This is a genomic window from Lelliottia wanjuensis (assembly GCF_030238365.1).
Lineage (GTDB): Bacteria > Pseudomonadota > Gammaproteobacteria > Enterobacterales > Enterobacteriaceae > Enterobacter > Enterobacter wanjuensis.
In genome coordinates this window covers 115,344-173,014 of sequence record NZ_JASSOT010000062.1, presented here as the reverse complement: position 1 = coordinate 173,014, position 57,671 = coordinate 115,344, and the positions used below count along the sequence as shown (strand labels likewise).

Genomic DNA, 57,671 nt, shown 5'->3' with positions numbered 1-57,671 from the left:
GGCGGGTGGCGCTGCGCTTACCCGCCCTACAAAAACCACATTTCCACCTGTAGGCCGGGTAAGGCGCAGCCGCCACCCGGCAACAAGCCTCTCCGTACTTCTTCAGAGTGTTCTGGTTTTCCATCTCCCGTCAGTCAGTTAGCCTAAAATGGTTAGGTCGATAATTAAATTCAACTGAAAAGCAGGGAGAACACCATGCGAAATAAACTTCTGGCTACCTCAATTTTTGCTGCAGCAGCCCTCTTTACCGTTGCCGGTTGTTCATCCAACCAGGCGGTGAAAACTACCGACGGCAGAACCATCGTCACCGACGGTAAACCGCAGGTCGATGACGATACCGGTCTGGTCTCTTATAAAAACGCGGAAACCGGTAAAACCGAGCAAATTAACCGCGACCAGGTGAAGAACATGAGTGAATTAGATAACTGATTCTCATTCATTTTCTTTATGACAGCGGCACCGTGCCGCTGTCTCTAATCCTTGACGAATATCAATCGTAACCCCAACGAGGTAGGTGAAAATCACGCTCTGAATACTGGAGAGTGATTATGGAAGACCAAAATAAGACTGAAGATGAGCAAGGCTTTCGCCTTTCGCGGCGAAGTGTCCTGAAGTCAGGCTCTTTACTCCTGACCCTACCCTTTGTTTCGCTTAAATCCCATTCTGCTTAGGCTGCCGAAACCATCCCGGATCCTGCGCCTGCATCCGCTGAAAAAGTCGTACCCACCTGCAGCACCTTTGACTGTGGCGGGAAATGCGATATTCGGGCGCATGTCTCGGACGGTGTCGTCACCCGCATTACTACCCGTCCTGATAACGAGCTGGATGCCGACATGCCCATCATGCGCGCCTGCGTTCGTGGCCGCGGATACCGTAAATTTGTCTATCATCCCGACCGGCTTAAATATCCGATGAAGCGCGTGGGTAAACGTGGTGAAGGGAAGTTTGAGCGCATCTCCTGGGATGAAGCCACGACCCTGATTGCGGATAACCTCAAGCGCATCACGGCGAAATACGGCCCGGAATCGCGGTTTATGCATAACAACACCGCCACCAGCGGCGGGGCGTTTTCTGGCGACGGCATGATGAAGCGTCTGCTGAATCTGACCGGGGGTTATCTCTCTTACTACCACTCGGTCAGCCTCGGCAATACCGTGGCGGCCACGCCTTACACCTATGGCATCGCGGCCAGCGGAAACTCGCTTGATACGCTCAAGGACACCCCGCTGGTGATCCTCTGGGGGCACAACCCTACCGAGACGATTTTCGGGCATACCAACCACTATTTTCAGCAGATGAAGCAAAACGGCACCCGCTTTATCGTCGTTGATCCGCGCTATTCCGATACCGTCTCTTCCCTGGCTGACCAGTGGATCCCGTTGCTGCCAACCACCGACAATGCCCTGATGGACGCGATGATGTACGTCATCATCAGCGAGAATCTGCACGATAAAAACTTTATCGCCCGCCATACGCTGGGCTTTGATGAACAGTCGATGCCAGAAGGCGTTCCGGCCAATGAGTCGCTGATCTCCTATCTGATGGGGACGAAAGACGGGGTCGTTAAAACGCCGGAATGGGCAGAAAAAATCACCCACGTTCCGGCGCAGACGATTCGCCAGCTGGCGCGCGACTACGCCACCTCCAAACCGGCTGCCCTGATCCAGGGTTGGGGTCCGCAGCGACATAACTGCGGTGAAAGAACCGCGCGCGGATCGACGCTGCTTGCCACACTCACCGGTAACGTCGGCGTGACGGGCGGCTGGGCCGCGGGTTACGGCGGATGCGCCAACCGCAAATTCACCACCGGGACCGAAACCCTGGAAAACCCGGTGAAGGAGAGCATCTCCATCATGAACTGGGTTCAGGCCGCTGATGATGCGAGCCAGGTGAAACCCGAGGATGGACTCAAGGGCGCGGAAAAACTGAAAAGTAACATCCGCATTCTGTTCTCTCTGGCGGGGAACTATCTGGCGAACCAGAACCCGGATGTGAATCAGACGGTGAAAGTGCTCGAGGACGAATCGAAAATCGAGTTTATTGTCGTGAGCGATCTCTACATGAGCCCGAGCGCGAAGTATGCCGACCTGCTGCTGCCCGAAACCAGCTTTATGGAACGCTGGAACATTGGCGAAACCTGGGGGACGGCAAACTATTTGATCCTCTCCGAAAAACTGATTGAGCCTGAATTTGAGCGTCGCAGCGATTATGCCTGGCAGCGTGAAGTGGCGGCGAAACTTGGCGTTGAAGCTGAATTCAGCCAGGGGCGCGATGAGAAAGGGTGGATCGAACACATCTGGGAGAACACGCGCCAGTCGATGCCGGACGAAAAACTCCCGACCTTTGCCGAGCTGCAAGTGACCCGCCGCCATCTTTTCAAAAGCGCGCCGTGGGTGGCCTTTGAAGAGAATATCCGCGATCCCGACAATCATCCTTTCCCGACGCCGTCCGGCAAAATCGAGATCTTTTCGAAGCGCCTCTACGACATGAACCATCCGGAAATCCCGGCGCTGTCCCACTATGTGCCCGCCCACGAAGGACCGGAAGATCCGCTGGCGAAGCAGTATCCGTTACAGCTGATCACCTGGAAAGGCAAAAACCGCGCGAACTCCACTCAGTACGCCAACCCGTGGCTGCAGGAAGTGCAGACGCAAAAACTGTGGATTAACCCGCTGGATGCTGAGCAACGCGGAGTCCAGCAAGGTGACAAGGTGCGGATTCATAACGATCGCGGCGTGAGCCTGGTCGAGGCGAACGTTACGCCACGGATTATCCCGGGCGTGGTGGCGATGCAGGCAGGCGCCTGGTGGCAGCCCGATGCGCAAGGCGTCGACCACGGCGGATGCGCCAACGTACTCAGCTCAACGCGGATCACCGCGCTGGCGAAAGGGAATTCACATCAAACCATGCTGGTGGAGGTAGCGAAGCATGAGTCAGTTTAAGGAATACGCACCCGTAAGCGATAAACAGCTGGGGTTCTTTATCGATTCCTCCCGCTGTTCAGGCTGCAAAGCCTGCCAGGTGGCGTGCAAGGATAAAAATAATCTGGACGTCGGGCGCCGTTTTCGTCGGGTTTACGAAGTGACGGGCGGCGGGTTCATGCCGACGGGCCAGGGCGGCGTGCAGAACAATGTCTTCGCCTACACCCTCTCCATCTCCTGCAATCATTGCGCCGATCCTATATGTACGAAGAACTGCCCCACCACCGCCATGCACAAAAGGCCTGGCGACGGCATTGTACGCGTCAACACTGACAAGTGTGTGGGCTGCGGTTATTGCGCCTGGTCTTGCCCTTATGGCGCACCTCAACTCAACGCGCAAACCGGGCAAATGTCGAAGTGCGATTTTTGCGTGGATCTCCAGGCGCAGGGCGAACAGCCGATCTGCGTCGCGACCTGTCCGCTGGGAGCCATCCAGTTTGGCCCGATCGACGAGTTACGCAAAAAATTCGGCCATCTTTGCGATGTGAACGGATTGCCCGATTCGGCGATCACCCAGCCTAGCCTGGTGATCAAAGCGCATCAGGGTGCAGAGAAAAAGGAGAAACCTCATGCATGAGTGGCCGCTGTTAATCTTTACCCTGCTACTGCAGGGGGCCGTCGGGCTGACGCTCTTTCTGACCCTGAACCTGTGGTCGGGCAGCACGCCGCGTTATTCCACTCGGCTGTCGACGGAACGGCCGCAACTGCCGATCTTTATCGTCTGCGTCATGGCCGGACTGGGCCTGCTGGCATCGGTATTCCATCTGGGATATCCGCTTAACGCCTTCAACGCCCTGCGCCATTTCAACAGTTCGTGGCTGAGTCGTGAGATCGTATTTGCCAGCCTGTTCCTGGCCTTCGCCGGGTTGGGCTTTTTGGCCTCGCTGATGAAAGGATCGCTCTGGAAGGGGTTGATGCCGCTGGCGCTGCTGCTGGGGCTGATCGACGTGTATTGCATGAGCCAGATCTACATGCATACCTCGGTGATCACCTGGATGCATGCCAATACTCTGGTGATGTTTTATGGGTCGGTAGCCATTGTCGGCGCGGTGGTGGCCAGTGTGCTGCTGCCCCTGCGTAATAGCTCGCTTGCCCGCGGGATGATGGCGCTGGTAGTGGTAGCCGTTCTGGTTCGGCTGCTGACGCAAATTCCTTATATGTCGTGGCTGTCCGGGGCCGGACTGAGTGACGCGCTGATGTTCCCGCATCAGCCGCTGGAGGCGTTCAAAACCACCGCTGAGCTGCGTTTGTGGGGCTGGTCGCTCTCCGTCGTCGGTGCGCTGGCCTTTGCCTGCGGCGCACTTCGCTCTCGCCAGGTGTGGCTGTACGCCGGTGGCGCATTATTGCTGATAGCCGAAGTTCTGCTGCGCTTTGCGTTCTTTAGCATTCACTGATGCTGCGTTTCGCTTTAGCTGACTCCCCACCGCCACCCGCGGTGGGCGAGTCATGTTTACGCCGCTCGCTTCGACGTGCAACCTGCCGCGCCTGCGTGGACAATTGCCCGGCAGATGCGCTGACGGTAACAGGCGAGGGCGCAGCGCTTAACGACGAACTGTGCCTGCGCTGTGGCCGTTGTCTGTTTGTCTGCCCCGTGGGAGCCATTGCGCACCTTGAACCTCCCCGAAGGCACACTCTCGCTCAACGGCTGATCGCGCCCTTCACGGCCATTGCGCCTGACATCAACGAACTCCTGCTGTGGCATGTTCAACATCATATTCGCGGTGTGGATATCGATCTGGATGAACATCCTCACTGGGGCCTCGCTATCGCGGCGCTCAATCTTAAGCTGCGCGAACTGGACGAACCCGCGTGGCAGATTTTTCCGCCGCAGCTAGCATCTCTCGATCGCGGACGCCGCCGTTTGTCAGGCGTGGAGAAAGGCGTTTCTGTGGAGGTGGAGCCGCTCTCGAAGGCTTTTCCGCAGTATCAACAGTTTACGCTGCAGCTCGATCCTGAACGGTGTGTCGCCTGCGCGGCGTGCAGCCGGGTCTGTTCCCCGAAGGCGTTAGTGCTAGAGGCGGGAGCCTTTGCCCTCGACGCCCGGCAGTGCACCGGCTGCAAAGCGTGCGAGGCGGTCTGTCCGGTTGATGCCATACGCATTGTGCCTGAAACGCGCAAAGCCGGGGCGATCGTTCACCCCTTGTTTGAGACCTCCTGCCTGGCGTGCTCCCGCCCGTTTTATGCCTGGCATCCGCAGACCTCCCTGTGTCCGATTTGCCGCCAGCATCATCACGGGATGCGGTGACAACTCCGATACATTTGCTGTGCTTATGTATCTCGTTTTTGTTTTACCGCCAATGGGATATGCTTGATCAGATGTTCCTTCCGTAAAGAGCTCCGAATGATTCTGATAATTTATGCGCATCCTTATCCGCAACACTCGCATGCGAATAAGCGAATGCTCGATCAAGTCAGGGAAATTGACGGCGTAGAAATACGCTCCCTCTATCAACTCTATCCCGATTTCAACATCGATATTGCCGCCGAACAGGAGGCGATTGCCCGCGCGGATCTGATCGTCTGGCAGCACCCGATGCAGTGGTACAGCACGCCGCCGCTGCTCAAACTGTGGATCGACAAAGTCTTCTCCCACGGCTGGGCCTACGGGCATAACGGTCACGCGCTGAAAGGCAAAAGCCTGATGTGGGCCGTTACCACTGGCGGCGGGGAAAGTCATTTCGATATTGGCGAACATCCGGGATTTGAGGTGCTGTCTCAGCCATTGCAGGCGACGGCGGTGTACTGCGGATTGCAGTGGCTGCCGCCTTTCGCCATGCACTGCACCTTTGTCTGCGATGACGAAACCTTGCAGGCGCAGGCCCGTCACTACAAACAACGTCTACTCGACTGGCAGGAGCACCACCATGGATAGCCATACGCTGATACAGGCATTGATCTACCTGGGTGCGGCCGCGCTGATCGTTCCGGTGGCGGTGCGCCTGGGCCTGGGCTCGGTGCTCGGGTATTTGATCGCCGGTTGCGCCATCGGCCCGTGGGGGCTGGGGCTGGTCACTGACGCCGAGTCTATTCTGCATTTTGCCGAAATCGGCGTGGTGCTGATGCTGTTTGTCATTGGTCTGGAGCTCGACCCGCAGCGTCTGTGGAAACTGCGCGCCTCGGTGTTTGGCGGCGGGGCGTTGCAGATGATCGCCTGCGGCGCGCTGCTGGGCGGATTCTGTATTCTGCTCGGGATGGACTGGAAGGTCGCCGAGCTGATCGGCATGACTCTTGCGCTCTCCTCGACGGCGATTGCCATGCAGGCGATGAATGAGCGCAACCTGACGGTGTCCCAGATGGGGCGCAGTACCTTCTCCGTTTTGCTGTTCCAGGATATCGCCGCGATTCCGCTGGTGGCGATGATCCCGCTGCTGGCGGCGAGCGGTTCGTCCACTACGCTGGGGGCCTTCGCCCTGTCGGCGCTGAAAGTGGCGGGCGCGCTGGCGCTGGTGATCCTGTTGGGCCGGTATGTGACGCGTCCGCTGCTGCGATTTGTCGCGCGCTCCGGTCTGCGGGAAGTGTTCAGCGCCGTGGCCCTGTTCCTGGTCTTCGGCTTTGGTCTGCTGCTCGAAGAGGCCGGTCTGTCGATGGCGATGGGCGCATTTCTCGCGGGCGTGCTGCTCGCCAGCTCCGAATACCGTCATGCGCTGGAAAGCGATATCGAACCCTTTAAGGGCCTGCTGCTGGGGCTGTTCTTTATCGGCGTCGGGATGTCCATCGACTTTGGCACGCTGGTGACGCACCCGCTGCGCATTCTGATCCTGCTGGTCGGTTTCCTGGTCATTAAAATGGGCATGCTGTGGCTGATCGCCCGCCCGCTGAATGTGCCGAATAAACAGCGCCGCTGGTTTGCGGTTTTGCTGGGGCAGGGGAGTGAATTTGCCTTCGTGGTGTTTGGTGCGGCGCAGATGGCGAACGTGCTCGACGCCGAGTGGGCGAAGGCGCTGACCCTGGCGGTGGCGCTGTCGATGGCGGCCACGCCGATTTTACTGGTGCTGCTTACGCGTCTGGAGCAATCCGGCAGCGGGCAGGATCGCGAAGCGGATGAGATTGACGAAGAACAGCCGCGGGTCATCATCGCCGGGTTTGGCCGCTTCGGACAGATCACCGGCCGCTTGCTGCTCTCCAGCGGGGTGAAAATGGTCATTCTGGATCACGATCCTGACCACATTGAAACTCTGCGTAAATTTGGCATGAAGGTCTTTTACGGCGATGCGACGCGCGTCGATCTGCTGGAATCCGCCGGGGCGGCGAAAGCCGAGGTGCTGATTAACGCGATTGACGATCCGCAGGCCAGCCTCCAACTGGCTGAGCTGGCGATGGAGCATTTCCCGAACCTGAAAATCATCTCCCGTGCGCGCGATGTGGACCACTACATCAAGCTGCGTCAGGCCGGGGTGGAAGCGCCGGAGCGTGAAACCTTCGAAGGGGCGCTGAAGTCCGGGCGCATGGCGCTGGAAGGATTAGGGCTGGGTGCCTATGAAGCGCGCGAGCGGGCCGATCTGTTCCGCCGGTTTAACACCGGGATGGTCGAAGAGATGGTGGAGATGGCCGAAGAGGATGCGACGTCCCGCGCTGCGGTAGTGAAACGCACCAGCGCGATGCTGACGGAGATCATCAATGAGGATCGAAATCATCTGTCGTTGACTCAGCGTCACGGCTGGCAGGGCACGGAAGAGGGCAAACATACCGGCGATCCTAAGGATGAACCGGAGAGTAAACCTCTGGCGTGAAGTGGAGTTGCCAGCAATATTGAAATATTTCCCGTTCTTTACTCTGCCGCCAGTCGACGAAAGATTAAGCTTTCCGTATAGTGGCGGCAATTTTTTGCATCCGGGAAATTTTCAATGATCAGTCTGATTGCAGCGCTGGCGGTAGACCGCGTTATCGGTATGGAAAACGCCATGCCGTGGAACCTGCCTGCCGATCTCGCATGGTTTAAACGTACCACGCTTAACAAGCCGGTAGTGATGGGCCGCCTGACCTGGGAGTCAATCGGTCGACCGTTGCCGGGTCGTAAGAACATCGTTATCAGTAGCCAGCCAGGTACCGACGATCGCGTTGAATGGGTAAAATCTGTCGACGATGCGATTGCCGCCTGCGGCGACGCGGAAGAGATTATGGTGATTGGTGGGGGCCGTGTTTACGAGCAGTTCCTGCCAAAAGCGCAGAAGCTCTATTTGACCCACATTGACGCAGAAGTGGAAGGGGACACGCATTTCCCGGACTACGATCCTGACGAGTGGGAATCTGTGTTCAGCGAATTCCACGACGCTGACGCACAGAACTCGCACAGCTACTGCTTCGAAGTGTTAGAGCGTCGTTAAGGCGAAGCCGCCATTTGGCATTCGTGCGGTGAGTTTGCCTGATGGCGCTTCGCTTATCAGGCCTACGAAGGACCATCTTTAAGAACGTAGGCCGGATAAGGCGAAGCCGCCATTCGGCATTCGTGCGGTAAGTTTGCCTGATGGCGCTTCGCTTATCAGGCCTACGAAGGGCCATCTTTAAGAACGTAGGCCGGATAAGGCGAAGCCGCCATCCGGCACTTGTGCGGTGAGTTTGCCTGATGGCGCTTCGCTTATCAGGCCTACGAAAGACCATCTAAGAACGTAGGCCGCCATCCGGCAATGACATCAGGAGGTAACCGCCTCGCCATCCCCTAACTCAAGATGCCGGTTCGACGGCTGAACAAAATACGTCTTATCTTCCCAGCGCAGACAGGTTAAATCCCCGCCCCAGCAGCATCCCGTATCCAGCCCGTAAATATTTTCTGGTGTGCCTTTGCCTTCGAGCGACGCCCAGTGGCCAAACACCACGCTGTACTCATCCGTTACCGGGCCAGGAATGGCAAACCACGGCTTCAGCGGCGCAGGAGCGTTTTCCGGCGTGTCTTTGCAGTACATATCCAGCTGACCGTTCGGGAAGCAGTAGCGCATGCGGGTAAAGGCATTGGTGACGAAGCGCAGGCGCGCGAGACCGCTCAGCTCCGGGCTCCAGTTGTTCGGCATATCGCCGTACATCGCATCGAGGAAGAACGGATAGGAGTCGCTCGCCAGCACCGCTTCGACGTCGCGCGCGCACTCTTTGGCGGTCTGCAGATCCCACTGCGGCGTGATCCCGGCGTGGGCCATCACCAGCTTCTTCTCTTCGTCGACCTGCAGCAGCGGCTGACGACGCAGCCAGTTGAGCAGCTCGTCGGCGTCTGGTGCTTCCAGCAGCGGCGTGATCCTGTCTTTCGGCTTGTTGCGACTGATGCCGGCAAACACCGCCAGCAGATGCAGATCGTGATTACCCAGCACCACGCGCACGCTGTCGCCCAGCGATTTAACGAAGCGCAAGACGTCCAGTGAGCCCGGCCCGCGCGCCACTAAATCGCCCGTCAGCCAGAGGGTGTCTTGTCCAGGCGTAAAATCGACCTGTTTTAGCAATGCGATCAGTTCATCGTAGCAACCGTGAACGTCGCCAATGAGATATGTAGACATATTTTTAATGAATGAAAGTAGGAACGGCGAGACGGAAAACAGGAACAGCAATACGGAAGGTATTGCCGTCTGGATCGACCATTTCGTAATGGCCCTGCATGGTGCCCATCGGTGTCTCTATGACGGCACCGCTGGTGTACTGAAACTCTTCGCCAGGGGCGATGTGGGGCTGTTCGCCGACCACACCTTCCCCCTGGACTTCAATTTCACGGCCATTGCCGTTGGTGATAAGCCAGTAGCGCCCGAGCAGTTGCACAGGCATCCGCCCCAGATTGCGAATGGTCACGGTGTAAGCAAAAACAAAACGTTCTTCGTCCGGCGTGGACTGAGACTCGATATAGACACTTTGCACCTGAACACATACGCGGGGCGAATCAATCATGGCTTAGCTCTCCTTTGGCGGTGCGTTGTCGCTGATGTAGTTAGCCAACTTACAGTACTGCTCAACGGAAATGTTTTCCGCACGCATCGCTGGATCGATACCTAATTCGGTCAGCACTTCGACGGTAAACGAGTTACCCAGGCTGTTACGAATCGTTTTACGACGCTGGTTAAAGGCCTCAGTGGTGATGCGGCTCAGCACACGCAGCTCTTTAACCGGATACGGCATCACGGCGTGTGGCACCAGACGCACGACCGCTGAATCCACTTTTGGCGCTGGCGTAAACGCCGTTGGCGGCACTTCCAGCACCGGGATAATCTGGCAATAGTATTGCGCCATGACGCTCAATCGACCATACGCTTTACTGTTCGGCCCTGCAACCAGTCGGTTGACGACCTCTTTTTGCAGCATGAAGTGCATGTCGGCAATGGCATCAGTATAGCTAAACAGATGGAACATCAGCGGCGTGGAGATGTTATACGGCAGGTTGCCGAACACGCGCAGCGGCTGGCCCAGCTTCTCGGACAGCTCGGCGAAGTTCATGGTCATGGCGTCCTGCTGATAAATCGTCAGCTTAGGACCAAGGAACGGATGCGTTTGCAGACGAGCGGCCAGATCGCGGTCCAGCTCGATAACCGTCATTTCGTCGAGGCGTTCACCCACAGGCTCCGTCAGCGCCGCAAGGCCCGGACCGATTTCGACCATCGCCTGGCCTTTCTGTGGATTAATGGCGGAGACGATGCTTTCGATAACGAACTGATCGTTAAGGAAGTTTTGCCCGAAGCGTTTGCGGGCTAAGTGGCCCTGATGGACTCTAGTATTCATTGAGTATTAACAATCATTTTGATGGCGAGATTAAGCGCCGTAATAAAACTGCCGACATCCGCCTGGCCTTTTCCTGCCAGATCCAGCGCAGTGCCGTGGTCCACGGACGTTCGAATAAAGGGTAAACCGAGCGTGATGTTCACGGCGCGGCCAAATCCCTGGTATTTTAGCACGGGCAGGCCCTGATCGTGGTACATCGCGAGCACCGCATCCGCGTTATCGAGATATTTAGCCTGGAAAAGGGTATCAGCAGGCAGCGGCCCGCTAAGATTCATCCCTTTGCCGCGCATCTCTTCCAGCACCGGAATGATGGTATCGATCTCTTCCGTGCCCATATGCCCGCCTTCGCCCGCATGCGGGTTCAGCCCGCAGACCAGAATATGCGGTGCCTTAATGCCGAATTTGGTTTGCAGGTCGTGATGCAAAATGGTGATGATTTCGCGCAGCAGGTCTGGCGTGATCGCCTCTGAAATGGCTTTCAGTGGTAAATGGGTCGTCACCAGCGCAACGCGCAACTCTTCTGTTGCCAGCATCATTACCACGTTGTCGCTGTGGGAACGCTCTTCAAAGAACTCCGTATGGCCGGTAAAAGGCACACCCGCGTCGTTAATCACGCCTTTATGCACTGGCCCGGTAATCAACGCGGCAAATTCACCGCTCAGGCAACCATCGCAGGCGCGCGCCAGCGTCTCGACAACGTAGTGACCGTTTTCGGTACTGAGCAGACCGGGCGTGACAGGAGCGCGAAGGGGAACCGGAAGAATCGTTAATGTGCCCGCCGTTTGCGGAACAGGTGTTTGGCTGGCGTCGTAGTGCAGGAGCGTTAAAGGCAGACCGAGCCATTCAGCCCGGTCTTTTAACAGTGTTTCATCAGCGCAGACAACCAGTTCCACCGGCCAGCTCTGCTGTGCGAGCTGGACGACGAGGTCAGGACCAATCCCGGCGGGTTCGCCGGGAGTGATGACAACACGTTGTGGTTTCATTAGTTGCTCAGGATTTTCACGTAAGCACTGGCGCGTTGTTCCTGCATCCAGGTCGCCGCTTCTTCAGAGAACTTACGGTTGAACAGCATACGGTAAGCGCGGTCTTTCTGCGCCGCATCGGTTTTATCCACGTTGCGGGTATCCATCAGCTCGATCAAGTGCCAGCCGAAGGAGGAGTGAACCGGCGCGCTCATCTGGCCTTTGTTCAGCTTCATCAGCGCATCGCGGAAGGCCGGATCGTAGATATCCGCTGCCGCCCAGCCCAGATCGCCGCCCTGGTTTGCAGAGCCTGGATCCTGAGAGAACTCTTTCGCGGCATTGGCGAACGAGGTTTTACCGCTCTTAATGTCCGCAGCAATCTGCTCCAGTTTCACGCGCGCCTGATCGTCAGTCATGATCGGAGACGGCTTCAGCAGGATGTGACGAGCGTGAACTTCGGTCACAGAAATGCTCTGGCTCTGGCCGCGCATATCGTTCACTTTCAGAATGTGGAAGCCCACACCGGAACGGATTGGACCGATAATGTCGCCTTTCTTCGCCGTGCTTAGCGCCTGCGCAAAGATAGACGGCAGCTCCTGAATACGACCCCAGCCCATCTGGCCGCCTTTCAGCGCCTGCTGGTCTGCAGAGTAGCTGATCGCCAGTTTGCCGAAGTCACTGCCGTTACGCGCCTGATCCACGATAGAGCGCGCCTGACTTTCCGCTTCAGCCGCCTGATCGGAGGTTGGGTTTTCCGGGAGAGGAATCAGGATGTGGCTCAGGTTCAGCTCAGTGCTGGCATCGTTCTGACTGCCAACCTGCTTCGCCAGCTGATCCACTTCCTGTGGCAGGATAGTGACGCGACGACGCACTTCGTTGTTACGCACTTCAGAAATCAGCATCTCTTTGCGGATCTGATTCCGGTAGGTCGCGTAGCTGATGCCATCGTAAGCCAGACGGCTGCGCATCTGGTCGAGCGTCATGTTGTTCTGCTTGGAAATGTTAGCGATGGCCTCATCGAGCTGCTGATCGGTCACCTTCACACCCATTTTCTGACCCATCTGCAGCACAATCTGATCCATGATCAGACGTTCGAGGATCTGATGGCGCAGCGTGGCGTCATCGGGAAGTTGCTGACCTGCCTCGCCCGAATTGAGCTTCACAGATTGCATTAAACCAGTAACGTCGCTCTCAAGTACTACACCGTTGTTCACAACGGCGGCGACTTTATCAACAACCTGTGGCGCGGCATAGCTGGTGTTCGCAACCATAGCGATACCGAGCAGCAGCGTTTTCCAGTTCTTCATACTTTTTCCATTTCAATTAACCGCAAAGCGGATGGCGTTGTAAATCAAGCACATTACAAGGAACTACGATATGGCAGAATGTTCGAGCGCAGCATCTGCTGCGTGCCCAGGCCGTAGTTGGAGCTCAGGCCGCGCAGTTCGACATTGAAGCCAATGACGTTATCGTATTTGCTCTGATTATTCGTGGTATCCCAGCCGTTAAGCTTGCGTTCGTAACCGACGCGAAGCGCGTAACAGCAGGAGTTATATTGCAAGCCAACCATCTGATCCGCTGGCTTGCTGGTATTGGTGTCGAAGTAGTAAGCGCCCACAATGGACCAGCGATCGGCGATCGGCCAGCTTGCCGCACCACCGACCTGCGCAATACCGTCCTTGTACTGATCGGCGGTGGCGTAGTTTGGCAGCGTCGCCTGAATATATTCCGGGCTGGCGTAACGGTAGGTCAACTGCACCATCCGGTCCTCATCACGGCGATATTCAATGCTGGCGCTGCTGGTCGCGACATTATCCAGTCGTGTGTCGTACTGCAGACCACCGCGCAGACCCCAGCGATCGGTCATACGCCAGTAGGTATCGCCCGCCCACACCAGGGCACCCGTTTTGTTGTCTTTCTCCCAGTTAATGTTGTCATCACCGGTACGTGCTTCGGTGAAGTAGTAGATTTGACCAACAGAAACGTTAAAACGTTCAACCGCAGCATCATCATATACGCGAGTTGTCACACCGGTCGTGACCTGGTTCGCGGAGGCGATACGGTCAAGGCCACCATAAGTCCGATCGCGGAACAGGCCGCTATAGTCGGACTGGAGGAAAGAGGAGTCGTAGTTCTGGATTTTGCTTTGATCGCGATACGGCACATACAGGTACTGCATGCGCGGCTCCAGCGTCTGGGTATACCCGCTCGCCAGATTCATATCACGTTCGAAAATCAGCTTGCCATCCATTTTGAACTGCGGCAGCACGCGGTTAACGGACTCTTCGAGATCGGTGCCGTAACGGGCGTTATACGTGTCCAGATTCTTCTGCTGATAATGGGTCGCCATCATCTTGGCTTCGGTGTTCAGACTCGCCCAGTCGTTAGATAAAGGCAGGTTGATCGTCGGCTCAAGGTGCACACGCGTGGCTTCCGGCATGTCGGAGCTGGTGTTCACGAAGTGCACTGCCTGACCATAGACGCGAGTGTCAAACGGACCGACGTCATTCTGATACCAGTTCACGTCCAGCTGCGGCTCGGCGCCGTAGGTGCTACGCGTCTGGTTGCTGAAGACCTGGAACTGCTTGGTCGATACCGTGGCGTTAAAGTTCTGGATGGCATAACCGACGCTGAATTTCTGCGTCGCATAGCCGTCAGTACTGGAACCGTACTTAGAATCGAAATCATTAAAATAGTAAGGGTCGCTGACTTTGGTGTAGTCGACGTTGAAGCGCCACACCTGATCCATCACGCCCGCATGCTGCCAGTAGTATAACCAGCGGTGGCGATCGCCCTCTGTTGGATGCTCGTCCTGGTACACCTTGTCAGATGGCAGATAATCCAGTTCCATCAAACCGGAACCCGCCTGAGTCAGATAGCGGAATTCGTTCTGCCACTGAATATTGCCGCGCTTATGGATGTAGTGCGGCGTAATGGTGGCGTCCATGTTGGGCGCGATGTTCCAGTAATACGGCAGGTAGAACTCAAAATAGTTCGAGGTGCTGTACTTGGCGTTCGGGATCAGGAAGCCTGAACGACGCTTGTCGCCAACCGGAAGCTGCAAATAGGGGCTGTAGAACACCGGCACCGGGCCGAGTTTGAAGCGCGCATTCCAGATCTCCGCCACTTCCTCTTCGCGGTCGTGGATCACTTCGCTCCCGACCACGCTCCAGGTATTGGAACCCGGCAGACAGGAAGTGAAGGAGCCGTTCTCCAGAATGGTGTAGCGGTTTTCGCCGCGCTGTTTCATCAGGTCCGCTTTACCGCGCCCCTGGCGACCCACCATCTGGTAATCACCTTCCCAGACGTTGGTATCTTTAGTATTCAGGTTTGCCCAGCCTTTCGGACCTTTCAGGATGACCTGATTGTCGTCATAGTGCACATTGCCCAGAGCATCCACCGTTCGGACCGGCTCAGCCGCGCCCTCGGGTTGCTTCTGATGCAGCTGAACTTCGTCCGCCTGCAGACGGCTGTTACCCTGGTTAATGTCGACATTACCCGTGAAGGTCGCGTTATCAGGGTAGTTCCCCTTCGCGTGGTCGGCATTAATCGTGACAGGCAAGTTATTGGTATCACCCTGCACCAGTGGGCGATCATAGCTTGGAATGCCCAGCATACATTGCGAGGCAAGATCGGCGGCCATGCCCTGTTGACTGTACAGAGCGGCGGCGATCATGGTGGCCAGGAGGGTGGGGATACGTTTTTTCATACGTTATATTTAGTGTTCCGTCATCAGTGGCTACGGCTTACAAACGCTCAGAGACTATCTTACTCATCTGCGCAGTGCCAGCGTTAATCCTGCCCGGTTACGAGTCAGAGTGTTAGGCTCGCTATCGAATGACGAGTATGATAATGCAAATTATAGGCGATGTCCCTCAATTGACCGTGGCTCGACCACTGAGATGATGGAGTTGCGTCGAGACCTGGAACATGACCATACGGGGAGTCTATGCAGTATTGGGGTAAAATCATTGGCGTGGCGTTCGCTTTATTGATGGGCGCAGGGTTCTGGGGCATCGTGCTGGGCCTCATTATCGGGCATATGTTTGATAAGGCGCGCAGCCGCAAAATGGCCTTCTTTGCCAACCAGCGCGAGCGTCAGGCACTCTTTTTCTCCACCACCTTTGAGGTGATGGGGCATTTAACCAAGTCGAAAGGGCGCGTTACCGAAGCGGACATTCAGATTGCCAGCGTGTTTATGGATCGCATGAGCCTGCACGGTGAGTCACGCGTTGCCGCGCAAAATGCGTTTCGTATCGGCAAGGCGGATAACTATCCCCTGCGCGAGAAAATGCGTCAGTTCCGCAGCATCTGTTTCGGCCGTTTTGACCTCATTCGGATGTTTCTCGAAATTCAGATCCAGGCGGCGTTTGCCGACGGTTCTCTGCATCCGAACGAACGCGACGTGTTGTATGTGATTGCCGAAGAGCTGGGCATTTCCCGCATGCAGTTCGACCAGTTCCTGCGCATGATGCAGGGCGGGGCGCAATTTGGCGGCGGCTATCAGCACCAGCAGCAGTCTGCGGGCGGCGGCTGGCAGCAGGCGCAGCGCGGTCCGACGCTGGAAGATGCCTGTAACGTGCTGGGCGTGAAAGCGACCGACGATGCGACCACCATCAAACGCGCCTATCGCAAGCTGATGAGCGAACATCACCCGGATAAACTGGTGGCCAAAGGGTTACCGCCGGAGATGATGGAGATGGCGAAGCAGAAAGCGCAGGAAATCCAGAAAGCGTACGAGCTCATTAAAGAGCAGAAGGGCTTTAAGTAATACGCGTTGGCCCGGCAAGCGCCGGGCCACACGGTTAAAAGTCAGCGGGTGCTTTAAAGGTCATCAGATTGCCGAATTCCGGATGGGTAATCGTCAGCATCTGAGCGTGCAATTGTAGGCGTGGCGCCATCACCAGCGCTTCAGGTGTGGCGTAAAAGCGATCCCCAAGAATCGGATGACCTAACGCCAGCATATGCACGCGCAGCTGGTGCGAACGCCCGGTAATCGGTTTAAGCAGAATACGCGCGGTGTTATCCGGCGCGTACTCCAGCACTTCATACTCCGTCTGTGCCGCCTTGCCGGTTTCAAAACAGACTTTTTGCTTAGGCCGGTTCGGCCAGTCGCAAATCAGCGGTAAATCCACCAGACCTTCTGCCTTCTCCGGGTGTCCCCAGATGCGCGCGACGTACTGTTTCTTCGGTTCACGATCGCGGAACTGGCGCTTTAATTCGCGCTCAGCCGCTTTGGTCAGAGCCACTACAATCACGCCGCTGGTCGCCATATCCAGGCGATGCACGGACTCCGCCTGCGGATAATCGCGCTGTACGCGCGTCATCACGCTGTCTTTGTGCTCCTCCAGACGTCCCGGCACGGACAACAGGCCGCTGGGCTTGTTGACCACCATGATGTGCTCATCCTGATACAGAATGACCAGCCACGGGTCCATCGGCGGATTGTAGGTCTCCATGATCATGTCGCGCTCCGGTTACTGATGCGTCACAACGATCAGACGCAGCGCGTCCAGTCGCCAGCTCGCCTGATCCAGGCTTTCCATAACCTGCTCGCGGTTGCTCTCGATCGCAGCCAGCTCGTCGTCACGGATGTTTGGGTTCACCGCTTTTAAGGCTTCCAGACGCGACAGTTCGGCCGAGAGTTTATCGTCGGCTTCGCTGCGAGCCGCATCAATCAGCGCGCGGGCAGCTTTCTCAATCTGCGCTTCGCCCTGCTGCAGGATGGCGTGCACATCCTGCTGAACGGCATTCACCAGCTTGCTGCCCGTGTGACGGTTCACCGCACTCAGCTGACGGTTGAAGCTCTCAAACTCGACCTGTGCGGCGAGGTTGGTGCCGTTTTTGTCGAGCATCAAACGCACCGGCGTCGCAGGCAGGAAGCGGTTGAGCTGCAGCTGTTTCGGCGCCTGCGCCTCCACCACGTAGATAAGCTCTAACAGCAGCGTCCCGACAGGCAGCGCTTTGTTTTTCAGCAGGGAAATGGTGCTGCTGCCCGTATCGCCGGAGAGGATCAAATCCAGGCCGTTGCGAATCAGCGGGTGTTCCCAGGTGATGAACTGCGCGTCTTCACGGGAAAGCGCGACGTCACGCTCGAAGGTGATGGTGCAGCCATCTTCCGGCAGACCCGGGAAGTCCGGGACCAGCATGTGATCGGACGGCGTCAGGACGATCATGTTTTCGCCACGATCGTCCTGGTTGATACCCACGATATCAAACAGGTTCATCGCAAAGCTGATCAGGCTGGTGTCGTCGTCCTGCTCTTCAATGCTTTCGGCCAGAGCCTGCGCTTTTTCGCCACCGTTGGAATGAATTTCCAGCAGACGGTCGCGGCCTTGTTCAAGCTGCAGTTTCAGCGCGTCGTGCTTCTCGCGGCAGGATTTGATCAGGTCGTCAAAACCTTCGGTCTCTTCTGGCGCCGCCAGGTAGCCGATCAGATCGCTGTGCACCTGGTCGTAAATCGTGCGCCCGGTCGGGCAGGTATGTTCAAACGCGTCCAGCCCTTCGTGGAACCAGCGCACCAGTACGGACTGAGCGGTTTTTTCGAGGAACGGGACGTGGATCTGAATATCGTGCGCCTGACCGATACGGTCCAGACGGCCGATACGCTGCTCCAGCAGATCCGGGTTAAACGGCAGATCGAACATCACCAGATGGCTGGCGAACTGGAAGTTACGCCCTTCGGAGCCGATTTCAGAGCACAGCAGAACCTGCGCGCCGCTGTCCTCTTCGCCGAACCAGGCCGCTGCGCGGTCACGCTCGATGATCGACATCCCTTCGTGGAACACGGCGGCGCGGATCCCTTCCCGCTCGCGCAGGACCTGCTCCAGCTGCAGCGCGGTGGCCGCCTTGGCGCAAATCACCAGCACTTTCTGGGAACGGTGAGCCGTCAGATAACCCATCAGCCACTCAACGCGCGGATCGAAGTTCCACCAGGTTCCGGTATCGCCTTCGAACTCCTGGTAAATCTGTTCCGGATAGAGCATGTCGCGTGCGCGCTCTTCCGCACTTTTACGCGCACCCATGATGCCGGAGACTTTAATCGCCGTCTGATACTGGGTTGGCAGCGGCAGCTTGATGGTGTGCAGCTCGCGTTTCGGGAAGCCTTTCACGCCATTACGGGTGTTACGGAACAGCACGCGGCTGGTGCCGTGGCGGTCCATCAGCATCGAAACCAGCTCCTGACGCGCGGTTTCGGCGTCGTCGCGGTCGCTGTTCGCGGCGTGTAGAAGCGGCTCAATATCCTGTTCGCCAATCAGCTCGCTCAGGATGTTGAGTTCATCGTTGGAGAGGTGTTTCCCGGCCAGCAGCAGCGCCACCGCGTCGGCAACCGGGCGATAGTTTTGCTGTTCTTCGACAAATACCGAGAAATCGTGGAAACGGTTTGGATCAAGCAGACGCAGACGGGCAAAGTGGCTTTCGAGACCCAGCTGTTCCGGCGTGGCGGTCAACAGCAGAATACCCGGCACGCGCTCCGCCAGCTGTTCGATAGCCATATATTCACGGCTTGGCGCGTCTTCGCTCCACACCAGATGGTGCGCTTCGTCGACGACCATGATATCCCACTCGGCGTCGCACAGATGCTCAAGGCGCTGCTTGCTGCGGCGTACGAAATCGAGGGAACAGATCACCAGCTGTTCTGTTTCAAACGGGTTGTCCGCGTCGTGCTGTGCTTCGGCGTAGCGCTCGTCGTCAAACAGGGAGAAACGGAGGTTGAAGCGGCGCAGCATTTCGACCAGCCACTGGTGTTGCAGGGTTTCTGGCACCACAATCAGCACGCGCTCGGCGGCGCCAGAGAGCAGCTGTTGATGCAGGATCATGCCCGCTTCGATGGTTTTCCCGAGGCCCACTTCATCGGCCAGCAGGACGCGCGGCGCATGACGACGACCGACGTCGTGGGCGATGTTCAGCTGGTGCGGGATCAGGCTGGTACGCTGACCGCGCAGGCCGCTCCACGGCATACGGTACTGCTCACTCTGGAATTTACGCGCGCGATAGCGCAGGGCAAAACGGTCCATGCGGTCAATCTGACCGGCAAACAGACGGTCCTGCGGCTTGCTGAAGACCAGGCGGCTGTCGAGCAGCACTTCGCGCAGGATGACATTGGTCTCTTCGGTGTCCACTCGCGTACCGATGTAGGCGAGGATCCCATTCTCTTCTTTTACGTCTTCAATCTTCAGCTGCCAGCCTTCATGGCTGGTAACGGTGTCACCCGGGTTAAACATGACGCGGGTAACAGGGGAGTCATTGCGTGCATACAGACGGTTTTCACCCGTGGCCGGGAAGAGGATCGTGACCATACGCGCATCCAGCGCTACCACAGTTCCTAATCCAAGTTCGCTTTCTGTATCGCTGATCCAGCGTTGACCAAGTGTAAAAGGCATAGTTATTGGGCTCTAATCTTTAGTTTTGCAGGCAATAGTTCGACCACCGTCGCAGAGTGACGGCCATCGAAAAATGGGTCCGGGAATGGAAAGGGCGCTATGGTACTGGATGGCGGCGTTTTCGTCACGCGTCAAAATAGCCCCAGTTGCCCTGTCATGAGTGTAGCAAAATCATCGTCGACGAAGGGTAATATTCCATCGGCAACAGGCATTAACTGGCGCGTCAGATAGTGATCGTAATCCAGCGGCGAGTGCTGATAATCGACCGGCTCCGGGCCGCTGGTGGTCCAGACGTATTTGATGGTTCCCCGGTTTTGATACTGCGGCGCGCGACCGAGACGCAGGTTCTCTTCATCGGCCAGTCTGGCGGCGCGAACGTGCGGCGGGACGTTGCGCTGATACTCCGCCAGCGGGCGGCGCAGGCGCTTACGATAGACCAGCTGGCTATCCAGCTCACCGGCCAGCAGGCTGGCGATGGTCTCGCGGACATAATCCTGATACGGCTCGTTGCGGAACACGCGCAGATAGAGCGTCTGCTGGAACTGTTGCGCCAGCGGGGTCCAGTCGGTGCGCACGGTTTCCAGCCCTTTAAACACCATTCGCTGCGTGTCGCCTTCCTGAATCAAACCGGCGTAACGCTTCTTGCTGCCCTGCTCGGTGCCGCGAATCGTCGGCATCAAAAAGCGGCTGAAATGGGTTTCAAATTCAATCTCTAAGGCGCTGGTTAAGCGCTCTTTTTGCAAATGGTTTTGCCACCAGTCGTTGATGAAAGCCACCAGATCGTTGCCAATTTTGGCGGCGGCCTCTTCGCTGTGCGCGCCTTTCAGCCAGACAAAGGTCGAGTCCGTGTCGCCGTAGATCACGTCATAGCCCTGGGATTCCACCAGCGCTTTGGTCTGGCGCATGATCTCATGCCCGCGCATGGTGATCGACGAGGCGAGGCGGGGATCGAAAAACCGACAGGCGCTGGTCCCGAGCACGCCGTAGAAGGCATTCATGATGATCTTCAGCGCCTGAGAGAGGGGTTTGTTGTGATGGCGCTTGGCCTCGTCGCGCCCGTGCCAGATCTGGCTGACGATCTCCGGCAGGCAGTGTTTCTCCCGCGAGAAACGCGCGCCGAGAAAACCTTCCGTGCTGTGGGCGTCATCGGGCTGAGCCATGCCCTCGACCAGCCCGACGGGATCGATAAGGAAGGTGCGAATGATCGACGGGTACAGGCTTTTATAGTCCAGCACCAGCACCGAATCATACAGCCCTGGCCGGGAGTCCATCACATACCCGCCGGGGCTGGCCTGGGGCGGGACTTCGCCAAGATTCGGCGCGACATAACCCGCTCGGTGCATACGCGGTATATAAAGGTGGCCGAACGCAGCGACAGATCCGCCGTGACGATCGATCGCCAGGCCGTTGACGGTGGCGCGCTCCAGCAGGAACGGCATGATTTCGGTTTTGTGGAAAATCCGCGTCACCAGCTCGCAGTCTTTCAGGTTGTAGGTCGCCAGCGCCGGTTTGTCTTCGTTGAAGCGCCGGTCGATCTCGTCCATGCGATCCCAGGGATTGTCGATGGATTTCCCTTCGCCGAGCAGCTCCTGGGACACCGCTTCCAGCGAGAAAGAGGAGAAACTCCAGAAGGCGGATTTGAGGGCTTCGATGCCGTCGATAATCACCCGCCCGTTGGCTTGGGCGAAGAACACGCCGTTTTTAAAGCCGTGCTCGCGCCACTCCAGCTCGCTGTTTCCGCGCCCGAGCATCAAGGGAATGCGGTAGCGCTCGGCATGTTTTTGCAAAACGCGCAGGTCAAACTGCACCACGTTCCAGCCGATCAGCACATCGGGATCGTGGGTGGCAAACCACTGGTTGAGTTTTTCGATCAGCTGCGGGCGGCTGTTGACGTATACAAGCTCAAAATCGAGCCCCGACGCGTCGCCGTTTTCCGGGCCCAGCATGTAGACAATCCGCTGGCCGCAGCCTTCCAGCCCGATGCAGTACAGCTCGCCGTGGCGCGTGGTTTCGATATCCAGCGACACCCATTTCAGCGGCGGGCGGTAGTGAGGATTGGGTTTCAGACGGGCATTAATGAGTTTGTCGCCTTGCGGCGTGCCGTCGACCCAGACGGGGGCGGTGATAAAGCGCTCCATCAGGAAACGCTCGGGCGGGCGAATATCCGCTTCGTACAGCGTCACACCCGCTTCGCGCAGCAGCTTTTCATAGCGCATCAGCTGGCGATGAGCGCGGCAATAAAGCCCAAACACAGGCGTACGGTGGAAATCTTTCAGCTCCAGCGGCGTGATGCGCCAGCCGTTTTCCCCGCGCAATACTTCGCGCGTTTTTTCAACGTACTGTTCCGGGATAAAGGCCACAGACTCTTGCGGCGGAAGTGTGACGTTCAGCGGACCCTCGTCCGTTGCCAGCCAGAATTCCACTTCGGTACCCTGAGGGGTATCCCGCCAGTGCCGGGTCAGTAAAAAGCCTTCTCGCGCCTGCGCCACGCCGTTATCCCAAAAAACAAAACCAGGCGTGAGTATAGCCTGGTTAAGGGGTCTTTGCTGGGGTTATATACAGGTGTGTTTTGCCGGATGGCGCTGCGCTTATCCGGCCTACAAAACCCTAACCGATCACTGCCCGTAATACGCCTTCGCCCCGTGCTTGCGCAGATAGTGTTTATCCAGCAGCGCTTGCTGCATATCCGGGAGCTGCGGTGACAGCTGGCGGCAGAAGATCCCCATGTAGGCGACCTCTTCCAGCACGATGGCGTTATGTACCGCGTCCTCGGCGTTTTTGCCCCAGGCGAATGGGCCGTGGGAGTGCACCAAGACGCCCGGCATTTGCGCTGCGTCGATCCCTTGTTTTTCAAAGGTTTCGACGATCACGTTGCCCGTCTCCCACTCGTACTCGCCGTTGATTTCGGCGTCGGTCATTTTGCGCGTGCAGGGGATGGAGCCGTAGAAATAGTCGGCATGCGTCGTGCCCGTCGCCGGAATCGACTGCCCGGCCTGCGCCCAGATGGTGGCGTGGCGCGAGTGGGTGTGGACGATGCCGCCAATCGACGGGAATGACTGATAGAGCAGGCGATGGGTTGGCGTATCGGAGGAGGGCTTTTTGGTCCCTTCGACGACGTCGCCGGTGGCGATGCTCACCACCACCATGTCGTCGGCGGTCATCACGCTGTAATCCACGCCGGAGGGTTTAATCACAAAGACGCCTTTCTCCCGATCGACGGCGCTGACGTTACCCCAGGTGAGGGTAACGAGATGGTGTTTCGGCAGGGCGAGGTTGGCTTCCAGCACCTGACGTTTGAGATCTTCTAACATGTTGTCTCCATGCCGGGTGGCGCTTCGCTGACCCGGCCTACAGTGTTTGTGCGCTCCCGTAGGCCCGGTAAACGAAGTGCCACCGGGCAATCCGTCACCGTACTTAACGTTTTGAACCGTAATAGACTTCGTTCCAGCGCAGCGCATCTTTAAACGCGGGCAGGCGGGTGTCGTTGTCGATGACGGTCAGCTCGATGTCGTGCAGCTCCGCGAACTGGCGCATATCGTTCAGATCCAGCGAGTGGCTGAAGACCGTATGGTGTGCGCCACCGGCGACGATCCAGGCCTCCGACGCGGTCGGGAGATCCGGCTGCGCTTTCCACAGGGCGTTCGCCACCGGCAGTTTTGGCAGGGAGTGTGGGGTTTCGACGGCATCCACGCAGTTCACCAGCAGGCGGAAGCGATCGCCCAAATCGATCAGACTGGCGTTAATCGCCGGGCCGGTGCGGGTGTTGAAGATCAGGCGGGCCGGATCGGCTTTGCCGCCAATGCCCAGGTACTGCACGTCGAGGATCGGTTTCTCTTCGACAGCGATGGAAGGACACACTTCCAGCATGTGCGAGCCCAGCACCAGATCGTTGCCGTTCTCGAAGTGGTAGGTGTAATCCTCCATAAAGGAGGTGCCGCCCTGTAGACCGGTCGACATCACCTTCATGATGCGAAGCAGGGCGGCGGTTTTCCAGTCGCCTTCGCCCGCAAAGCCGTAGCCTTGCTGCATCAGACGTTGCACCGCCAGGCCAGGCAGTTGTTTCAGGCCGTGGAGGTCTTCAAAAGTGGTGGTAAAGGCGTGGAAGCCGCCCTGTTCGAGGAAGCGTTTCATGCCCAGTTCGATGCGCGCCGCATCGATGACGTTCTGGCGCTTGTCGCCGTTGATCTGCGCCGCCGCGGTCAGGCGGTAGCTGCTTTCGTATTCATCCACCAGCGCGCTGATATCGCCCTCGCTGATGTCGTTCACCACCTGCACCAGATCGCCCACGGCCCAGGTGTTTACCGAGAAACCAAATTTGATCTGCGCGGCGACTTTATCGCCGTCGGTCACCGCTACTTCGCGCATGTTGTCGCCAAAACGCACCACTTTCAGATGGCGGGTATCCTGTTTCGATACCGCCTGGCGCATCCAGGATCCAATGCGCTGCTGCGCGTGTTGATCCTGCCAGTGACCGGTCACCACGCCGTGCTGCTGGCGCATACGCGCGCCGATGAAGCCGAACTCGCGGCCGCCGTGTGCGGTCTGATTCAGGTTCATAAAGTCCATATCGATGCTGTCCCACGGCAGGGAGGCGTTGAACTGGGTATGGAACTGGAGAAGCGGCTTGTTGAGGATCGTCAGGCCGTTGATCCACATTTTGGCCGGGGAGAAGGTGTGCAGCCACACCACCATCCCGGCGCATTTGTCGTCGTAGTTCGCATCGCGGCAGATATGGGTAATTTCGTCCGGCGTGGTGCCGAGCGGTTTCAGCACCAGCTTGCACGGCAGTTTGGCCTCGGCGTTCAGGGCGTTAACCACGTGCTCCGCGTGTTTCGTCACCTGCTGCAGCGCTTCCGGTCCGTATAAATGCTGGCTGCCAATGACAAACCACACTTCATAATTATTAAAAATGCTCATTATCGTGTCCTTAATGTGTCAGGGTTGCCGGTTGTTCCGCGGTGTTTTTGGCCGGGGCGGCGACAGGGAGATAGTGTTGTTCGGCGCTTTTCGACCACTGCAGGTAGCGCTGATAAAGCTGTTCGAAGCGTTGGGCCTGCGCGGCGCGCGGCTGGAGCGTGCTCTCAACTTTGCTCGCCATGTGCTGCTGCGCGGTCGGGATATCCGCGTGAACGCCTGCCGCGACGGCAGCGAAAATAGCCGCCCCGAGGGCACAGCACTGATCGGAGGCGACAATCTGCAGCGGACGGTTCAGCACGTTGCAGCAAGCCTGCATGATCACCGGGTTTTTACGCGCAATGCCGCCAAGAGCCATCACCTCGTTCACGGCGATCCCCTGCTCGGTGAAGCACTCCATGATGGCGCGTGCGCCAAAGGCGGTGGCCGCAATCAGGCCGCCAAACAGCGCGGGCGCGTCGGTCGCCAGGTTGAGGTCGGTGATCACGCCTTTAAGACGCTGATTGGCAAACGGGGTACGACGGCCGTTAAACCAGTCAAGCACCACCGGGAGATGATCCAGCGACGGGTTTTTCGCCCAGGCTTCGGTCAGCTGCGGGAGCAGCTGCTTTTTGCTGGCGGCGATCTGCGCTTTCAGTTCCGGATGGGTTTCCGCCAGCTGATCCAGCGGCCAGCCGAGCACGCGGCCAAACCAGGCGTAGATATCACCGAAGGCGGATTGCCCGGCTTCCAGCCCGATAAAATCAGGGACCACGCTGCCGTCCACCTGACCGCAAATGCCTTTCACGGCGCGATCGCCGACGGTGGCTTTATCGGCGGTGAGGATGTCGCAGGTTGAGGTGCCAATGACTTTCACCAGCGTATTCGGCTGCGCGCCCGCGCCGACGGCACCCATGTGGCAGTCGAACGCCCCGCCGGAAATCGCCACGTTTTGCGGCAGACCCAGACGCTGCGCCCACTCGGCGCAGAGGGTTCCGACCGGAATGTCGGCGGTATAGGTATCGGTAAACAGCGGGTATTTCAGGCTCTGATTGATGAGCGGATCGAGTTCATCGAAGAATGCCGCCGGAGGCAGTCCGCCCCAGCTTTCATGCCACAGGGATTTATGCCCGGCGCTGCAGCGTCCACGGCGAATATCCTGTGGACGAGTAGTGCCTGACAGCAGGGCTGGCACCCAGTCGCAGAGCTCAATCCACGACACCGCAGCCTGCGCCACGTCGCGGTCGGCGCGGGTGACGTGCAGAATTTTGGCCCAGAACCACTCGCTGGAATAAATCCCGCCAATGTAGCGGGAGTAGTCGGTTTTGCCCGTCTGATGGCACAAACGGGTGATGGCTTCGGCCTCTTCAACCGCAGTATGGTCTTTCCACAGCACGAACATGGCGTTCGGGTTGTCGGCAAACTCAGGGCGCAGCGCCAGCACGCGGCCTTCGGCATCCACCGGGGCCGGCGTCGAGCCGGTGCTGTCCACGCCGATACCGACGATCTCGGCGCGCTGGGCTTCGCTCAGCTCAGCAAGCACGGTTTTGATCGCCGCTTCCATCGATTCGATGTAGTCGCGCGGGTGATGGCGGAACTGGTTATTTGGCGCATCGCAGTAACGCCCCTCTTGCCAGCGCGGATACCACTCCACGCTGGTTGCTATCTCCTGGCCCGTACGACACTCCACCGCCAGGGCGCGTACCGAGTCACTGCCAAAATCGAGGCCAATCGCAATTGTCATTTATATTGCTCCATCAAAAAACGGGTATGGATCAACATTAGAGATTGGGGGCGAAAATCGTCAGGCAGGATCCGCTAATCTTATGGATTAAATTGCTGTTGAGGTGGAAAGTGTGACGCCGTGCAAATATTCAATGTGGACATTTCTGCCGCAGTTATAGACACTTTTGTTACCGCTGATTGACATGATGTCGCGGAAAAATCTGGGGTAAAGGCTGAGGCAAAGCGGAATTAAAAGAGCGGGCAGGTGATTGGGATCTTTTAACGACCCGTTTTTATACGGCTTTTATCGATATGGACAATTTGTTTCCTTATTGACCGTCGGGAGTCACCTGTTTATGGCCGAAATACAAAACGATCCCCTGTTGCCGGGCTACTCCTTCAACGCCCATCTGGTGGCGGGTTTGACTCCCATTGAAGCCGACGGCTACCTCGACTTTTTCGTCGATCGTCCGCTGGGGATGAAAGGGTATATCCTGAATATCACCGTGCGCGGCGAAGGGATCATCAAAAATCACGATCGGCAGTTTGTCTGTCGTCCGGGGGATATTTTGCTGTTCCCGCCGGGAGAGATTCACCACTACGGACGCCATCCGGACGCGAAAGAGTGGTATCACCAGTGGGTCTACTTCCGCCCGCGCGCCTACTGGCAGGAGTGGCTGGCCTGGCCGGCGATCTTTGCACACACCGGTTTTTATCGCCCCGACGAAGCGCATCAGGCGCAGTTCCGCGAGCTGTTTGCGCAAATTATTGAAGCCCAGGCGGGTGGGCGCTACGCCGAACTGCTGGCGATTAATCTGCTGGAACAGCTGCTGCTGCGGCGCATGGAGGCGATCAACGCGTCGCTCAATCCGCCGCTGGATAACCGCGTGCGCGATGCCTGTCAGTACATCAGCGATCATCTGGCGGACAGCCAGTTTGATATCGCGGGGGTCGCCCAGCACGTTTGTCTGTCGCCGTCGCGCCTGTCGCATCTCTTCCGCCAGCAGCTGGGCGTGAGCGTCCTGAGCTGGCGCGAGGATCAGCGCATCAGCCAGGCCAAACTGCTGCTCAGCACCACGCGCATGCCGATTGCCACCGTCGGGCGTAATGTCGGCTTTGAAGATCAGCTCTATTTTTCCCGCGTCTTTAAGAAATGTACTGGCGCCAGCCCCAGCGAATTCCGCGCGGGGTGTGAATAAAACGTAAATAAAACTAAACAAACAGGTGAAGTCTGGCGGCACCCGGTAAACTATTCAGACAATTGTTGTCTTGACGCGGCAGGAAGCACTTCGCAGAATCCCTGCTCTGTTATCTGACCGGAAACGTTATGCAGGCATTGCTGGAACATTTTATTACGCAGTCCGTCGCCTATTCGCTGATTGCCGTCGCGCTGGTCGCCTTTCTTGAATCGCTGGCGCTGGTCGGGCTGATATTACCCGGAACGGTGATGATGGCGGGCCTCGGGGCGCTGATCGGCAGCGGCGAGGTGAACTTCTGGCAGGCATGGATGGCCGGTATCGTGGGCTGTTTGCTGGGGGACTGGATCTCTTTCTGGCTCGGCTGGCGCTTCAAAAAGCCGCTGCATCGCTGGTCGTTCATGAAAAAGAACAAAGCGTTGCTCGATAAAACCGAGCATGCCCTGCATCAGCACAGCATGTTTACCATTCTGATTGGGCGATTCATTGGGCCGACGCGCCCGATTGTGCCGATGGTTGCCGGGATGCTGGACCTGCCCGTCGCAAAGTTTCTGCTGCCGAACATCATTGGCTGCCTTCTCTGGCCGCCAGTTTACTTCCTGCCGGGCATTCTGGCCGGTGCGGCGATTGATATCCCCGCCGATGCGCAAAGCGGTCATTTTAAATGGCTGCTGTTAGGGACCGCGCTGCTGCTGTGGGTCGCGTTTTGGTTGTGCTGGAGATTATGGCGCAGTGCGAAAGCGGGGACGGATCGTCTGACCCACTATCTGCCGCGTGGGCGCCTGATGATGCTCGCGCCCTTAACGCTCGGGATCGCCGTGGTAGCGCTGGTGGCGTTGATTCGTCATCCATTGATGCCGGTGTATGGCGAGATTTTGTTGAAGGTGGTAAGCCGGTAGTTTATTGCGGGCCTACAGCGGCTCGAACCGTAGGCCGGGTAAGGCGCAGCCGCCACCCGGCTTTTTTACAGCGGCACGATCCCCAACAACGCGGAGGCACTCGCCTTACCGCTTACCAGCTCCTGAGTCTCCCCATCCCACGCAATTCGTCCGTCGGCGATCACCACTGAACGCGCTGCGATCCGCGCGGCGTCTTCTATGCTGTGGGACACCATTAACATGGTCAGGTTCTTCTGCTGGCACACCTCTTTCACCAGCAGCAACATCTCCTGGCGCAGGGCCGGGTCGAGGGCGGAGAAAGGTTCGTCGAGGAGTAAGATTGGCTGTTCGCGCACCAGACAGCGCGCAAGGGCCACGCGCTGACGCTGCCCGCCAGAGAGCTCGCCCGGCAGGCGGTCGAGAAATTCATTCAGCCCCATCTGCTGCGCGATAGATTCCAGTTTTTCACGCTGAGCCGCCGACAGTTTGAGACCGGGGTCCATCCCCAGCCCAATATTCTGGCGCACCGTCAGATGGGTAAACAGGTTGTTTTCCTGAAACAGCATCGACACCGGCCGCTGGGACGGCGGCGTGTGGGTGTGGTTCTGCCCGTCAATCACCATCTCCCCGCGCGCCGGAGGCAGAAAACCGGCAATCAAATTGAGCAGCGTGCTTTTCCCCGCGCCGCTCGGGCCGAGGATCGCCATCATCTCCCCGCGCTCGACGGAGAGCGTAAAACGCATCGGCAGGTGCTGATAAAGCCAGGTTACATCAGTCAGTTTTAGCATCGCGCCCCGGAAGTTTTTCGATAACGGTGAAGAGGGTAAAACAGAGCAGCAGCAGGAGCAGAGCGGTGACCGCACCATCCTGACTGCGATACGAGCCAATCTGCTGATACAGCCAGAACGGCAGGGTGCGGAAATCGTCGTTGCCAAACAGCGCCACCACGCCGAAATCGCCAATCGACAGCACGCTGGCAAATGCCAGCGCCTGTGCCAGCGGGCGTTTCAGGGCGCGCAGCTCCACCACTTTCAACCGCTGCCAGCCGCGCATCCCCAGCGACTGGCACAGCAGCGTGTAGCGGGCGCTGAGATCGCGCATCGGGTTTTCCAGCACTTTCAGGGCGTAGGGGATCGCCATTAGCGCGTTGGTGAAAATCACGATCCCGTCGGCGTGCTCAGGTAAGCCGATGGTACTGTTAAACAGCAAAAAGAACCCGGTCGCCAGCACGATCCCCGGCATCGCCAGAATCAACATTCCGCTCAACTCCAGCGCCTGTCCGGCGATGCGCGACTGGCGGGCGTAGAGCTCACGGCTGCTCCACAGCAGCATCATGGTCAGGAGAACGCACAGCAATCCGGCCCCGATAGCGATACGCAGTGACGTCCACAGCGCCTGCCACAGCACCGGCTGTTGCAGCACGGAAAACAGATTCAGATTGAGCCCATCCACCACCACCGCCAATAGTGGCGGAAGTAATAACAGCAGCGCGAGGGCAATCAGCAGGAGATCGCTCAGACGACTGCGCAGGCTGTCCTGCGGGTCGCGCCAGCCGTTCACCTGATGGCTACCGACGGCAATCGCCTTGCTGAGGCGCTGACTGAGCAGCACCAGCCCCAGACAGCAGAACATCTGAATCATTGCCAGCACCGCCGCGCGGCCCGGATCGTAGTCAAAGCTCAGCGCCTGATAGATCGCCAGCTCAATAGTGGTAGCCTGCGGCCCGCCGCCAAGCGACAGCACGGTGGCAAAGCTGGCGAAGCAGAGCATAAAAATCAGTGCCGCGACGGGCGGGATCTGCCGACGCAGCCACGGCCACTCGACAAAGCGGAAGAAGGCAAAACCGCGCATCCCGAGCTGGGCTGCCAGCTGGCGCTGCTCGCCGGGAATGTTTTCCAGCGCTTGCAGGAACAGACGCGTCGCCATCGGCATATTGAAGAACACGTGAGCGAGTAAAATGCCCTGCAGGCCGTAAGGGGAGAAAGTCCACTCCAGCCCGAAGGCATTCAACAGCGTGGCGATCCACCCCTGGCGTCCGTACACGCTCAGAATACCGAAGACGGCGACCAGCACGGGCAGAATTAAGGTCATCGCGCACAGGCGCAGCAGGGCTTGCCTGCCGGGGAAGCGGCGGCGGTACAGGGCCCGCGCTAAAAAGATCGCCGGAACCACAGAAAGCAGGGCAGAGAGAAATGCCTGCCAGAAGGAGAACCGCACCACGTGCCAGAGATAGCTATCGTGCCACAGCGCGGCGATGTCGCTTTCCGGTGCGTTCAGCCACAGGGCAAGAAAAGCCCCCAGGCTCACCACCACCATCAGTGTGGCGGCAGTCAGCCCGGGGATCAGCCAGCCGGGAATTAGCGGCTGACGGCGCGTTGCCATTCACTGATCCAGGCGGCGCGCTGAGTGGAAACCTGCTGCGGGGTAAACTCGAGCGTGGTTTGCGGTTTGCTCAGCTGGTCAAAGCCGGCGGGCAGCGTCACGTCCGTCACCGGGTACATCCAGTTGCCGGTCGGGATCGCATTCTGGAACGCAGGAGAGACCATAAATTTCAGGAACTTTTCTGCCAGTTCCGGCTGTTTGCTGGCGGCGGTACGCGCGGCGACTTCCACCTGCAGATAGTGACCTTCGGCGAAGTTCGCGGCGGCGTAGTTATCTTTCTTCTCTTCGATGATGTGATAGGCCGGAGAGGTGGTGTAGCTCAGGACCAGATCGCTTTCACCTTTCAGGAACAGGCCGTAGGCTTCGCTCCAGCCTTTAGTGACGGTGACGGTTTTGGCCGCCAGTTTTTGCCAGGCTTCCGGCGCTTTATCGCCGTACACTTTTTGCATCCACAGCAGCAGTCCCAGGCCCGGCGTGCTGGTGCGCGGGTCCTGATAAATCACGCGCCATTTCTGGTCGCTTTCGACCAGTTCTTTCAGGCTTTTCGGCGGGTTTTTCAGCTTGTTTTTGTCGTAAACAAAGGCGAAGTAGCCGTAATCGAAGGGCACGAAGGTATCGTTTTTCCAGCCGCCCGGCACGCTGACCGCATCGGCGGCGACACCGCTTTTGGCGAACAGTTTGGTTTGCGAGGCCGCTTCCAGCAGATTGTTGTCGAGACCCAGCACTACGTCGGCTTTGCTGTTCTTGCCTTCCATCCGCAGACGGTTAAGCAGGGAAACGCCATCTTCCAGCGCCACGAATTTCAGCTCGCAGTTGCAATCGGCTTCAAAGGCTTTTTTGACCACCGGGCCAGGGCCCCAGTCGGCGGCAAAGGAGTCGTAGGTGTAGACCGTCAAAACGGGTTTGGCAAAAGCAGGCAGCGCGAAGAGCGCCAGCAGGGGGAGAACTTTTTTTAACACTTTGCACCTCAAAGTTGAGTGGCAAAGGATTTTGAGCGACAGCCTCAAATCCCTTCGCCGGCGTTATCCGGATCAGGTTCGACGGGTATTATCTCAGCGCACATCATCGATGCAGCACCCCGTTGAGAACGGCGGTATTGTAATGATTTGGTGAATATTACGAAAGTGTTATGGCTCCGGCGGCGCAAACCAGGCCGATTTAAAGTCAAACCAGCCCAGGGTGTTCATGCGCAGGCCGCGCATACTGCGCTGTCCCTGAATCATCAGCCAGTGGTGGATCAGCGGCACCATCGCCTGCTGGGAGAGCAGCTGCTGGCACCAGACCGCCAGATTCATATCGCCCGCTCGCCACTGGGCGGCGTCCTGCTGCCAGTCCCGGGCGATGCAGTGCTGGATCAGCGGGATCTCATACAGATGCGAGAATAACGAGAAATCGAGCGGCAGGGTGAAGTTCGCGCTGTTGAGCCAGATATCGCTCACCGCTTCGCCGCGATGCCATTCATCGTATTCCACCTCCTGAATCTCCAGCGTCACGCCTTCTGCCGCCAGCAGTTTGCTCATGATGCGGGCGATAAACCGGTGCTCAACGTGCTCGCGGTAATAGGTCAGGGTAATGGATTCCAGCCCGGCGGGCTTTTCGCACCGCCCTGGGCGGGCGTGGTGCCAGCGCGGCAGCAGTCCGTAGGCCGGGAACCAGTAAGTCTGGTGCTGATCTTCCGCCTGATAAATCAGATTGGCAGGCGCGAGAATCTGACTGACCCACTGGCGCACCTCGCGGCTCGCGCCCCGGTGGGTGCGGGAGTCAAATAGCAGATAGTAACAGCCCTCTTCGAGGCGACTTTCGACGGCTTTTTCCCCGTCGGTCGGGCCTTCCAGCGTCAGACCGGGGCTGAACTCTTCGCTGATCTCCGGCAGCACCCAGACATTCACCTCGTCAATCAACGCGCGATAGCCAAAGTAGTCATCGAAGGCGCGGATTTTGAGCTGATTGCTGTTGTTGCGCATCACCGCGTAAGGGCCGGTCCCGACCGGCTGGCTGGCGAAATTCGGCATGGTTCCCCATTCGTGGGGCAAAATCATCGACGGGACGTAGCCCATCAGCCACGGCAGCCACTGATCGGGTTCGGACAGCTCAATATCCAGCGTCCAGGCGGTAGGGGAGTGAATCTGCGTGATGTGGGAGTAGAGCGGCAGCTCGCGGGCGCGCTGCAGGGAGGCGATGACGTCTTCCATCTCCAGCTCGCGGCCATGATGAAAATGGATGCCGGGACGCAAAAAAAAGCGCCAGTGCAAGGGGGATAATTGCTGCCAGTGGTGCGCGATGTCCGCTTCCAGTTCCCCGTTTTCCTCATTTATGCGCGTCAGGCCGCTGAAGATCTGGCGCGCCATGTGCGTTTCGGAGCGGCGTAACGCCGTGCCGGGCAGCAGGTTTTTCATCGGACGATAGTAGAGCACGCGCAGGATATGTTTCCCCTGGCGGAAACTGCGGCCCAGATGAGAGACCAGCATCTGGCGCACGGCGGCTTTGTCGCCGACCAGTTGCACGAGCTGATCGATGCGATCCTGCTCCAGCAGGTCCTCGGCGCGCTGTTGCTGGAGTGCCAGGCCGGTGTAGAGGAAGGTTAAGCGCGAACGTTTTCCGCGTCCGGCTTCGGCTTCCCAGTTAAGCCAGCCCTGCTGCTGCATGGTGTTGAGCAGGGTACGCATATGGCGGCGCGAGCAGTTCAGGAGTTCGGCCAGCTCGTTCAGCGTGGTCTCTTTTGACTGGCCTTCGCAGCACTGCCAGAGGCGGATGAATTGTTGTTGCAGACGACCAGACGGCATAAAAGGGGAACTCCTGACAAAAAATCAGCAATTTATTATTCCTCATAATAAGCCAATACTTCTTCCTGTTGAAGTGAGGAGGTGATTATGAAGAGGTCTACCGCACGTCAGTTTTATCAGCAGTACTTTTCAGCGACAAAAGGAGTGTCCTGGCTGGCCCGCCAGTGCGCAGAACAGCGCCTGAAAATGCTCGAAGATCTGATGCAGTGGGATGTTACGAATCCGACCTCTTCCCGCTGACTTGCCTCGATCATGTGTGACTGAGTATTGGTGCTTATCACCCGCCAGCAAAATGTTTTTGCTGGCTTTTTTCGTTTACACTGCCTCCTGATTTCGCTCCTCTTTGACAAGGAACTGCGCATGCTCTGGTTGATGACGATGGGCCGCCGCCTGAACGGCGTGTATGCCGCTTTTATGCTGGTGGCCTTTATGATGGGCGTCGCGGGCGCGCTACAGGCGCCGACCCTGAGCCTGTTCCTGAGTCGCGAGGTCGGAGCGCAGCCCTTCTGGGTCGGCCTGTTTTATACGGTCAACGCCATTGCCGGGATCCTGGTCAGCCTGTGGCTGGCAAAACGATCCGACAGCCAGGGCGATCGCCGCAAATTAATCCTGTTCTGCTGTGCGATGGCGATCGGGAACGCGCTGCTGTTTGCTTTCAACCGCCACTATCTGACGCTGCTCACCTGCGGGGTGCTGCTGGCGTCACTTGCCAATACCGCCATGCCGCAGCTCTTTGCGCTGGCGCGCGAGTACGCGGACAGCTCGGCGCGGGAAGTGGTGATGTTCAGCTCTGTGATGCGTGCGCAGCTATCGCTGGCGTGGGTGATCGGCCCGCCGCTGGCCTTTATGCTGGCGCTGAATTATGGCTTTACGATGATGTTCTCCATCGCGGCGGGGATTTTTGCCATTAGCCTCGCGCTGATCGCCTTCGTCCTGCCGTCCGTTGCGAGGGTGGAGCAGGCGGCGGACAGGCCGGTTACTCAGGTGAGCGGCTGGCACAACAAAAATGTGCGCATGCTGTTTATCGCCTCGACGCTGATGTGGACCTGCAACACCATGTACATCATCGATATGCCGCTGTGGATCAGCAGCGATCTGGGGCTGCCGGATAAGCTCGCCGGGATTTTGATGGGCACTGCGGCAGGGCTGGAGATCCCGGCGATGATCCTCGCGGGTTTTTACGTGAAACGCTTTGGCAAGCGCCGGATGATGGTGATCGCGGTGGCGGCTGGCGTGCTGTTTTACCTCGGGCTGATTCTTTTCCATTCCCGCGAGGCGCTGCTGGCGCTCCAGCTGTTTAACGCCATCTTTATCGGCATCGTCGCCGGGATTGGCATGCTGTGGTTCCAGGATCTGATGCCTGGACGGGCGGGGTCTGCGACCACGCTGTTTACCAACAGTATTTCGACCGGTGTGATTCTGGCGGGGGTGATTCAGGGAGCGCTGGCGCAAAGCTACGGGCACTTCGCGGTGTACTGGGTGATGGCGGGGATTTCGCTGGTGACGCTGGGGCTGACGTTGCGCGTCCGAGATGTATAAGTTTGCCGGATGGCGCTGCGCTTATCCGGCCTACAAAGCTACAAACCCAACAAAATGGCCCGCGTTCGCGGGCCATTTTCGTTAGCGCATAAATGCCGGTTGTTTGTTTTCGTAGGTCGCAATCGACGCTTCGTGTTGAAGCGTCAAACCGATGCTGTCCAGACCGTTAATCATGCAGTGGCGGCGGAAATCATCGATTTTAAAGCTGTAGGTTTTATCACCCGCTTTCACCACCTGGGCTTCCAGATCCACTTCAAATGAAATGCCCGGATTGGCTTTTACCAGCGCGAACAGCTCATCGACCTGTTCGTCGCTCAGGGTCACCGGCAGCAGCTGGTTGTTGAAGCTGTTGCCGTAAAAGATGTCGGCAAAGCTCGGGGCGATCACCACTTTAAAACCGTAGTCGGTCAGGGCCCACGGCGCGTGTTCACGGGAAGAACCGCAGCCGAAGTTTTCACGCGCTAACAGGATCGATGCGCCCTTAAATTCCGGGAAGTTCAGAACGAACTCGGGATTCGGCTGCTGGCCCTGATCGTCGAGAAAACGCCAGTCGTTGAACAGGTGTGCGCCGAAGCCGGTGCGGGTCACTTTCTGCAAAAACTGTTTCGGAATGATGGCGTCCGTATCCACGTTCGCCGCATCCAGCGGGACAACCCGGCCCGTATGTTGGGTAAATTTCTCTGCCATGATTGTCTCCTTATTTCAAACCACGAATATCGGCAAAATGACCGGTGACAGCGGCAGCCGCTGCCATCGCCGGGCTCACCAGATGGGTGCGTCCGCCGCGGCCCTGACGGCCTTCAAAGTTACGGTTGCTGGTGGAGGCGCAGCGCTCGCCGGGGTTCAGGCGGTCGTTGTTCATCGCCAGACACATTGAGCAACCCGGTAAGCGCCACTCAAAACCGGCTTCGATAAAGATCTTATCCAGACCTTCGGCTTCCGCCTGCGCTTTCACCGGGCCGGAGCCTGGCACGACCAGCGCCTGCACGCCAGGAGCCACTTTGCGGCCTTTGGCAATTTCCGCCGCTGCGCGCAAATCTTCGATACGGGAGTTGGTGCAGGAGCCGATAAACACTTTATCTATCGCCACGTCGGTCAGCGGCACGCCCGGTTTCAGGCCCATGTAGGCCAGCGCTTTTTCGGCGCTCGCGCGTTCAACCGGATCGGCAAACGAGGCCGGATCGGGGATGTTGTCGTTGACGGAAATCACCTGGCCTGGGTTGGTGCCCCAGGTGACCTGCGGGGCGATCTCTTCGGCCTGCAGCGTCACCACGGTATCGAAGGTTGCGCCGTCGTCGGTTTGCAGGGTTTTCCAGTATTGCACCGCATCATCGTAATCTTTGCCTTTCGGCGCGTGCAGACGACCTTTCACGTAGTTGAAGGTGGTTTCGTCCGGCGCGACCAGACCGGCTTTGGCCCCCATCTCGATCGCCATGTTGCACAGGGTCATACGGCCTTCCATGCTCAACGCACGGATCGCATCACCGCAGAACTCCACCACGTGACCGGTTCCGCCTGCGCTGCCGGTTTTACCGATAATCGCCAGCACGATGTCTTTGGCGGTAATGCCTGGTGCCGCCTGGCCGTTAACTTCAATTTTCATGGTTTTCGCGCGGCCCTGTTTCAGGGTTTGCGTCGCCAGAACGTGCTCCACTTCGGAGGTGCCGATACCAAAGGCCAGCGCACCGAACGCGCCGTGGGTGGCGGTATGAGAGTCGCCGCAGACGATGGTCATGCCCGGCAGGGTGATGCCTTGCTCAGGACCCATCACGTGGACGATGCCCTGATACGGGTGGTTCAAATCGTACAGCTCCACGCCGAACGCGTTGCAGTTTTTGATCAGCTCCTGCATCTGGATACGCGCCATTTCGCCCGACGCGTTGATATCTTTCGTCTGCGTGGAAACGTTGTGATCCATGGTGGCGAAGGTTTTACCCGGCTGGCGAACCGGACGGTTGTGCGCGCGCAGGCCGTCGAACGCCTGCGGAGACGTCACTTCGTGCACCAGATGACGGTCGATGTACAGCAGCGGGGTTTCGTTTTGTGCTTCAAAAACCACGTGAGCATCAAACAATTTTTCGTATAACGTCTTCGCCATGATTACACCCCTTCAGCGACATAGCGGGCAATGATATCGCCCATTTCATCGGTACTGACGGCCGCCGCGCCGCGCGCTAAGTCGCCGGTGCGGATACCTTCTTCTAATGCGCGGTTGATGGCGCTTTCGATTGCGTCTGCCGCATCGTTTGCATCCAGGCTGTAGCGCAGCAGCAGGGCCAGGGAGAGGATCTGGGCAATCGGGTTGGCGATGTTTTTACCCGCGATATCCGGCGCTGAGCCGCCCGCAGGCTCATACAGACCAAACCCTTCTTCGTTCAGGCTGGCAGACGGCAGCATGCCCATCGAGCCGGTGATCATTGCGCATTCGTCAGAGAGAATGTCGCCGAACAGGTTGGAGCACAGCAGGACGTCAAACTGCGACGGGTCTTTAATCAACTGCATGGTGGCGTTGTCGATGTACATGTGCGAGAGCTCAACGTCCGGGTACTCTTTGGCGATTTCGTTGACGATTTCGCGCCACAGAATCGAAGATTGCAGGACGTTGGCTTTATCAATGGAGGTCACTTTGTGACGGCGTTTGCGCGCAGATTCAAAAGCGATGCGGGCAATACGTTCGATTTCGAAACGGTGATACACCTCGGTATCAAAGGCTTTTTCGTGCTGACCGCTGCCTTCGCGGCCCTTCGGCTGGCCGAAATAGATACCGCCGGTTAATTCACGCACGCACAGGATGTCGAAGCCGTTGGCGGCAATATCGGCGCGCAGCGGGCAGAACTCTTCCAGTCCCTGATACAGCTTCGCCGGACGCAGGTTGCTGAACAGTTTGAAATGCTTACGCAGCGGCAGCAGCGCGCCGCGCTCAGGTTGCTCTGCTGGCGGCAGATGTTCCCATTTCGGGCCGCCGACGGAGCCGAACAGGACCGCATCGGCGTTTTCGCAGCCTTCGACGGTGGCTTTCGGCAGCGGAGTACCGTGGTTATCAATCGCAATACCGCCCACATCGTAGTGGCTGGTGGTGATTTTCATCGCGAAACGGGCGCGGATGGCTTCCAGGACTTTCAGGGCTTGTGTCATCACTTCCGGGCCAATGCCATCGCCCGGCAACACAGCAATATGGTAATTCTTCGACATTACACGGTTTCCTTATTGTTCTCTTTATTCTGAGCTTTGCGTTGCAACTCTTTTTCGACTTCTGCGGCGCGCCAGATGTTGTTCAGGACGTGCACCATGGCTTTGGCGGAGGACTCGACGATGTCTGTCGCCAGGCCCACACCGTGGAAGCGGCGGCCGTTGTAAGTGACCACGATGTCGACCTGACCCAGCGCGTCTTTGCCGTGACCTTTGGCGCTGAGATCGTATTTGACCAGTTCGATGTCGTAGCTGGTGATGCGGTTGATCGCCTGGTAAATCGCATCGACCGGGCCGTTGCCGTTGGCGGCTTCGGCTTTGACGTCATCACCGCAGGCCAGTTTGACGGAGGCGGTGGCGATGTCGCTGGAGCCGGACTGCACGCTGAAGTAGTCCAGACGGAAGTGCTCTGGCTCTTCCTGCTGTTTGTTAATGAAGGCTAATGCTTCCAGATCGTAATCGAAGACCTGACCTTTTTTGTCCGCCAGCTTCAGGAACGCGTCGTACAGGTGATCCATGTTGTAGTCGCTTTCCTTGTAACCCATCTCTTCCATACGGTGTTTTACTGCCGCACGGCCAGAGCGGGAAGTCAGGTTCAGCTGAACCTGGTTCAGGCCGATGGATTCCGGGGTCATGATTTCGTAGTTTTCGCGGTTCTTCAGCACGCCATCCTGGTGGATGCCGGAGGAGTGGGCGAACGCGCCGGTGCCGACAATCGCTTTGTTCGCCGGGATCGGCATGTTGCAGATCTGGCTGACGGTCTGGCTGGTGCGCCAGATTTCGTTGTGATTGATGCGGGTCTGCACATTCATGATGTCTTTGCGCACTTTGATCGCCATGATCACTTCTTCCAGCGAACAGTTACCGGCGCGTTCGCCGATGCCGTTCATCGCGCCTTCAACCTGGCGCGCACCGGCGTGGACTGCGGCAATGGCGTTGCCCACGGCCAGACCCAAATCGTCATGGGTGTGGACGGAGATAATGGCTTTATCGATATTCGGCACGTGCTCGTACAGGCCGGTAATGATGTTGGAGAACTCGAACGGCATGGTGTAGCCGACGGTGTCCGGGATGTTGATGGTGGTCGCACCGGCGTTAATCGCAGCTTCAACCACGCGCGCCAGATCGGCGATGGGCGTACGGCCTGCATCTTCGCAGGAGAATTCGACGTCGTCGGTGTAGTTGCGGGCGCGTTTCACCATATAGATTGCGCGTTCAATCACTTCATCCAGCGTACTGCGCAGCTTGGTGGCGATATGCATTGGCGAGGTGGCGATAAAGGTGTGAATGCGGAAAGCTTCGGCCACTTTCAGCGACTCGGCGGCGACGTCGATATCTTTCTCGACGCAGCGGGCCAGGCCACACACGCGGCTGTTTTTGATGGTGCGTGCGATGGTCTGTACGGATTCAAAATCACCCGGAGAAGAGACCGGGAAACCCACCTCCATCACGTCGACACCCATACGTTCGAGGGCCAGCGCAATCTGCAGTTTCTCTTTCACACTCAGGCTTGCCTGTAACGCCTGTTCACCGTCACGTAAAGTTGTATCGAAAATAACGACTTGCTGGCTCATGGGTTAGGTCCTTGTCTGTCCTGGGGCGCCTTGCTACGAGCATAAAAAAACCCGCGCAGTGGCGCGGGTTTTTTTGTTTACTGAAGACGATTCAACGTTGAATTTCGCCCGCCAGCCTACCGCGCACAGTGGATGCGTTTAGTAGTAGTAGGCTGAAGTGGCGAGTGGTACGAATCATGAATCGGGCTCCAGATGAATGCGTTATGCTTTTAGTGGTACTGGATATGCGGATTCAAGTCAACCCCCGAAGTGAAAAACACCCTCAAACCGTCATGACAATCGGATTTCTGCTTTAGCGTATTGTGCTGGGTTTTGCTACAGAGCTTATTTAAATTGTCTACTTTTGGACTTTAAATAATGATTGAAAATAAATTTAATATAATTCGTTTCAATTAATCATGACCAAATGTGTTTGCGGTGCTACTGCTAAAGTCATTAAATTCATTGGGTTGTGATTTTTTCAGATACGCAGTGAGTGAATGAAAGTCCACCAATGATAATGGATTGTTAACCAACAGACGTTGGTCATGTTGAATAGTTTAATAAAACTTAAATATTTGTTTACCGGAAGGCTTATTGTTTATTCATTGGATTTATGGTTTCATTCAAATCCTAATGTTCTGGTTATTGCTTGGTTCCTTATCGCTTGAACTCGTGTATACCTGCACCTGTTATTTGGCATAAGCATTTTATATATTCCGAATTTTAAACTTTTCTCTTTTTCTGGTTTTATCTGCATGATAAATAATATTTTTAAAAGTTATTTCTGCACTAAGGCAAAGGGAGTTTAGCGTGACAGTGGAGTTAGATATGTTAGAAAAAAGAAATGATCAGCCTCACACGACAAGTGAAGGGACCAGGCCGCAACTGCGTACGGTAGATCTTAACTTATTAACCGTTTTTGATGCTGTTATGCAGGAACAGAATATTACCCGAGCCGCGCAGTCTTTAGGGATGTCTCAGCCTGCCGTCAGTAATGCCGTTGCCAGACTTAAACTGATGTTTAACGATGAACTCTTCGTCCGCTATGGCCGCGGGATCCAGCCTACCGCCAGAGCCTATCAGCTTTTTGCCTCCGTGCGTCAGGCGTTGCAGCTGGTCCAGAATGAGTTGCCAGGGTCCGGATTCGAACCTCTAAGCAGTGAACGTGTTTTCCACCTTTGCGTGTGCAGTCCGCTGGATAATTATCTGACTTCCGTTATCTATAATAAAGTCGAGGCCATCGCGCCTAATATTCATCTGATATTTAAGTCATCCTTAAATCAAAACACTGAGCATCAGCTTCGTTATCAGGAAACAGAATTTGTTCTTGGCTATGAAGAGTTTCGTCGCCCGGAATTTTCTTGCGTTCCCTTGTTCAAAGATGAAATGGTGTTAGTCGCCAGCAAAACCCATCCGCGCATTAATGGTCCGCTGCTGGAAAGCGATGTTTATAATGAACAGCATGCGGTGGTGGCGCTTGATCGCTACGCCTCATTTAGCCAGCCCTGGTACGATACCCCGGATAAACAAGCCAGCGTGGCATACCAGGGAATGGCCATGGTGAGCGTGTTGAATATCGTTTCGCAGACGCACCTGGTGGCCATTGCCCCTCGTTGGCTGGCGGAAGAGTTCTCCTCCCAGCTCAATCTGCAAATATTATCGCTGCCGCTGAAACTAAATAGTCGCACCTGTTATCTTTCCTGGCACGAGGCTGCAGGGCGAGATAAAGGCCATCAGTGGATGGAAGAGTTATTGGTGAGCGTTTGCCGGCGTTAATCGCCATCAGGATAAATCGGTGGAAATCATCCGGTTTATCCTGCCTTTATTTCCAGTGGTAGTATTTTATCCTGTCATGAATTTTTCCCTTCGTGTTTTACCGCGCAAAAATAGATGAATTACTGATTCAGTCTCTTTTTAAGCGACGAATCATCATCGCCAAAGTGTATTCCAGTGGAATTCACCATATCTTGTCATAATCCCTGTGTATTCTGCTTTTAGTCCCTTTTTCACGCCTCCGTTTGCTGATTGCCTGCCTCATAGGGAGCGGTTAAGGTGAAGGTCACTCTGCAAAAATGTAAGACAGGGGCAACCCTGGTCAGCAAGACGGCGAGGAAATGAATTCCTGTGTTCGTCTATAACAACAAGAAGCCTGGAGGCAAACCATGGAGATGTTGTCTGGCGCCGAAATGGTCGTCCGGTCGCTTATCGATCAGGGCGTCAAGCAAGTATTCGGCTATCCCGGAGGCGCGGTCCTCGATATTTACGATGCGTTACACACCGTGGGCGGTATTGATCATGTACTGGTGCGCCATGAGCAAGCCGCCGTACATATGGCTGACGGTCTGGCGCGTGCCACCGGGGAAGTGGGCGTGGTGCTGGTCACCTCGGGCCCAGGAGCCACCAACGCCATTACCGGCATTGCGACTGCCTATATGGATTCCATCCCGCTGGTCATTTTATCCGGACAGGTTGCCACCTCGCTGATTGGCTACGACGCCTTTCAGGAGTGCGACATGGTCGGGATCTCCCGCCCGGTGGTGAAGCACAGCTTCCTGGTCAAACAAACGGAAGACATTCCGGGCGTGCTGAAAAAAGCCTTCTGGCTGGCCGCCAGTGGCCGTCCTGGCCCGGTTGTTGTCGATTTACCCAAAGATATTCTCAATCCGGCCAACAAACTGCCGTACGTCTGGCCTGATTCCGTGAGCATGCGCTCTTATAATCCCACGACGCAGGGACATAAAGGTCAAATCAAACGCGCGCTGCAGACGCTGGTCGCCGCGAAAAAACCGGTGGTATATGTGGGTGGCGGTGCGGTGAACGCCCATTGCCATGCGCAGCTTCGTGAGCTAATCGAAAAGCTGAACCTACCTGTCGCATCGTCATTGATGGGGCTGGGCGCATTTCCGGCTACGCACCGTCAGGCGCTGGGTATGCTGGGGATGCATGGCACCTATGAAGCCAACATGACCATGCATAACTCCGATGTGATTTTTGCCGTCGGGGTGCGCTTTGACGATCGCACCACCAACAATCTGGCGAAGTACTGCCCGAATGCGACGGTGCTGCATATCGATATCGACCCGACCTCTATCTCTAAAACCGTTCCTGCCGATGTGCCGATCGTGGGCGATGCTTTGCAGGTTCTGGAACAAATGCTGGAGCTATTGGCGCATGACGCTCCTGCACAGCCGCTGGATGATATTCGCGACTGGTGGCAGCAGATTGAGCAGTGGCGTGGCCGTCAGTGTCTGAAATACGACACTCAGAGCGAACACATCAAGCCGCAGGCGGTGATCGAAACGATCTGGCGCTTGACCCAGGGCGATGCCTACGTCACCTCTGATGTCGGTCAGCACCAGATGTTTGCTGCCCTCTATTATCCGTTTGATAAACCGCGTCGCTGGATAAACTCCGGCGGCCTCGGAACCATGGGCTTCGGTCTGCCCGCTGCCTTAGGCGTGAAGCTGGCGCTGCCAAATGAAACGGTGGTGTGCGTCACCGGTGATGGCAGTATCCAGATGAACATTCAGGAGCTCTCCACCGCACTGCAATACGATCTGCCGGTACTGGTGCTGAACCTTAACAACGGCTATCTGGGGATGGTGAAGCAGTGGCAGGACATGATCTACTCCGGACGCCATTCGCAATCCTATATGAAATCGTTGCCGGACTTTGTACGGGTGGCGGAAGCCTACGGTCACGTCGGTATTCGCGTCAGCGATCCAAAAGAGCTGGAAGCGAAGCTCGGCGAAGCGCTGGAGCACGTCAGGAACAATCGCCTGGTCTTTGTGGATGTCATCGTCGATGGAACGGAGCACGTCTATCCGATGCATATCCGCGGCGGCGGTATGGATGAAATGTGGTTAAGCAAAACGGAGAGAACCTGATGCGCAGGATATTATCTGTACTCCTGGAAAACGAATCTGGCGCGCTGTCGCGCGTCATTGGGCTCTTTGCGCAGCGCGGCTACAACATTGAAAGCCTGACCGTGGCACCGACCGACGATCCGACCCTGTCGCGGATGACTATCCAGACCGTCGGCGATGCGAAAGTGCTTGAGCAAATTGAAAAGCAGCTGCATAAATTAGTGGATGTGCTGCGAGTGAGTGAATTAGGGCAGGGGGCGTACGTCGAGCGTGAAGTGATGCTGGTGAAAATTCAGGCCAGCGGATACGGACGCGAAGAGGTTAAGCGCAATACGGATATCTTCCGTGGGCAAATCATCGACGTGACACCCTCTATCTATACCGTTCAGCTTGCCGGAACCAGCGATAAGCTCGATGCCTTTCTGGCTTCCGTTCGCGATGTAGCAAAAATTGTCGAGGTCGCGCGCTCAGGCATCGTGGGCTTGTCCCGCGGTGATAAAATCATGCGCTAACGACCAAAAAAGTTCGCCTCTTTCAGCCCGGTCTGCAAAGCCGGGCTTTTTTTTGCCTAAACACCGCCTAAGGACAATAAAAGCGGTTGCCGCAAGAACTATTCTGCGTTTAGATGTTAAAAGATATAACCATAAACCTGACAAGGCCATGGACTCTTTTATTTCGTTTAAGGGGCAATTGTGAAACTGGATGAAATCGCCCGGCTAGCCGGCGTGTCACGAACTACGGCGAGCTATGTGATTAACGGTAAAGCAAAGCAGTACCGTGTTAGCGACAAAACCGTTGAAAAAGTGATGGCGGTGGTTCGTGAGCATAACTACCATCCGAACGCTGTCGCGGCCGGGTTACGTGCCGGGCGCACCCGCTCTATTGGTCTGGTGATCCCGGATCTGGAGAACACCAGCTACACCCGCATTGCGAACTATCTCGAACGTCAGGCGCGTCAGCGTGGCTATCAGCTGCTGATCGCCTGCTCGGAAGATCAGCCCGATAACGAGATGCGCTGCATTGAACACCTGCTGCAGCGCCAGGTCGACGCGATTATTGTGTCGACCTCTCTGCCGCCTGAGCATCCTTTCTACCAGCGCTGGGCGAATGGTTCGTTCCCGATTGTGGCGCTCGATCGTGCGCTCGACCGCGAACACTTCACAAGCGTGGTGGGTGCCGATCAAGACGATGCCGAGATGCTGGCCGCTGAGCTAAGAACTTTCCCGGCGGAAACCGTCCTCTATCTCGGCGCGCTGCCAGAGCTCTCCGTCAGCTTCCTGCGCGAGCAGGGGTTCCGTACCGCCTGGAAAGACGATCCGCGCGAGGTGCACTACCTCTACGCTAACAGTTACGAGCGCGAAGCCGCTGCTCAGCTATTTGAAAAGTGGCTTGAGACGCACCCGATGCCGCAGGCGTTGTTCACCACCTCTTTCGCGCTGTTACAGGGCGTGATGGACGTGACGCTGCGCCGCGAAGGGAAACTCCCTTCCGAACTGGCGATTGCCACCTTTGGTGATAACGAACTGCTCGACTTTCTGCAATGCCCGGTGCTGGCCGTCGCTCAGCGTCATCGTGATGTGGCCGAACGGGTGCTGGAGATCGTGCTGGCGAGCCTCGATGAACCGCGTAAGCCAAAGCCGGGACTGACGCGTATCAAACGTAATCTCTACCGTCGCGGCGTGTTAAGCCGTCATTAATCACACATCAGGGCAGGTTAACTGCCCTGACTGTTTCTCATTATCACGTCAAATAATATCCTGACTAAAATTAAGATAATTCTCTAAGAATCATAGCCTGCTATTCGTCTTAATTCTTTTTGCTTTCTTCGAGTGCTTTTTAAGGTTATTTCGGCAACAGTTATCGCTATTTTTTGTATTGTTTTGTTACAAAGGCCATTCCCGCGCTGAATTATCAGCCGTTTTTTCCTCTCTGACTCCGGCCTGCGCGCCAGGTCTTGTCTCTTCTGGCTTCTCCGGTGAATCTGGCGCTGTTATCCCCGTGCGTAATGTCTTAAAATGCCGCCCGCGTCGCAAACTGACACTTTATATTTGCCCGTGGTGGTATGGAGTGAATTTTAACGCCCATGGGTCTATTTGTTTTTTTTCTTACAAATATTCATGACGTTAATTTTGCCTCGTTAGTTGTGCAGTTATTAATCAAGTTGGGTTATGTCCGTAAATAGGTGGCATCCATGCCCTTATCGCGGTAGTCCTGGCTTGACAAGCTTTTCCTTCGCTCCGTAAACTCCTTTATGTGGGAATTTGTGGGTTAAAGTGGTGATAAGGGGTGAGGCTGGCATGTTCCGTGGGGCGGCGTTAGTCAATCTCGACAGCAAGGGGCGTTTATCGGTACCAACCCGATATCGCGATCAGCTGATCGAAAACGCTTCGGGTCAAATGGTTTGCACCATTGACATCAACCACCCCTGCCTGCTGCTTTACACCTTACCCGAGTGGGAAATTATTGAGCAAAAGCTGTCGCGACTGTCGAGCATGAATCCGCAGGAACGCCGCGTACAGCGGTTGTTATTGGGACATGCCAGTGAATGTCAGATGGATAACGCAGGACGTTTATTGATAGCCCCTGTGTTACGGCAACATGCTGGTCTGACGAAAGAAGTGATGCTGGTCGGGCAGTTCAATAAGTTTGAACTGTGGGATGAAACGACCTGGTATCAACAGGTCAAGGAAGATATCGACGCTGAGCAGTCTGAATCCGTAGTGCTTTCGGACAGGCTGCAGGACTTGTCTCTATAAATATGATGGAAAATTATAAACATACAACGGTGCTACTGGATGAGGCCGTCAACGGCCTGAATATTCGTCCTGATGGCATCTATATCGATGGAACATTTGGTCGCGGTGGTCACTCGCGTCTGATCCTCTCCCAACTGGGAGCGGAAGGCCGCTTACTGGCAATCGATCGCGATCCGCAGGCTATTGCCGTGGCGAAGACCATCGATGATCCACGCTTTTCCATCGTCCATGGACCTTTCTCTGCGCTGGCGGATTATGTCGCCGAGCGCGGCCTGACGGGCAAGATCGACGGAATCCTTCTCGATCTTGGCGTCTCTTCACCCCAGCTTGATGACGCAGAGCGCGGTTTTTCCTTTATGCGCGACGGTCCGCTGGACATGCGTATGGACCCGACCCGCGGCCAGTCTGCTGCCGAATGGCTGCAAACCGCTGACGAAGCCGACATTGCCTGGGTGATCAAAACCTTCGGCGAAGAGCGTTTCGGCAAACGTATTGCCCGCGGCATCGTGGAGCGTAATCGCATTGAACCGATGACCCGCACCAAAGAGCTGGCAGAGGTCGTGACCGCGGCAACGCCGGTCAAAGACAAATTCAAACATCCCGCGACCCGTACCTTCCAGGCGGTGCGCATCTGGGTGAACAGTGAACTGGAGGAGATAGAGCAGGCGCTAAAAAGCTCGCTCGGCGTGCTGGCCCCAGGTGGGCGGTTATCCATCATCAGCTTCCACTCGCTGGAAGACCGTATTGTGAAGCGCTTTATGCGTGAGCAAAGCCGCGGTCCTCAAGTGCCAGCTGGGCTGCCGATGACGGAAGAACAACTCAGGAAGCTGGGCGGCCGTCAGTTGCGAGTATTAGGCAAGTTGATGCCGGGCGAAGAAGAGGTGGCAGAGAATCCACGTGCCCGTAGTTCAGTGCTGCGTATCGCAGAGAGGACGAACGCATGATCAGCAGAGTGACAGAGACCTTAAGCAAGGTTAAAGGATCGTTAGGAAGCAACGAGCGCCATGCCTTGCCTGGCGTGATCGGCGACGATCTCTTGCGGTTTGGGAAGCTGCCACTCTGCCTGTTCATTTGCATCATTGTGACGGCTGTGACGGTGGTGACCACCGCGCACCATACCCGTTTATTAACCGCGCAGCGCGAGCAGATGGTGCTCGAACGCGATGCGCTGGATATCGAATGGCGAAACCTGATTCTTGAAGAAAACGCGCTCGGCGATCACAGCCGGGTTGAACGGATCGCAACGGAAAAGCTGCAGCTGCAGCATGTTGATCCTTCTCAGGAAAATATCGTAGTACAAAAATAAGGGAACACGCGACGCATGAGAGCAGCGGCGAAAACGCAAAAACCGAAACGTCAGGAAGAACAGGCCAACTTTGTCAGTTGGCGTTTTGCGTTGCTTTGTGGCTGTATTTTACTGGCGCTGGTGTTCCTGCTGGGCCGTGCGGCGTGGTTGCAGATCATCGCTCCTGACATGCTGGTGCGCCAGGGTGACATGCGTTCCCTGCGCGTGCAGGAAGTGGCAACATCGCGCGGTCTGATCACCGATCGTTCCGGTCGTCCACTGGCGGTGAGTGTGCCGGTGAAAGCGATCTGGGCCGATCCGAAAGAGCTCCACGATGCTGGCGGCGTGACCCTCGATAACCGCTGGAAGGCGCTGGCCGATGCGCTGAAAATGCCTCTCGACCAGATGGCGGCGCGCGTGAACGCTAACCCGAAAGGGCGCTTTATCTATCTGGCGCGTCAGGTTAACCCTGACATGGCCGACTACATCAAAAAATTGAAACTGCCGGGCATTCATCTGCGTGAAGAGTCACGCCGTTATTACCCGTCGGGAGAAGTGACCGCTCACCTCATTGGCTTCACTAACGTCGATAGTCAGGGGATCGAAGGGGTCGAAAAAAGCTTTGATAAATGGCTGACGGGCCAGCCGGGCGAACGTGTGGTGCGTAAAGACCGCTACGGGCGTGTCATCGAGGATATCTCCTCAACCGACAGCCAGGCCGCGCATAACCTGGCCCTGAGTATCGACGAACGTCTGCAGGCGCTGGTGTATCGCGAGCTGAACAATGCCGTAGCGTTCAACAAAGCCGAATCCGGCAGTGCCGTGCTGGTGGATGTCAGCACCGGTGAAGTACTGGCGATGGCGAACAGCCCGTCCTACAACCCGAACAACCTGACGGGGACGCAGAAAGATGTGATGCGTAACCGTACCATCACCGACGTCTTCGAACCCGGTTCGACCGTCAAACCGATGGTGGTGATGACCGCCCTGCAGCGCGGCATCGTCAACGAAAATACCGTTCTGAATACGATCCCTTACCGAATTAACGGTCACGAAATCAAAGACGTGGCGCGTTACAGCGAATTGACCCTCACCGGGGTTTTGCAGAAGTCGAGTAACGTCGGTGTTTCTAAGCTGGCGTTAGCGATGCCGTCCTCAGCGTTAGTAGAGACTTACTCACGTTTTGGGCTAGGAAAGGCGACCAATTTGGGGTTGGTCGGAGAACGCAGTGGCTTATATCCTCAAAAACAACGGTGGTCTGACATAGAGAGGGCCACCTTCTCTTTCGGCTACGGGCTAATGGTAACGCCGTTACAGTTAGCGCGAGTCTACGCAACGATTGGCAGCTATGGCGTCTATCGCCCGCTGTCGATTACCAAAGTTGATCCACCGGTTCCCGGCGAGCGTATCTTCCCGGAAGCCACCGTACGTACCGTCGTGCACATGATGGAGAGCGTCGCCCTGCCGGGCGGCGGTGGCGTCAAAGCCGCCATCAAGGGCTATCGCATCGCGATTAAAACCGGTACCGCGAAAAAAGTGGGGCCAGATGGCCGCTACATCAACAAATACATTGCTTATACCGCAGGCGTCGCGCCTGCCAGTAATCCGCGTTTTGCGCTGGTGGTCGTCATTAACGATCCACAGGCGGGTAAATACTACGGCGGCGCCGTCTCCGCGCCAGTGTTCGGTGCCATCATGGGCGGTGTTCTGCGTACCATGAACATCGAGCCTGATGCGCTGGACACGGGCGATAAAAATGAATTTGTAACTAATCAAGGCGAGGGAACAGGTGGCAGATCGTAATTTGCGCGACCTTCTTGCTCCGTGGGTGCAAACGCTGCCCGCGCGAGCACTGCGAGAGATGGTACTCGACAGCCGTGTGGCTGCGTCGGGCGATCTTTTTGTAGCAGTAGTCGGTCATCAGGCGGACGGGCGTCGGTATATCCCGCAGGCGATAGCGCAAGGTGTAGCTGCCATTATTGCTGAGGCAAAAGATGAAGCAACCGATGGCGAAGTGCGTGAAATTCACGGCGTGCCGGTCATCTATCTCAGCCAGTTGAATGAACGCCTTTCCGCTCTGGCGGGACGTTTTTACGATGAGCCGTCCGATCAGCTGCGTCTGGTTGGCGTGACGGGCACCAACGGTAAAACCACCACCACGCAGTTGATGGCGCAGTGGGCCGAGCTGCTGGGTGAAACCAGCGCGGTGATGGGTACCGTCGGCAACGGTTTGCTGGGTAAAGTGAACCCGACGGAAAACACCACCGGCTCTGCAGTCGACGTGCAGCATGTGCTTGCCGGTCTGGCAGGGCAGGGCGCGACCTTTGCCGCGATGGAAGTCTCTTCTCACGGCCTGGTCCAGCACCGTGTGGCCGCGCTGAAATTTGCCGCATCGGTGTTTACCAACCTGAGCCGCGATCACCTCGACTATCACGGCGACATGGAAAGCTACGAAGCCGCGAAATGGCTGCTGTACTCCACTCACCACTGCGGTCAGGCGATTGTGAACGCCGACGACGAAGTGGGCCGCCGCTGGCTGGCGAAGCTGCCGGATGCGGTTGCCGTGTCGATGGAAGACCATATTAATCCGAACTGCCATGGCCGCTGGCTGAAGGCGACGGACGTGAATTATCACGACAGCGGGGCGACGATCCGCTTTGACTCCTCCTGGGGCGAAGGCGAAATTGAAAGCCGCCTGATGGGCGCGTTTAACGTCAGCAACCTGCTGCTGGCGCTGGCCACGTTGCTGGCGCTGGGCTATCCGCTGGCCGATCTGCTGAAAACCGCCGCGCGTCTGCAACCCGTTTGTGGCCGTATGGAAGTGTTTACCGCACCGGGCAAACCGACGGTCGTCGTTGATTATGCCCACACTCCGGACGCGCTGGAAAAAGCGCTGCAGGCGGCACGTCTGCACTGCACCGGTAAACTGTGGTGCGTCTTCGGCTGCGGCGGCGATCGCGACAAAGGTAAGCGCCCACTTATGGGAGCGATTGCCGAGGAGTTCGCCGATATCCCGGTTGTCACCGATGACAACCCGCGTACCGAAGAGCCGCGCGCGATCATCAACGATATTCTCGCAGGTATGCTCGATGCCGGGCATGCGCGTGTGATGGAAGGCCGCGCAGAAGCGGTGACGAACACCATCATGCAGGCCAAAGAGAATGACGTGGTGCTGCTGGCCGGTAAAGGCCACGAAGATTACCAGATTGTCGGCGCGCGTCGTCTCGACTATTCCGACCGCGTCACCGCGGCACGTCTGCTGGGAGTGGTGGCATGATTAGCTTAACGCTAAGCCAGGCTGCCTCTGTGCTCAAGGGCGAGCTGCAGGGTCAGGATCTGACTATTGATGCCGTCACGACTGACACTCGCAAAATCACCGCGGGCTGTCTGTTTGTGGCGCTGAAAGGCGAGCGCTTTGACGCGCACGATTTTGCCGATCAGGCGAAAGCAAACGGCGCGGGCGCACTGCTGGTGAGCCGTAAGCTTGATATCGACCTGCCGCAGATTGTGGTGAAAGACACCCGTCTGGCGTTTGGTGAGCTGGCGGCCTGGGTGCGTCAGCAGGTTCCGGCGCGCGTGGTCGCGCTGACCGGTTCTTCCGGCAAAACCTCCGTGAAAGAGATGACCGCGGCCATTCTGAGCCAGTGCGGGAACACCCTCTACACGGCGGGCAATCTGAATAACGATATCGGCGTGCCGATGACGCTCCTGCGTCTGACCAAAGAATACGACTACGCCGTGATTGAATTAGGCGCCAACCACCAGGGCGAAATTGCCTGGACCGTCGGCCTGACGCGTCCGGAAGCGGCGTTAGTCAATAACCTCGCCGCCGCACATCTTGAAGGTTTTGGCTCGCTGGAAGGCGTGGCAAAAGCCAAAGGTGAGATTTACACCGGTCTGTCGACAGACGGCATCGCCATCATGAATGCCGATAACAACGACTGGCTGAACTGGAAAGAGGTGATTGGCGCGCGCAAAACCTGGCGCTTCTCGCCAAATGCGGCCAACAGCGATTTCACCGCGACCAATATCCACGTGACCTCGCACGGCACCGAATTTACGCTGCAAACCCCGACGGGCGGTGTGGACGTGTTACTCCCGCTGCCGGGTCGCCACAATATCGCGAACGCCCTGGCGGCGGCCGCGCTGTCGATGGCGGTCGGCGCCACGCACGAGGCGATCAAAGCGGGTCTGGCGAATCTGAAAGCGGTGCCGGGGCGTCTGTTCCCGGTTCAGCTGGCAGAAAACAAACTGCTGCTGGATGACTCCTACAACGCCAACGTCGGCTCGATGACTGCCGCCGTGCAGGTGCTGTCTGAGATGCCGGGTTATCGCGTGATGGTCGTGGGCGACATGGCTGAGCTGGGTGTTGAGAGCGAAGCCTGTCATATCCAGGTCGGCGAAGCGGCGAAAGCTTCAGGAATTGATCGAGTATTGAGCGCCGGAACCTTGAGCCAGGCGATTAGCCAGGCGAGTGGCGTCGGTGAACATTTCGCTGATAAATCGGCGCTGATTACGCGCCTTAAAACACTGGTAGAAGAACACCAAATTGTGACGGTTTTAGTGAAAGGTTCACGTAGTGCCGCCATGGAAGAGGTTGTGCACGCATTACAGGAGAACGGAACATGTTAGTTTGGCTGGCTGAACATTTGGTCAAATATTATTCAGGCTTTAACGTCTTTTCCTATTTGACGTTTCGCGCCATCGTCAGCCTGCTGACCGCGCTGTTCATCTCTCTGTGGATGGGCCCGCGCATGATCGCCCGTCTGCAAAAGCTCTCCTTTGGTCAGGTTGTGCGTAACGACGGTCCGGAATCGCACTTCAGCAAACGCGGTACGCCAACCATGGGCGGGATCATGATCCTGACCGCCATTGTCGTCTCGGTTCTGCTGTGGGCGTATCCCTCTAACCCGTACGTCTGGTGCGTACTGACCGTGCTGATCGGCTACGGCATTATCGGTTTTGTCGATGACTATCGCAAAGTCGTGCGTAAAGACACCAAGGGCCTGATTGCGCGCTGGAAATACTTCTGGATGTCGGTGATTGCCCTCGGCGTGGCCTTTGCGCTCTACCTTGCAGGGAAAGACACTCCGGCGACCGAGCTGGTGGTGCCGTTCTTCAAAGACGTGATGCCTCAGCTGGGGCTGTTCTACATCCTGCTGGCCTACTTCGTGATTGTCGGTACCGGCAACGCCGTGAACCTGACCGATGGTCTGGATGGCCTGGCGATTATGCCAACCGTCTTTGTGGCCGGTGGTTTTGCGCTGGTGGCGTGGGCGAGCGGTAACATGAACTTTGCCAGCTATCTGCATATTCCCTATCTGCGCCACGCCGGTGAGCTGGTGATCGTCTGTACGGCGATTGTCGGCGCGGGGCTGGGCTTCCTGTGGTTCAACACCTATCCGGCGCAGGTCTTTATGGGCGACGTCGGCTCGCTGGCGCTGGGCGGCGCGCTCGGCATTATCGCCGTGCTGCTGCGTCAGGAGTTCCTGCTGGTGATCATGGGCGGCGTGTTTGTGGTTGAAACCCTTTCCGTGATTTTGCAGGTCGGCTCCTTCAAGCTGCGCGGTCAGCGCATCTTCCGTATGGCACCGATTCACCATCACTATGAACTGAAAGGCTGGCCGGAACCGCGCGTGATTGTGCGCTTCTGGATTATTTCGCTGATGCTGGTCCTGATTGGCCTGGCCACGCTGAAGGTACGTTAATCATGGCAGATTACCAGGGTAAAAAAGTCGTTGTCATCGGGTTAGGCCTTACGGGCCTGTCCTGCGTGGACTTTTTCCTCGGGCGCGGCGTCACGCCGCGTGTGATGGATACGCGTGTTTCTCCGCCTGGTCTGGACAAGTTGCCAGAACAGGTTGAACGCCACCTTGGTGGTCTGAATGATGCCTGGCTGCTTGCCGCCGATCTGATTGTCGCAAGCCCTGGAATGGCGCTGGCGCATCCGTCCTTAAACGCGGCGGCGGACGCGGGCGTTGAGATTGTCGGCGATATCGAACTGTTTTGCCGCGAAGCGCAGGCCCCGATCGTAGCGATTACCGGCTCTAACGGAAAAAGCACCGTCACGACGCTGGTCGGCGACATGGCAAAAGCGGCGGGCGTGAACGTCGGCGTTGGCGGCAATATCGGCCTGCCAGCGTTGATGCTGCTCGATCCGGCTCGCGAGCTGTATGTGCTTGAACTCTCCAGCTTCCAGCTGGAAACCACCTCCAGTCTGCAGGCCGTGGCCGCCACGATCCTGAACGTGACGGAAGATCATATGGATCGCTACCCGTTTGGTCTGCAGCAATATCGCGCGGCCAAACTGCGCGTCTATGAAAACGCAAAAGTGTGTGTGGTGAACGCGGACGATGCGTTGACCATGCCGGTGCGTGGCGCGGACGAGCGTTGCATCAGCTTTGGCGTGAATATGGGTGACTATCACCTGAATCATCAGCAGGGCGAAACCTGGCTGCGGGTGAAAGGCGAGAAAGTGCTGAACGTGAAAGAGATGAAACTTTCCGGCCAACACAACTACACCAATGCCCTGGCGGCGCTGGCGCTGGCGGATGCGGCAGGCTTACCGCGTGCGACCAGCCTGAAAGCCCTGACCACCTTTACCGGTCTGGCGCACCGCTTCCAGCTGGCGCTGGAACACAACGGTGTGCGCTGGATTAACGACTCAAAAGCCACCAACGTGGGCAGCACCGAAGCGGCGCTGAACGGCCTGCGCGTGGATGGCACGCTCTACCTGTTGCTCGGTGGCGACGGCAAATCGGCCGATTTCTCCTCCCTGAAACAGTATCTGACGGGCGATAACATTCGCCTGTACTGCTTTGGTCGTGACGGCGCTGAGCTGGCAGAACTGCGCCCTGAGATAGCTCAGCAAACCGAAACCATGGAACAGGCTATCCGTCAGATCGCGCCTCTGGTTAAAGCGGGCGATATGGTGCTGCTGTCTCCTGCCTGCGCCAGCCTCGACCAGTTTAAGAATTTCGAACAGCGTGGTGATCTCTTTACCCGCCTCGCGAGGGAGTTAGGCTGATGCGTTTATCTCTCCCTCGCCTGAGAATGCCGCGTATGCCGGGATCGCGTATCTTCGGCTGGCTGTTTGCGGCGCTGAAAGGCTGGGTGATGGGCTCGCGGGATAAAGATTCCGATAGCCTCGTGATGTACGACCGTGCGCTGCTGTGGTTCACCCTGGGCCTGGCGGCGGTCGGTTTCATCATGGTGACTTCGGCTTCGATGCCTGTCGGGCAGCGTCTGGCGAACGATCCTTTCCTGTTCGCCAAGCGTGATGGTTTGTACATCATCCTCGCGTTCTGTCTGGCGATGATCACGCTGCGTCTGCCGATGGAGTTCTGGCAGCGCCACAGTACCGCGATGCTGATTGCCTCCATCATTATGCTGCTGATCGTGCTGGTGGTGGGGAGCTCGGTGAACGGGGCATCGCGCTGGATCGCTTTTGGTCCGCTGCGTATTCAGCCTGCGGAATTTACCAAGCTGTCGCTGTTCTGCTATCTCGCCAACTACCTGGTGCGCAAGGTCGATGAAGTCCGAAATAACCTGCGCGGCTTCTTAAAACCGATGGGCGTGATTCTGGTGCTGGCGGTTCTTCTGCTGGCGCAGCCGGACCTCGGTACGGTGGTGGTACTGTTTGTCACCACGCTGGCGATGCTGTTCCTGGCGGGCGCGAAGCTGTGGCAGTTCATCGCGATTATCGGGATGGGCATCTCGGCCGTGGTTCTGCTGATCCTCGCCGAGCCGTATCGTATTCGCCGTGTGACCTCTTTCTGGAACCCTTGGGAAGATCCGTTCGGCAGCGGTTATCAGCTGACTCAGTCGCTGATGGCCTTTGGCCGAGGCGAGGTCTGGGGCCAGGGGCTGGGCAATTCAGTGCAAAAACTGGAGTATCTGCCGGAGGCACACACCGACTTCATCTTCTCCATTATTGGGGAAGAACTGGGTTATATCGGTGTGGTACTGGCACTTTTAATGGTATTCTTCGTCGCTTTCCGCGCCATGTCGATTGGCCGAAAAGCGCTGGAAATCGATCACCGCTTCTCAGGTTTCCTGGCCTGCTCAATTGGTATCTGGTTTAGCTTCCAGGCATTGGTGAACGTTGGCGCGGCAGCGGGTATGTTGCCGACGAAGGGCCTGACGTTGCCGCTGATCAGTTACGGTGGTTCGAGTCTGTTGATTATGTCGACAGCGATTATGTTCTTGTTACGCATAGATTATGAGACGCGTCTGGAAAAAGCCCAGGCGTTTACACGAGGTTCACGATGAATCAACCGAAGCGGTTAATGGTGATGGCGGGCGGTACCGGCGGACATGTTTTCCCGGGGCTCGCGGTTGCGCACCATTTAATGGATCAAGGCTGGCAAGTGCGCTGGCTGGGAACCGCCGATCGCATGGAAGCCGATCTGGTGCCGAAGCACGGTATCGAGATCGACTTTATTCGGATTTCAGGTTTGCGCGGCAAAGGCATCAAAGCGCAGCTGCTGGCTCCGGTCCGCATCTTCAACGCCTGGCGTCAGGCGCGCGCGATCATGAAGCGCTTTAAACCTGATGCGGTACTGGGTATGGGCGGTTACGTTTCCGGTCCTGGTGGACTGGCGGCCTGGTCGCTGGGCATTCCGGTTGTGCTGCACGAGCAGAACGGTATCGCCGGGTTGACCAACAAATGGCTGGCAAAAATTGCCACCAAAGTGATGCAGGCCTTCCCCGGTGCGTTTCCAAAAGCGGACGTGGTGGGCAACCCGGTGCGCGTTGATGTGCTGGCGTTACCGTTGCCGCAGGAGCGTCTGATCGGGCGCGAAGGCCCGGTTCGGGTGCTGGTCGTTGGTGGCTCGCAGGGCGCACGGATCCTGAACCAGACCCTTCCGCAGGTAGCCGCAAAGCTCGGCGACAGCGTCACGATCTGGCATCAGAGCGGGAAGGGCGCGCAGCAAACGGTTGAACAGGCTTATGCCGGGGCGGGTCAGCCGCAGCATAAAGTCACTGAATTTATTGACGACATGGCGGCAGCCTATGCCTGGGCCGATGTCGTGGTGTGTCGTTCCGGTGCGCTGACGGTCAGTGAAATTGCCGCTGCGGGTTTGCCAGCGGTATTTGTGCCTTTCCAGCACAAAGACCGACAGCAGTACTGGAATGCGTTACCGCTTGAGAAAGCCGGTGCCGCCAAAATTTTTGAGCAGCCACAGTTTACCGCCGACGCCGTCGCTTCCACCCTCGCGGGCTGGAACCGGGCGACGCTGCTGGAGATGGCCGAACGCGCGCGCGCGACGGCGATTCCGGATGCGACCGAGCGGGTGGCAAATGAAGTGAGCCTGGCAGCAAAGGCTTAACCCTTGTAGCGCGTTTTGCGTTGCACGAATTTTGAGAAGTATCGATGGCGGTTAGAGAATGAATACACAACAACTGGCGAAACTGCGTTCAATCGTGCCCGAGATGCGTCGCGTCCGGCACATTCACTTCGTTGGCATCGGCGGCGCAGGTATGGGCGGTATTGCCGAAGTCTTAGCGAACGAAGGTTACCAGATCAGCGGTTCCGATCTGGCGCCGAACCCTGTCACGCAACAGTTGGCGTCGCTTGGGGCGACCATCTATTTCAACCATCGTCCTG

Annotated in this window: 48 protein-coding genes, 1 pseudogene and 1 riboswitch (1 of these 50 only partly in view); of the genes and pseudogenes, 28 read left to right on the top strand and 21 right to left on the bottom strand. The window is 57.2% G+C overall.

Annotation, left to right across the window (positions count from 1 at the left end):
• Nucleotides 1–195 precede the first annotated feature (195 nt).
• The 8 genes and pseudogenes from QQF33_RS13530 (at nucleotide 196) to folA (ending at nucleotide 8,305) form a co-directional block, all read left to right on the top strand.
• The gene (locus QQF33_RS13530) at nucleotides 196–429 is read left to right on the top strand and encodes a YgdI/YgdR family lipoprotein (protein WP_095280727.1); all 234 of its coding nucleotides are present in this window, start codon (nucleotides 196–198) and stop codon (nucleotides 427–429) included.
• A gap of 119 nt (nucleotides 430–548) precedes the next feature.
• Nucleotides 549–2,942: pseudogene (locus tag QQF33_RS13525) on the top strand (DMSO/selenate family reductase complex A subunit).
• Nucleotides 2,929–3,558, top strand: a complete 630-nt coding sequence (locus QQF33_RS13520) for a DMSO/selenate family reductase complex B subunit (RefSeq protein ID WP_285150640.1) — start codon at nucleotides 2,929–2,931, stop codon at nucleotides 3,556–3,558. Before QQF33_RS13525 ends, QQF33_RS13520 begins: the two are co-directional and overlap by 14 nt.
• Complete coding sequence (locus tag QQF33_RS13515; protein WP_285150641.1) at nucleotides 3,551–4,375, top strand: dimethyl sulfoxide reductase anchor subunit family protein; 825 nt, start codon at nucleotides 3,551–3,553, stop codon at nucleotides 4,373–4,375. The genes QQF33_RS13520 and QQF33_RS13515 overlap by 8 nt, the downstream gene beginning before the upstream one ends.
• A complete protein-coding gene (locus tag QQF33_RS13510; RefSeq protein WP_285146031.1) occupies nucleotides 4,375–5,226 on the top strand; it encodes a 4Fe-4S dicluster domain-containing protein in 852 nt (283 codons plus the stop codon). Before QQF33_RS13515 ends, QQF33_RS13510 begins: the two co-directional genes overlap by 1 nt.
• 96 nt (nucleotides 5,227–5,322) lie before the next feature.
• Nucleotides 5,323–5,853 (top strand): glutathione-regulated potassium-efflux system oxidoreductase KefF, encoded by a 531-nt coding sequence (gene kefF, locus QQF33_RS13505; RefSeq protein ID WP_285146030.1) that lies wholly within the window; start codon nucleotides 5,323–5,325, stop codon nucleotides 5,851–5,853.
• Nucleotides 5,846–7,711 (top strand): glutathione-regulated potassium-efflux system protein KefC, encoded by a 1,866-nt coding sequence (kefC, locus tag QQF33_RS13500; protein ID WP_285146029.1) that lies wholly within the window; start codon nucleotides 5,846–5,848, stop codon nucleotides 7,709–7,711. Before kefF ends, kefC begins: the two co-directional genes overlap by 8 nt.
• A 114-nt stretch (nucleotides 7,712–7,825) precedes the next feature.
• On the top strand, nucleotides 7,826–8,305 hold the full coding sequence (gene folA / locus QQF33_RS13495) for a type 3 dihydrofolate reductase (RefSeq protein WP_100777676.1): 480 nt from the start codon (nucleotides 7,826–7,828) through the stop codon (nucleotides 8,303–8,305).
• A 306-nt stretch (nucleotides 8,306–8,611) separates the two neighbouring features.
• Here folA and apaH read toward each other — a convergent pair whose 3' ends face one another.
• Genes apaH through lptD form a run of 6 tightly spaced genes read right to left on the bottom strand, consistent with a single transcriptional unit; the run spans nucleotide 8,612 to nucleotide 15,338 of the window.
• Nucleotides 8,612–9,460: a bis(5'-nucleosyl)-tetraphosphatase (symmetrical) ApaH gene (gene apaH, locus QQF33_RS13490; RefSeq protein ID WP_285157960.1), complete on the bottom strand. Its 849-nt coding sequence runs from the start codon at nucleotides 9,458–9,460 to the stop codon at nucleotides 8,612–8,614.
• Nucleotides 9,461–9,464: 4 nt separating this feature from the next.
• The gene (gene apaG / locus QQF33_RS13485) at nucleotides 9,465–9,842 is read right to left on the bottom strand and encodes a Co2+/Mg2+ efflux protein ApaG (protein WP_282491613.1); all 378 of its coding nucleotides are present in this window, start codon (nucleotides 9,840–9,842) and stop codon (nucleotides 9,465–9,467) included.
• A 3-nt stretch (nucleotides 9,843–9,845) separates the two neighbouring features.
• On the bottom strand, nucleotides 9,846–10,667 hold the full coding sequence (gene rsmA, locus QQF33_RS13480) for a 16S rRNA (adenine(1518)-N(6)/adenine(1519)-N(6))-dimethyltransferase RsmA (protein WP_285146026.1): 822 nt from the start codon (nucleotides 10,665–10,667) through the stop codon (nucleotides 9,846–9,848).
• Nucleotides 10,664–11,650: a 4-hydroxythreonine-4-phosphate dehydrogenase PdxA gene (gene pdxA, locus QQF33_RS13475; protein WP_285157959.1), complete on the bottom strand. Its 987-nt coding sequence runs from the start codon at nucleotides 11,648–11,650 to the stop codon at nucleotides 10,664–10,666. The genes rsmA and pdxA overlap by 4 nt, the downstream gene beginning before the upstream one ends.
• The gene (surA, locus tag QQF33_RS13470) at nucleotides 11,650–12,936 is read right to left on the bottom strand and encodes a peptidylprolyl isomerase SurA (RefSeq protein WP_282491616.1); all 1,287 of its coding nucleotides are present in this window, start codon (nucleotides 12,934–12,936) and stop codon (nucleotides 11,650–11,652) included. Before surA ends, pdxA begins: the two co-directional genes overlap by 1 nt.
• Before the next feature lie 53 nt (nucleotides 12,937–12,989).
• Nucleotides 12,990–15,338 carry an LPS assembly protein LptD gene (lptD, locus tag QQF33_RS13465; RefSeq protein ID WP_285157958.1) on the bottom strand — a complete coding sequence of 783 codons (2,349 nt, stop codon included), beginning with the start codon at nucleotides 15,336–15,338 and terminating at the stop codon, nucleotides 12,990–12,992.
• Nucleotides 15,339–15,578: 240 nt separating this feature from the next.
• On the opposite strand from lptD, the gene djlA reads away from it, so the two are divergent.
• Nucleotides 15,579–16,400, top strand: a complete 822-nt coding sequence (djlA, locus tag QQF33_RS13460; protein ID WP_282491619.1) for a co-chaperone DjlA — start codon at nucleotides 15,579–15,581, stop codon at nucleotides 16,398–16,400.
• Between the two features lie 34 nt (nucleotides 16,401–16,434).
• On the opposite strand, the gene rluA is transcribed toward djlA, so the two are convergent.
• From rluA to araB, 6 genes are all read right to left on the bottom strand, one after another.
• A complete protein-coding gene (gene rluA / locus QQF33_RS13455; RefSeq protein ID WP_285157957.1) occupies nucleotides 16,435–17,094 on the bottom strand; it encodes a bifunctional tRNA pseudouridine(32) synthase/23S rRNA pseudouridine(746) synthase RluA in 660 nt (219 codons plus the stop codon).
• A gap of 12 nt (nucleotides 17,095–17,106) precedes the next feature.
• Nucleotides 17,107–20,013 (bottom strand): RNA polymerase-associated protein RapA, encoded by a 2,907-nt coding sequence (gene rapA, locus QQF33_RS13450; protein ID WP_285150645.1) that lies wholly within the window; start codon nucleotides 20,011–20,013, stop codon nucleotides 17,107–17,109.
• 131 nt (nucleotides 20,014–20,144) lie between these two features.
• Nucleotides 20,145–22,502 carry a DNA polymerase II gene (gene polB / locus QQF33_RS13445; RefSeq protein WP_285150646.1) on the bottom strand — a complete coding sequence of 786 codons (2,358 nt, stop codon included), beginning with the start codon at nucleotides 22,500–22,502 and terminating at the stop codon, nucleotides 20,145–20,147.
• A gap of 126 nt (nucleotides 22,503–22,628) precedes the next feature.
• Nucleotides 22,629–23,324, bottom strand: coding sequence for an L-ribulose-5-phosphate 4-epimerase (gene araD, locus QQF33_RS13440; protein ID WP_285150647.1), 696 nt, complete (start codon nucleotides 23,322–23,324; stop codon nucleotides 22,629–22,631).
• A gap of 103 nt (nucleotides 23,325–23,427) precedes the next feature.
• The gene (gene araA, locus QQF33_RS13435; protein WP_282491627.1) at nucleotides 23,428–24,930 is read right to left on the bottom strand and encodes an L-arabinose isomerase; all 1,503 of its coding nucleotides are present in this window, start codon (nucleotides 24,928–24,930) and stop codon (nucleotides 23,428–23,430) included.
• Nucleotides 24,931–24,940: 10 nt separating this feature from the next.
• Entirely contained in the window at nucleotides 24,941–26,650 is a 1,710-nt protein-coding gene (araB, locus tag QQF33_RS13430; RefSeq protein ID WP_285157956.1) for a ribulokinase, read from the bottom strand.
• Between the two features lie 337 nt (nucleotides 26,651–26,987).
• Between araB and araC the strand changes: the two genes are divergently transcribed.
• Nucleotides 26,988–27,830, top strand: coding sequence for an arabinose operon transcriptional regulator AraC (araC, locus tag QQF33_RS13425; RefSeq protein ID WP_282491629.1), 843 nt, complete (start codon nucleotides 26,988–26,990; stop codon nucleotides 27,828–27,830).
• 128 nt (nucleotides 27,831–27,958) lie between these two features.
• Nucleotides 27,959–28,726, top strand: coding sequence for a DedA family protein (locus tag QQF33_RS13420; RefSeq protein ID WP_285150649.1), 768 nt, complete (start codon nucleotides 27,959–27,961; stop codon nucleotides 28,724–28,726).
• A gap of 65 nt (nucleotides 28,727–28,791) precedes the next feature.
• On the opposite strand, the gene thiQ is transcribed toward QQF33_RS13420, so the two are convergent.
• From thiQ to sgrR, 4 genes are all read right to left on the bottom strand, one after another.
• Nucleotides 28,792–29,493, bottom strand: a complete 702-nt coding sequence (gene thiQ, locus QQF33_RS13415; RefSeq protein ID WP_285150650.1) for a thiamine ABC transporter ATP-binding protein ThiQ — start codon at nucleotides 29,491–29,493, stop codon at nucleotides 28,792–28,794.
• A complete protein-coding gene (gene thiP, locus QQF33_RS13410; protein ID WP_285150651.1) occupies nucleotides 29,477–31,087 on the bottom strand; it encodes a thiamine/thiamine pyrophosphate ABC transporter permease ThiP in 1,611 nt (536 codons plus the stop codon). Before thiP ends, thiQ begins: the two co-directional genes overlap by 17 nt.
• A complete protein-coding gene (gene thiB / locus QQF33_RS13405) occupies nucleotides 31,063–32,046 on the bottom strand; it encodes a thiamine ABC transporter substrate binding subunit (RefSeq protein ID WP_285150652.1) in 984 nt (327 codons plus the stop codon). The genes thiP and thiB overlap by 25 nt, the downstream gene beginning before the upstream one ends.
• Before the next feature lie 31 nt (nucleotides 32,047–32,077).
• Nucleotides 32,078–32,178, bottom strand: a riboswitch (TPP riboswitch).
• Nucleotides 32,179–32,214: 36 nt separating this feature from the next.
• Nucleotides 32,215–33,870, bottom strand: coding sequence for an HTH-type transcriptional regulator SgrR (gene sgrR, locus QQF33_RS13400; protein ID WP_282491635.1), 1,656 nt, complete (start codon nucleotides 33,868–33,870; stop codon nucleotides 32,215–32,217).
• 87 nt (nucleotides 33,871–33,957) lie between these two features.
• Here sgrR and sgrT point away from each other — a divergent pair, with 87 nt between their 5' ends.
• Nucleotides 33,958–34,110 carry a glucose uptake inhibitor SgrT gene (sgrT, locus tag QQF33_RS13395; protein WP_095280755.1) on the top strand — a complete coding sequence of 51 codons (153 nt, stop codon included), beginning with the start codon at nucleotides 33,958–33,960 and terminating at the stop codon, nucleotides 34,108–34,110.
• Between the two features lie 120 nt (nucleotides 34,111–34,230).
• Entirely contained in the window at nucleotides 34,231–35,409 is a 1,179-nt protein-coding gene (locus tag QQF33_RS13390; RefSeq protein WP_285146012.1) for a sugar efflux transporter, read from the top strand.
• 81 nt (nucleotides 35,410–35,490) lie between these two features.
• Here the strand turns inward: QQF33_RS13390 and leuD are convergent, their stop codons facing one another.
• From leuD to leuL, 5 genes are all read right to left on the bottom strand, one after another.
• Nucleotides 35,491–36,096 carry a 3-isopropylmalate dehydratase small subunit gene (leuD, locus tag QQF33_RS13385; RefSeq protein ID WP_285146011.1) on the bottom strand — a complete coding sequence of 202 codons (606 nt, stop codon included), beginning with the start codon at nucleotides 36,094–36,096 and terminating at the stop codon, nucleotides 35,491–35,493.
• Nucleotides 36,097–36,106: 10 nt separating this feature from the next.
• Nucleotides 36,107–37,507, bottom strand: a complete 1,401-nt coding sequence (gene leuC / locus QQF33_RS13380; protein ID WP_285146010.1) for a 3-isopropylmalate dehydratase large subunit — start codon at nucleotides 37,505–37,507, stop codon at nucleotides 36,107–36,109.
• A gap of 2 nt (nucleotides 37,508–37,509) precedes the next feature.
• The gene (leuB, locus tag QQF33_RS13375; RefSeq protein ID WP_285146009.1) at nucleotides 37,510–38,601 is read right to left on the bottom strand and encodes a 3-isopropylmalate dehydrogenase; all 1,092 of its coding nucleotides are present in this window, start codon (nucleotides 38,599–38,601) and stop codon (nucleotides 37,510–37,512) included.
• On the bottom strand, nucleotides 38,601–40,172 hold the full coding sequence (leuA, locus tag QQF33_RS13370) for a 2-isopropylmalate synthase (RefSeq protein ID WP_282491640.1): 1,572 nt from the start codon (nucleotides 40,170–40,172) through the stop codon (nucleotides 38,601–38,603). Before leuA ends, leuB begins: the two co-directional genes overlap by 1 nt.
• A gap of 91 nt (nucleotides 40,173–40,263) precedes the next feature.
• The gene (gene leuL, locus QQF33_RS25775) at nucleotides 40,264–40,350 is read right to left on the bottom strand and encodes a leu operon leader peptide (RefSeq protein WP_350315585.1); all 87 of its coding nucleotides are present in this window, start codon (nucleotides 40,348–40,350) and stop codon (nucleotides 40,264–40,266) included.
• Nucleotides 40,351–40,982: 632 nt separating this feature from the next.
• Between leuL and leuO the strand changes: the two genes are divergently transcribed.
• The 15 genes from leuO to murC form a co-directional block, all read left to right on the top strand.
• The gene (leuO, locus tag QQF33_RS13365) at nucleotides 40,983–41,930 is read left to right on the top strand and encodes a transcriptional regulator LeuO (protein ID WP_282491731.1); all 948 of its coding nucleotides are present in this window, start codon (nucleotides 40,983–40,985) and stop codon (nucleotides 41,928–41,930) included.
• 386 nt (nucleotides 41,931–42,316) lie between these two features.
• Nucleotides 42,317–44,041, top strand: coding sequence for an acetolactate synthase 3 large subunit (gene ilvI / locus QQF33_RS13360; protein WP_285150653.1), 1,725 nt, complete (start codon nucleotides 42,317–42,319; stop codon nucleotides 44,039–44,041).
• Nucleotides 44,041–44,532 (top strand): acetolactate synthase small subunit, encoded by a 492-nt coding sequence (gene ilvN / locus QQF33_RS13355; RefSeq protein ID WP_006173870.1) that lies wholly within the window; start codon nucleotides 44,041–44,043, stop codon nucleotides 44,530–44,532. The genes ilvI and ilvN overlap by 1 nt, the downstream gene beginning before the upstream one ends.
• 180 nt (nucleotides 44,533–44,712) lie before the next feature.
• Nucleotides 44,713–45,717, top strand: coding sequence for a catabolite repressor/activator (gene cra, locus QQF33_RS13350; protein ID WP_282491642.1), 1,005 nt, complete (start codon nucleotides 44,713–44,715; stop codon nucleotides 45,715–45,717).
• A gap of 600 nt (nucleotides 45,718–46,317) precedes the next feature.
• Complete coding sequence (gene mraZ, locus QQF33_RS13345) at nucleotides 46,318–46,776, top strand: division/cell wall cluster transcriptional repressor MraZ (protein WP_282491643.1); 459 nt, start codon at nucleotides 46,318–46,320, stop codon at nucleotides 46,774–46,776.
• A gap of 2 nt (nucleotides 46,777–46,778) precedes the next feature.
• Nucleotides 46,779–47,720 (top strand): 16S rRNA (cytosine(1402)-N(4))-methyltransferase RsmH, encoded by a 942-nt coding sequence (gene rsmH / locus QQF33_RS13340; RefSeq protein ID WP_282491644.1) that lies wholly within the window; start codon nucleotides 46,779–46,781, stop codon nucleotides 47,718–47,720.
• Nucleotides 47,717–48,082 carry a cell division protein FtsL gene (gene ftsL / locus QQF33_RS13335; protein ID WP_014068894.1) on the top strand — a complete coding sequence of 122 codons (366 nt, stop codon included), beginning with the start codon at nucleotides 47,717–47,719 and terminating at the stop codon, nucleotides 48,080–48,082. Before rsmH ends, ftsL begins: the two co-directional genes overlap by 4 nt.
• Nucleotides 48,083–48,097: 15 nt before the next feature.
• The gene (locus tag QQF33_RS13330; RefSeq protein ID WP_282491645.1) at nucleotides 48,098–49,864 is read left to right on the top strand and encodes a peptidoglycan glycosyltransferase FtsI; all 1,767 of its coding nucleotides are present in this window, start codon (nucleotides 48,098–48,100) and stop codon (nucleotides 49,862–49,864) included.
• Complete coding sequence (gene murE / locus QQF33_RS13325; RefSeq protein ID WP_285150654.1) at nucleotides 49,851–51,338, top strand: UDP-N-acetylmuramoyl-L-alanyl-D-glutamate--2,6-diaminopimelate ligase; 1,488 nt, start codon at nucleotides 49,851–49,853, stop codon at nucleotides 51,336–51,338. The genes QQF33_RS13330 and murE overlap by 14 nt, the downstream gene beginning before the upstream one ends.
• The gene (gene murF / locus QQF33_RS13320) at nucleotides 51,335–52,693 is read left to right on the top strand and encodes a UDP-N-acetylmuramoyl-tripeptide--D-alanyl-D-alanine ligase (RefSeq protein WP_285150655.1); all 1,359 of its coding nucleotides are present in this window, start codon (nucleotides 51,335–51,337) and stop codon (nucleotides 52,691–52,693) included. The genes murE and murF overlap by 4 nt, the downstream gene beginning before the upstream one ends.
• Nucleotides 52,687–53,769, top strand: a complete 1,083-nt coding sequence (mraY, locus tag QQF33_RS13315) for a phospho-N-acetylmuramoyl-pentapeptide-transferase (RefSeq protein ID WP_095280770.1) — start codon at nucleotides 52,687–52,689, stop codon at nucleotides 53,767–53,769. The genes murF and mraY overlap by 7 nt, the downstream gene beginning before the upstream one ends.
• 2 nt (nucleotides 53,770–53,771) lie before the next feature.
• Entirely contained in the window at nucleotides 53,772–55,088 is a 1,317-nt protein-coding gene (murD, locus tag QQF33_RS13310) for a UDP-N-acetylmuramoyl-L-alanine--D-glutamate ligase (protein WP_285150656.1), read from the top strand.
• Nucleotides 55,088–56,332, top strand: coding sequence for a cell division protein FtsW (ftsW, locus tag QQF33_RS13305; protein ID WP_095280772.1), 1,245 nt, complete (start codon nucleotides 55,088–55,090; stop codon nucleotides 56,330–56,332). Before murD ends, ftsW begins: the two co-directional genes overlap by 1 nt.
• Nucleotides 56,329–57,393 (top strand): undecaprenyldiphospho-muramoylpentapeptide beta-N-acetylglucosaminyltransferase, encoded by a 1,065-nt coding sequence (murG, locus tag QQF33_RS13300; RefSeq protein WP_285146000.1) that lies wholly within the window; start codon nucleotides 56,329–56,331, stop codon nucleotides 57,391–57,393. The genes ftsW and murG overlap by 4 nt, the downstream gene beginning before the upstream one ends.
• Nucleotides 57,394–57,451: 58 nt before the next feature.
• Nucleotides 57,452–57,671, top strand: the 5' end (the start) of a protein-coding gene (murC, locus tag QQF33_RS13295; protein ID WP_285150657.1) for a UDP-N-acetylmuramate--L-alanine ligase. Its footprint extends 1,256 nt past the window's final position; only the first 220 of its 1,476 coding nucleotides appear in the window; its start codon is at nucleotides 57,452–57,454; its stop codon lies beyond the right edge, outside the window.

Bases quoted from the DNA above. Each gene is read 5' to 3' on its own strand.
- QQF33_RS13530 (WP_095280727.1), top strand. From the start codon at position 196: ATGCGAAATAAACTTCTGGCTACCTCAATTTTTGCTGCAGCAGCCCTC.
- QQF33_RS13520 (WP_285150640.1), top strand. From the start codon at position 2,929: ATGAGTCAGTTTAAGGAATACGCACCCGTAAGCGATAAACAGCTGGGG.
- QQF33_RS13515 (WP_285150641.1), top strand. From the start codon at position 3,551: ATGCATGAGTGGCCGCTGTTAATCTTTACCCTGCTACTGCAGGGGGCC.
- QQF33_RS13510 (WP_285146031.1), top strand. From the start codon at position 4,375: ATGCTGCGTTTCGCTTTAGCTGACTCCCCACCGCCACCCGCGGTGGGC.
- kefF (WP_285146030.1), top strand. From the start codon at position 5,323: ATGATTCTGATAATTTATGCGCATCCTTATCCGCAACACTCGCATGCG.
- kefC (WP_285146029.1), top strand. From the start codon at position 5,846: ATGGATAGCCATACGCTGATACAGGCATTGATCTACCTGGGTGCGGCC.
- folA (WP_100777676.1), top strand. From the start codon at position 7,826: ATGATCAGTCTGATTGCAGCGCTGGCGGTAGACCGCGTTATCGGTATG.
- apaH (WP_285157960.1), bottom strand. From the start codon at position 9,460: ATGTCTACATATCTCATTGGCGACGTTCACGGTTGCTACGATGAACTG.
- apaG (WP_282491613.1), bottom strand. From the start codon at position 9,842: ATGATTGATTCGCCCCGCGTATGTGTTCAGGTGCAAAGTGTCTATATC.
- rsmA (WP_285146026.1), bottom strand. From the start codon at position 10,667: ATGAATACTAGAGTCCATCAGGGCCACTTAGCCCGCAAACGCTTCGGG.
- pdxA (WP_285157959.1), bottom strand. From the start codon at position 11,650: ATGAAACCACAACGTGTTGTCATCACTCCCGGCGAACCCGCCGGGATT.
- surA (WP_282491616.1), bottom strand. From the start codon at position 12,936: ATGAAGAACTGGAAAACGCTGCTGCTCGGTATCGCTATGGTTGCGAAC.
- lptD (WP_285157958.1), bottom strand. From the start codon at position 15,338: ATGAAAAAACGTATCCCCACCCTCCTGGCCACCATGATCGCCGCCGCT.
- djlA (WP_282491619.1), top strand. From the start codon at position 15,579: ATGCAGTATTGGGGTAAAATCATTGGCGTGGCGTTCGCTTTATTGATG.
- rluA (WP_285157957.1), bottom strand. From the start codon at position 17,094: ATGATCATGGAGACCTACAATCCGCCGATGGACCCGTGGCTGGTCATT.
- rapA (WP_285150645.1), bottom strand. From the start codon at position 20,013: ATGCCTTTTACACTTGGTCAACGCTGGATCAGCGATACAGAAAGCGAA.
- araD (WP_285150647.1), bottom strand. From the start codon at position 23,324: ATGTTAGAAGATCTCAAACGTCAGGTGCTGGAAGCCAACCTCGCCCTG.
- araA (WP_282491627.1), bottom strand. From the start codon at position 24,930: ATGAGCATTTTTAATAATTATGAAGTGTGGTTTGTCATTGGCAGCCAG.
- araB (WP_285157956.1), bottom strand. From the start codon at position 26,650: ATGACAATTGCGATTGGCCTCGATTTTGGCAGTGACTCGGTACGCGCC.
- araC (WP_282491629.1), top strand. From the start codon at position 26,988: ATGGCCGAAATACAAAACGATCCCCTGTTGCCGGGCTACTCCTTCAAC.
- QQF33_RS13420 (WP_285150649.1), top strand. From the start codon at position 27,959: ATGCAGGCATTGCTGGAACATTTTATTACGCAGTCCGTCGCCTATTCG.
- thiQ (WP_285150650.1), bottom strand. From the start codon at position 29,493: ATGCTAAAACTGACTGATGTAACCTGGCTTTATCAGCACCTGCCGATG.
- thiP (WP_285150651.1), bottom strand. From the start codon at position 31,087: ATGGCAACGCGCCGTCAGCCGCTAATTCCCGGCTGGCTGATCCCCGGG.
- sgrR (WP_282491635.1), bottom strand. From the start codon at position 33,870: ATGCCGTCTGGTCGTCTGCAACAACAATTCATCCGCCTCTGGCAGTGC.
- sgrT (WP_095280755.1), top strand. From the start codon at position 33,958: ATGAAGAGGTCTACCGCACGTCAGTTTTATCAGCAGTACTTTTCAGCG.
- QQF33_RS13390 (WP_285146012.1), top strand. From the start codon at position 34,231: ATGCTCTGGTTGATGACGATGGGCCGCCGCCTGAACGGCGTGTATGCC.
- leuD (WP_285146011.1), bottom strand. From the start codon at position 36,096: ATGGCAGAGAAATTTACCCAACATACGGGCCGGGTTGTCCCGCTGGAT.
- leuC (WP_285146010.1), bottom strand. From the start codon at position 37,507: ATGGCGAAGACGTTATACGAAAAATTGTTTGATGCTCACGTGGTTTTT.
- leuB (WP_285146009.1), bottom strand. From the start codon at position 38,601: ATGTCGAAGAATTACCATATTGCTGTGTTGCCGGGCGATGGCATTGGC.
- leuA (WP_282491640.1), bottom strand. From the start codon at position 40,172: ATGAGCCAGCAAGTCGTTATTTTCGATACAACTTTACGTGACGGTGAA.
- leuL (WP_350315585.1), bottom strand. From the start codon at position 40,350: ATGATTCGTACCACTCGCCACTTCAGCCTACTACTACTAAACGCATCC.
- leuO (WP_282491731.1), top strand. From the start codon at position 40,983: ATGTTAGAAAAAAGAAATGATCAGCCTCACACGACAAGTGAAGGGACC.
- ilvI (WP_285150653.1), top strand. From the start codon at position 42,317: ATGGAGATGTTGTCTGGCGCCGAAATGGTCGTCCGGTCGCTTATCGAT.
- ilvN (WP_006173870.1), top strand. From the start codon at position 44,041: ATGCGCAGGATATTATCTGTACTCCTGGAAAACGAATCTGGCGCGCTG.
- mraZ (WP_282491643.1), top strand. From the start codon at position 46,318: ATGTTCCGTGGGGCGGCGTTAGTCAATCTCGACAGCAAGGGGCGTTTA.
- rsmH (WP_282491644.1), top strand. From the start codon at position 46,779: ATGATGGAAAATTATAAACATACAACGGTGCTACTGGATGAGGCCGTC.
- ftsL (WP_014068894.1), top strand. From the start codon at position 47,717: ATGATCAGCAGAGTGACAGAGACCTTAAGCAAGGTTAAAGGATCGTTA.
- QQF33_RS13330 (WP_282491645.1), top strand. From the start codon at position 48,098: ATGAGAGCAGCGGCGAAAACGCAAAAACCGAAACGTCAGGAAGAACAG.
- murF (WP_285150655.1), top strand. From the start codon at position 51,335: ATGATTAGCTTAACGCTAAGCCAGGCTGCCTCTGTGCTCAAGGGCGAG.
- mraY (WP_095280770.1), top strand. From the start codon at position 52,687: ATGTTAGTTTGGCTGGCTGAACATTTGGTCAAATATTATTCAGGCTTT.
- murD (WP_285150656.1), top strand. From the start codon at position 53,772: ATGGCAGATTACCAGGGTAAAAAAGTCGTTGTCATCGGGTTAGGCCTT.
- ftsW (WP_095280772.1), top strand. From the start codon at position 55,088: ATGCGTTTATCTCTCCCTCGCCTGAGAATGCCGCGTATGCCGGGATCG.
- murG (WP_285146000.1), top strand. From the start codon at position 56,329: ATGAATCAACCGAAGCGGTTAATGGTGATGGCGGGCGGTACCGGCGGA.